Below are 57671 nucleotides of genomic sequence, written 5' to 3' on the forward strand. Positions count from 1 at the left end.
GCCCCCGCCAGACGCTCGACTGGGCAACCCCAGCCGAACGCCTGGACCACCTCATCGCTACCTAACGATTGCACTCACCCCTTGACCCCAAGCCGGGCTGGCTGGCAATAACCTCATGATCAACGGGGCTGGGGTGGGGGTGGGTGGGTGGGGTGGGTGGGTGGGCTGTTAGGTGGGGAGGGTTACCTTGCCGGTGGCCACCAGGACGGCGGGGCCGGACAGCCAGCAGGAGGTCGCGGTGACCGTCACCGTCAGGCGGCCACCGGGTACGTCCACGGCGACCACCCCGGTGTCCCGACCGGCGTCCCGCAGGGCCACCGCGCCCACCGCGCAGGCACCCGTCCCGCAGGACAGGGTCTCGGCGCTGCCACGCTCGTACACCCGCATCAGCGAGTGCTCGTCGGTGCCGTCGACCGGGTCGCCCGCCACGATGAACTCCACGTTCACCCCGCTGGGGAAGACCGCCGGGTCGAAGCCGGGCGCGACGGTCAGGTCCAGCGCGGACAGCTCCACGCCGGCCGGCAGGACACAGACCAGGTGCGGATTGCCAAGATCCACAGCGGTGCCGGGCAGGGCCAGTCCGCCCAGGGTGGCGGCCGACGTGTCGTACACCCGGGGTCGGCGCATCTCGACGGACACGGCGTCGCCCTCGACCAGCGCGCGCACGACGCCGGCCCGGGTGGCCACCGGCAACGCGGCGCCGGCGGGCGTCGCCAAGCCGGTGTCGAGCAGGTAGCGCACGAAGACCCGGGCACCGTTGCCGCACATCTCGGCGAACGACCCGTCGGCGTTCCAGTAGTCCATGAACCACTCGGCCTCGCCGGCCAGCCCGGCGCCGTCCGGATGCTTGGCCGCGCGGACCACCCGCAGCACGCCGTCCGCGCCGATGCCCCGCCGTCGGTCGCAGAGCGCCGCGACCAGCTCCGGGGTCAGGTCGAGCTGACCGTCCGGGTCGGGAAGGAGGACGAAGTCGTTGCCGGTGCCGTGGCCCTTGGTGAACTCCACACTCCCATCATCGCGCAGCGGCCGGCACCAGACGCAGGGCCTCCCCCAACACGTCCGGCGCCGTCGAGTCCAACCAGTGGATCCGCGGGTCGCGCCGGAACCAGGACCGCTGCCGGCGGACGAAACGCCTGGTGGCCCGGACCGTCTCGTCGTGCGCCTGCGCCTCGGTCAGCTCACCGGCGAGCATGCGCAGCACCTGCTGGTAGCCCAGCGCCCGGCTCGCCGTCCGACCCTCGGGCAGCCCGCGCCCGACCAGCTCCCGGGTCTCCGGCACCAGACCGTCGGCCCACATCCGGTCGACCCGCAGCGCGATCCGCTCGTCCAGCACGGCGGTGTCCAGGTCGACGCCGAGCTGCACCGACGGGTAGTACGGCGTGGGCTGCGGCAGCGACGCGGCGAACGGCGCCCCGGTGAGCTCGATCACCTCCAGGGCTCGGACGATCCGTCGACCGTTGCCGGGCAGGATGCCCTCGGCGGCCACCGGGTCGGCGGCGCGCAGCCGCGCGTACAGCGGCGCCGGGCCGACCTCGGCCAACTCCCGTTCCAGTCGCTCGCGCAGCGCCGCGTCCGTGCCGGGGAACTCGAAGCGCTCCAGCACCGCCCGCACGTACAGCCCGGAGCCACCCACCAGCAGCGGCACCCGCCCCCGGGACAGGATGTCGTCCACCGCCGCGCGGGCGAGCCGCTGGTACTCCGCGACACTCGCCGGCTCGGTGACCTCCCAGATGTCCAACAGGTGGTGCGGCACCCCGTCCCGCTCGGCGGGGGTCAGCTTGGCCGTGCCGATGTCCATGCCCCGGTAGAGCTGCATCGAGTCGACGTTGACCACCTCACCGTCGAGCGCGTGCGCCAACGCGATGCTCAGCGCCGACTTACCCGCCGCGGTCGGGCCGACCACCGCGACGACAGTGCCCGCCGCGTCGCCTGTCACACCCGCGTCGCCCGTCACACCCGCTCCCAGGAGGCCACGAAGTAGGCGACGCCGTAGGGAGCCGCGTCGTGCAGCAGCTCGCCGCGCCACCCACCGCCGGCCGCACGGGCCGCGCCGGCCAGCACCTGCCAGGGGGCGCGACCGGCGGCCTTCAGCTCCGCCGACAGCACCGGGTCGAGGTCGAGCAGGGCGTCCAGGTCCGCGTCGGCCAGCGCCGTCGCAACCCCCTGGTCGTACGGGAGGGCGCGCGCGTCGTCGTACCCGGGAGCCTTCTCTCCCCGACAGGCCGACCCGTCCCCGAGCACCAGCAACGCCACCCGGTCACCCGCGCCGCCGACCTCGTCCGCGAGCGCGGCCAGCTCGGCCGGGCCGGCGTCGGCGGCCACCTGCACGGCAGTCACCGACGCTCGGGTGTCGTGCGCTCGCGGGTCGTGCGCACGGGCGTCGCGCTCTCGCGGGTCGTGCACACGCGGGTCGTGCGCACGGGCGTCGCGCTCTCGGGTGTCGTGCGCACGCGGGTCGTGCGCACGGGCGTCGTGCCGGGCCAGCAACCACGCGCCGATGGTCAGGCTCAACGGCAGCACCGCACCCCGGTCGGGCTGGCCGCGGACCAGCGGCACGTCCAGGTCGACACCCCACGGCTGGAGCGAGCCGGTGGCCGGGGTGCGGATCAGGCCGGTGACCGGGCCGGTGCCGAGCAACACCACCATGTCCGAATCGACGGCCAGCAGTCGGCGTACGGCGGTGTCACAGGCCGCCCGTAGGTCGTCCAACTCCGGGGCCGCGGAACCGGCCACCTCGGGCACGAGCAGGGGCGGATGGGGGCAGACGGCAGCGGCGACCAGTGGCACCCATTCACCGTAGCGGGAATCGTCGGTGCGTCTCCGCGCCGATCCGGTCATTCGGCCCCTAGGACACCGTATGGTCACGGTCGGCGATAGGCGCTCGACGCGGACCGGGTCGGACCTGTGACAATGCCGGAAGTAACTTGGCTGCGCCGTGGCGGCGACGGGGGATCGATCCCTCGACGCCGGGAGAACGAGGATGGGCACATGAGCGACTGGACTGCCTTCGGACGGGTGGATGCGGACGGCACCGTGTACGTCAAGACCACCGAGGGCGAGCGGGTTGTCGGATCCTGGCAGGCGGGAGCACCGGAGGAGGGCCTGGCACACTTCGCGCGCCGCTTCGCCGACCTGGTGACCGAGGTGGACCTGACCGAAGCGCGTCTCAAGTCGGGTGCGGCCGACGCCGGGCACTCGCTGAGCACGATCCGGCGGATCCGTACCACGCTGCCCGAGGCCAACGTGGTCGGCGACATCGACGCCCTGGCCGCTCGCCTGGACAAGCTGGCCACCTTCGCCGAGGAGAAGGCCGGCGAAGCGCGCGCCGCCCGGGACGCCGCTCGCGGCGAGGCCCTGGCGCGCAAGACCGCGCTTGTCGAGGAGGCCGAGAAGCTCGCCGCCGAATCCACCGGATGGAAGACCGCCGGGGACCGCCTCAAGGAGATCCTCGACGAGTGGAAGACCATCCGTGGGGTCGACAAGAAGGCCGACGGTGAGCTGTGGAAGCGTTTCGCCGCCGCCCGGGATGGTTTCACCCGGCGTCGGGGCGCCCACTTCGCCTCCCTGGACTCGCAGCGCAAGCAGGCGCAGACGGTCAAGGAGGAGCTGGTCGCCGAGGCGGAGAAGCTCCAGGAATCCACCGACTGGGCCGCGACCGCCAACCAGCTCAAGGATCTGATGACCCAGTGGAAGGCCGCGCCGCGTGCCTCCAAGGAGGCCGAGCAGAAGCTCTGGGAACGCTTCCGGGGTGCACAGGACGCCTTCTTCAGCCGGCGTAGCGAGGTCTTCTCCGCCCGGGACAACGAGCAGCGCGGCAACCTGGAACGCAAGCAGGCCCTGCTCGCCGAGGCCGAGGCGTTGGACATCGACGCCGACCCGAAGGGCGCCCAGGCCAAGCTGCGGGAAATCCAGGCGCAGTGGCACGAGGCCGGCCGGGTGCCCCGCGAGGCAGCCGCCGGGCTGGAGCGCCGGCTGCGCGTCATCGACGACAAGGTCCGTGACGTAATGGACTCCGCGTGGCGCCGCACCACCAAGGAGGACAACCCGCTGCTCGCCCAGATGCGGTCCCAGGTGGCCGAGGCCGAGGAGCGGCTGGCTCGGGCCCAGAGCGCCGGGGACGCCCGCCGGATCAAGGACGCCGAGCAGGCCCTCGCCGCCAAGCGACAGTTCCTCCAGCTCGCCGAGCAGGCCGGCTGAGCTGACAACGTCCGAAACCCCCGGTCCCGAGCGGGACCGGGGGTTTCCACGTGTCCGCGCCCCTCGCGCCGCCCTCGCGCCTCGCGCCGCCCTCGCGCCCGCGCCCGCGCCCGCGCCCGCGCCAAGATCTACGCAACTTCCCGGATGTTGCTGCCTCGGAGGCGGCGGGAGGCAGCAACATCCCCGATGTTGCCTGGATCTTGACACGAACCTCGTGCTTGAGAGTCGAGACCGGGGTTGGGGCGGCCGGCAGACGTCAAGGGCATGCTCAATCCAGGAAGTAGCGGCATCCGAGCACCCGGAGACCATTACACCCATGTCGACATCCTTGCGTTAGGTGGAACGGCTCTTCGTCAACCAGCGCCGCCTCGCCGATCATGGAGTTGTGGTGGGCAACAAAACGCCCCTAACCCCCCAAAGTCGGCACCACAACTCCATGATCGCCAAGCCGGGGCCGACCCCACTCCGCGATCGTGCACGTCATGTCCCGGGTTGACCCGCCCGCTACCGCCCTGACGCAACGATGTGGATTTCCTGGATCGGTCACGATCTTGGGATGAGATCGGTCGGCCCGACCCGAACTCGTCGCCGCCCTGCTCCTGGTCCGTGCGCCACCGGCGCGGGTGTCCGGCTGCCCATTGCGTTGATCCGACTCGGCTTCCTGAAACTCGGGGTGTCCGGGCCGGGTGGATGGGCCGGTTTTCTGAATGTCGAGTCGATCATGGGATCGTCGGGCGTCGGAGAACTTTCGGCAACTACCGCCGAGCCCTTCGGTCCGCCGTAGCGCGACCCGAACAGCCAGAGCGCCACCCGGGACGACCCGAGGGCCACCCGACGACCCAGACAGCGCGGCACGGACAGCGCGAGCACGGACAGCGCGAGCACGGACAGCGCGAGCACGGACAGCGCGAGCTACGGAGACCGGAGACCGGCGGGGTGCGCGGGCGGGGCGGGGCGGGGCGGGGCGCAGGTTGACGCATCGAGGCTGGCTGATCAGAATGAGTTACGGAGCCAGGTAGGGCCACCGGTACGAGGGCGACGACGGCGGGACACCGCTGTCGAGGGTCACCGGTGCGCTTCCGCGAGTGACCACGTCCGCGTGACATGGGCCGTCGCGCACTGTCCGCGTACCCGAAAAGGGCCGTGACGTGCGGACGGCCGCCCGCCGACGTCGTCATCGGACGGCGTCGGACCTCCGAAGTGGAGCGTGAATGTCCCGTCCCAAGGCTCTCGGCGGTGCGCTGACCGCGCTCGCCACTGTCGCGGCTGGCGTGTTCCTCGCCACCGCCGTCAGCACCACCCCGGCCGTCGCCGCTGGCACCGGCACCGGGTACCTGCATACCAACGGCAACCAGATCGTGGACAGCACCGGTGCCACGGTCCGGCTGACCGGCATCAACTGGTTCGGCATGGAGACCGACAACAAGACCTTCCACGGGCTGTGGTCGAACAACCCGTGGCGGGGGCAGCTCGACACGATGGCCCGGCTGGGTTACAACACGTTGCGGGTGCCGTACTCGAACGACGCGCTGAAGCCGGGCGCGGCCGCCACCGGGATCAACGACTTCGTCAACCCGGACCTGATCGGGCTGTCGCCGTTGCAGATCCTGGACAAGGTGATCAACTATGCCGGCAGCAAGGGCATGCGGATCATCCTGGACCGGCACCGGCCGACGTCGGCCGGGCAGTCGCCGCTCTGGTACACGTCGACGGTCTCCGAGGCGACGTGGATCAACGACTGGAAGATGCTCGCCCAGCGGTACGCGGGCAATCCGACGGTGATCGGCGCGGACCTGCACAACGAGCCGCACGCCGAGGGCACCAACCCGGCGGCCACCGGCGCGTGCTGGGGTTGCGGCGACACGACGCGGGACTGGCGGCTCGCCGCCGAGCGGGCCGGCAACGCCATCCTCGGTGTCCAGCCCAACTGGTTGATCTTCGTGGAGGGGGTGAGTTGCCCGAGTGGTGGTCTCTCCAACGTCTGGGACAACGATCCGAGCAACGACGAGGACTGCGGTTGGTGGGGCGGCAACCTGTCGAAGGCGGGTCAGTTCCCGGTCCGGCTGAACGTGGCCAACCGGCTGGTCTACTCGCCGCACGAGTACGCCACCTCGGTCTACCGGCAGACCTGGTTCGACGCCCCGGACTACCCGGCGAACATGCCGGCCATCTGGGACAAGTACTTCGGTTACCTCTACAAGCAGAACATCGCCCCGATCATGATGGGTGAGTTCGGCAGCACCCTTGTCGACCCGAAGGACAAGGTGTGGCTGGAGAAGCTGATGGCGTACACCGGCACCGGGGTCACCGGGATGTCCTTTACCTACTGGTCGTGGAACCCGAACTCGGGTGACACCGGCGGCATCGCGCTCGACGACTGGACGAACGTCAACACCGTCAAGCAGGCGATCCTCCAGCCGTACCTGATCGCGCCGTCCGGCGGCGGGCCGACCGGCGGACCGACGACCGGCGGGCCCACCGGCGGACCGACGACCCCGCCCCCGGGTGCCTGCACGGTCACCTACCGACAGGTCAACGCCTGGCAGGGCGGCTTCCAGGGCGAGGTGACAGTGAAGAACACCGGTACGGCCGCGGTGAACCCGTGGTCGGTCACCTGGAGTTGGCCGTCCGGGGTGACGCTGGGCAGTGGCTGGAACGCCACTGTCACGCAGTCCGGCACGACGGTCACCGCGGCCGCTCCGAGCCACGCCCCGTCCCTGCCGGCGGGCGGGTCGGTCACCGTGGGCTTCACGGCCAACGGCACGGCCAGCACCCCCGCGACGGTGAAACTCAACGGCGTCAGCTGCTGAGCCGCCAGGAGCTGCTGGGCGGCCTCCGACACACACCCCGGGACGGCCGATGCGGTGCGCACCGCATCGGCCGTCCCGGCCATTTACATCCAGATGCTTCTATGCTTTCATCGGGAAAGCGCTTGCCTTTCTCCTGGCGGGCGCGAGCGCGGGAGCCGCTTTCCTTCACGTACCTGCACTGGCGGGCCCGAGGACCACAGGTCCCGGCCACCACTCGCCGCCCACGGGCATGGGCGTCGCGACGGTCCGTCCGCCTGATCGAAAGGGAGCAGCATGCGCACAGGACGGCGTCGAATGACGCTGATCGCCACCACCGCCGCAGCCACCGCCAGCCTCGTCACCGCCGGCCTACTGACCTCCGTGTCCGCGCAGGCGGCCGCCGGCTGCCGGGTCGCCTACTCGGTCGCCAGCCAGTGGCCGGGCGGCTTCACCGGCAACGTCACTGTCACCAACCTCGGCGACCCGGTCTCCGGCTGGACGCTGCGCTGGTCGTACGGGGCCGGCCAACAGGTCAGCCAGGCCTGGGGCGCCACCGTCGCGCAGAGCGGAGGTCAGGTCTCCGCCGCCAACGTCGACTACAACGCCAGTCTGGCGACGAACGGCAGCACCTCGTTCGGCTTCAACGCGAGCTGGAACTCCGCCAACCCGGACCCGGCAAGCTTCACCCTGAACGACGTCGCGTGCACCGGCACCACCACCCCGACGAGCCCGACCACCCCCACCAACCCGGGCACCCCGACCAACCCGGGCACCCCGACGACCCCGCCGATCCCGAGCGATCCGCCGCCCAGCGTGCCGCCACCGACCGGTCTCGTCGGCTGGGCCACCCAGAACGGCGGCACCACCGGCGGCGGCGGCGCACCGGCCACCACCGTCACCACCGCGTCGGCGCTGACCAGCGCACTGAATGCGACGGGCGCCGCGGTGATCCGGGTCTCCGGCACGATCTCCTGCTCGGGCATGCTGCGGGTCCGGTCCAACAAGACCATCCTCGGCAACTCCGGCGCGACGATCGCCGGCTGCGGGCTCAACATCAGCGGTGACCGCAACGTGATCATCCGGAACCTGACCTTCCGGGACTGGAACGACGACGCGATCAACGTGCAGGAGTCGGCCACCAACATCTGGATCGACCACAACACCTTCAGCAACGGCTACGACGGCGCGGTCGACGTCAAGCGCGGGTCGGACTTCGTCACGGTGTCGTGGAACCGGGTCTTCAACCACGACAAGACCATGCTGCTCGGCCACAGCGACGACAACGGCGCGCAGGACACCGGCCACCTGCGGGTGAGCTACCACCACAACTGGTTCGACGGCAGCAGGCAGCGCAACCCGCGGGTGCGCTTCGGCAACCCGGTGCACGTGTTCAACAACTACTACCGGGCCAACGGCGGCTACGGCGTGGCCTCCACCGAGAACGCCGGCGTGCTCGTCGAGGGCAACTACTTCGAGAACGTCAAGGACACGTACCACCTCGGCGAGGCCGACTCCGGGCCGGGCCGCCTGGTCGCCCGGAACAACCACTTCGTCAACTCGCCCGCCGGGCAGACCGGCGGCAGCGTGGCCAGCATCCCGTACTCGTACCAGTTGGACACCGCCAGCACCGTCAAGTCCATCGTGACGGCGGGCGCCGGCGCCGGCCGGATCACCGTCTGACCGGGGAAGGGCCCCTCGACGAGGGGCCCTTCCGCGCGCTCAGTGGGTGGCGCAGCCGGCGGTGGGTGCGGGCGCGACCGGTGGTGCGCCGATCGTCGGCAGACCGAGCAACACCCCGGGGGTACGCGGGGAGCGCCCCGCCTCGGCCGCGTCGCCGGCCCGGGTCCGTCGGTGCGCCACCGGCGCCCCGTCGGCGTTGAGGTGGTGCGGTGCGGCGTACGTGATCGCGGTGTGCACGATGTCGCCCGGCCGGATCTGGCCGGCCAGCGACTGCCCGCCGGGGACCTCGGTCGCGAAGTGCACGAGCCGACCGTCGCGGGCCCGACCGGACATCCGGCCGGTCCGCTCGTCCTTGCGGCCCTCGCCGAGGGCGACCAGCACCTCGACGGTCTCCCCCACCAGGCGCTTGTTCTCCGCCCAGGTGATCTCCTCGACGCATTCGATCAGCCGCTCGTAGCGCTCCTGCACGACCTGCTTGGGCAGCTGGTCGTCCATGGTCGCGGCGGGGGTACCGGGGCGCTTCGAGTATTGGAAAGTGAAGGCCGAGGAGAACCGGGCCTCGCGGACCACGTCCAACGTGCGCTGGAAGTCGGCCTCGGTCTCGCCGGGGAAGCCGACGATGATGTCGGTGGTGATCGCCGCGTCCGGCATCGCCGCCCGGACCTTCTCGATGATCCCCAGGTAACGCTCGGAGCGGTAGGACCGGCGCATCGCCTTCAGCACGTCGTCGGAGCCGGACTGCAACGGCATGTGCAGCGAGTGGCACACGTTCGGCGTCTCGGCCATCGCGGCGATCACGTCGTCGGTGAAGTCCTTCGGGTGCGGGCTGGTGAACCGGACCCGCTCCAGCCCGTCGATGTCGCCGCAGGCCCGCAACAGCTTGCCGAAGGCGTACCGGTCGCCGAACTCCACACCGTAGGAGTTGACGTTCTGCCCGAGCAGGGTCACCTCCAGCACGCCCTCGTCGACCAGGGCGCGCACCTCGGAGAGGATGTCGCCGGGGCGGCGGTCCTTCTCCTTGCCGCGCAGCGCCGGCACGATGCAGAACGTGCAGGTGTTGTTGCAGCCCACCGAGATCGACACCCAGCCGGCGTACGTGGACTCGCGGCGGGTGGGCAGCGTGGAGGGGAAGACGTCGAGGGACTCCAGGATCTCCACCTCGGCGGCGGCGTTGTGCCGGGCCCGCTCCAGCAGCACCGGCAGCGCACCGATGTTGTGGGTGCCGAAGACCACGTCCACCCAGGGCGCCTTGCGGACGATCTCGCCCCGGTCCTTCTGGGCCAGGCAGCCACCGACAGCGATCTGCATTCCGGGGTGCTTGTCCTTGACCGGACGCAGCCGACCGAGGTTGCCGTAGAGGCGGTTGTCGGCGTTCTCGCGGACGGCGCAGGTGTTGAAGACGACGATGTCCGGGGTGTCGTCGGCCGGCACCGCGCGTACGTAGCCGGCCTGTTCGAGCAGGCCGGAGATGCGCTCGGAATCGTGGACGTTCATCTGGCAGCCGTACGTCACGACGTTGTAGGTCCTAGCCACCCTCTTGGTGCCCCTTCCCCTCGGGCTACCAGGGTAGCGGCCCGTTTGGCGGCCCCCACCCACCGGCATTGACCCGGCGGCCCATGGCGGGCATCCACGGCGGGCAGTACGCTGCACAACAAGAATGTGTTCTGGGCGATTTCGGGGGCTTTGCACTCAACGCCGACGATGCGCGGCACCGTTCACGGGGGAGCACATGACGACCCGCGGGAGGCCAACCGTGACGCGACAAGATGCGACACAGCGCACCGTCACCACTCCGGACGGGCGGCGGCTCGCGGTGGAGACCTCCGGCGCACCCGACGGGCCCCCGGTCTTCCTGCTGCACGGCACCCCGGGCAGCCGCAGTGGCCCCCGACCCCGGGGCATCGTCGTCTACCGCCTCGGCGTGCACCTCGTCTGCTACGACCGGCCCGGCTACGGCGACTCCGACCGGCAGGAAGGCCGCCGGGTGGCCGACGCGGCGGCCGACGTCGAGGCGATCGCCGACGCCCTCGGCATCGAACGATTCGCGGTGGTCGGCCGCTCCGGCGGTGGGCCGCACGCCCTGGCCTGCGCAGCACTGCTGCCGGACCGGGTCACCCGGGCCGCCGTGCTGGTGGGGCTCGCCCCGGCCGGCGCACCCGACCTGGACTGGTACGCGGGCATGGCCGCGACGAACGTGACGGACTACGGGCAGGCCGACGAGGACCTGACCGAGCTGACGCTCAACCTGAAGGTCCGCGCCGAGGAGGCTCGACGGGACCCGATGACGCTGCTGGACTTCCTGCGCCCGCAGTTACCCGACGAGGACATCCGGGTCGTCGACGACGTCGCGATCCGTCGCCTGCTCACCGACATGTACGCCGAGGCCCTGCGACACGGCCCCGAGGGCTGGATCGACGACGTGTTGGCGATCCGCCGGGGCTGGGGGTTCGACCTCGCCGGCATCCGCGCGGAGGTCCGGCTCTGGCACGGCGAGCAGGACCGCTTCTCCCCGGTGGAGCACTCCCACTGGCTCGCCTCGCGGATCCCGCGCGCCGAGGTCCAGGTGCAGCCAGGCGCCGCGCACTTCGGGGCGGTGGAGATCCTGCCGCAGACCCTGACCTGGCTGGTCACGCCGGCTCTCGCGACCAGCCCCCAGGTCTGAGCGTCCGGCCCGGCGCGGCCGGGCCGGCGGGCCGGACACCCGGTCAGATCGTGTGCGGGTCGATCACCCGGACGACGAGCCGCCGCTCGCGCAGGGTCTGCACGGTCGGATGCTCCAGGCCGATCACCTCGGCCAGCCGGTCCGCCACCGCGCCGACGTCCTCGGCCGAAGCGCCGTCGCCCGCGCGCCTCGACACCAGGGCGAGGTCACCGAGGCAGCGCAGCGTGTCGGGGTGGTCCGCGCCGATCACCGCGGCCAGCCGGCCGGCGGTCTCCCGCAGCCGGTCCCGCGCCGACTCCAGGTCACCCTCCTCGGCGAGGCACACCGCCTGGTTGACCTCCGCCGCGAGGGTGTGCGGGTGGTCGGGGCCGAGCACCTTGCGCAACTCGCCGACCGCCCGAGCCGCCGACGCGAGGGCGTCCGACCGGCGTCCGAGGGCGCGCTCCGCCGCCGAGATGTTGCTCACCGTCGCCAGGGTGTGCGGGTGCTCCGGGCCGAGCCGGAGCTGCTCCTCGTACGCCAGGCGCACCGCGGTCATCTCGGCGAACGCCCGGGCCGCGTCGCCGACGGCCAACAGGTTCGCCGCACGGCTGGACCGGCAGGCCACCGTGTCCGGATTGTCGGGACCAAAGCGTTCGTCGAGCTCACGGAAGGCCGTCTCGAACATCGGCGCCGCCTCGCTGCCCCGACCGGAGCTGCGCAGCGACACCGCCAGGTTGACCTGGGCGGCGAGGCTCTGGCCGTCGTCCGGCCCGAGCACCTCGCAGTACGTCTCGTACACCGTGCGCAACAGGGTGGCCGAGCGTTCGTACTCGCCGGCCTCCCGCAGGTCGCTGCCCAGCCGCACGGCGGAGACGAGCGTGTAGGGATGGGTGGGGCCGAGCACCAGCCGCCGCCGCTGGTGCACCTCGTCGTCCCACCGCCGGGCCGACCGGTAGTCGCCGACCAGCCGGTACGAGACGGCGAGGTTGTTGGCCGCGCTCAACGTCCGTGGGTGGTCCTCGCCGAACACCTGCAGCCAGGAGGCGTAGGTGGACCGGTCCCGCTCCAGCGCCTCGGCGTAGCGGCCGAGGGCCCGCAGGTCACCGCCGAGGCTGCCGGCGGTCATCAGACTGTGCGGGTGCAGCGGGCCCAGCAGGCGGCGTTGCTCGGCGAGCACCGCCTCGTCCAGGTCCCGGGCCTCGTCGAAGCGGCCCAGGCTGCGCAGGATGTTCGCCCGGTTGAACCGCAGGTGCAGCAGCTGTCGGCCCAGCGCCGACGCCTCGACCTCGTCGTGGATGTCGCCGAGCCGGGCGCTCCAGGTGTCGTCCACCTCCTGGCTGAAGGCGTCGGCCTGGTCCAGACCGCCGCGCTGCCACAGGTAACGGACCCGGTCGATCAGGAGCTGACACACCGACTCGTCCGGGCAGGTCAGCGCCTCGGAGACCTCCAGATGCGGCCAGAGCATCCGCAGCCGGGCCCAGGTGGTCGGGTCGTCCACGTCGCCGCGCGGACGGGACGCGGCCAGCACCAGGTGCACCTGGTGTCGGGCGGCGGTGATCTCGTCGTCGGTCATCCGGTCGCGGACCACCGCCTGCAACAACCGGTGCACCTGCACCCGACCGCCCTGCACGTCGAGCTTGAGCAGGGCCAGCCGGTTGATCTGCTGGACCAGGGCGCCACGCACCAGCCGCTCCGACACCGACGGGTCGAACGGCACGAGGGCCGCCGCCATCTCGTCGCTGTAGATGAGTTCGAGGGCGATCTCCGGTGCCAGCACCGAGCAGAGCTGCAACAACCGGTACGCGGCCGGCGCCTGTTCGAGTAGCCGGTTCAGCGACAGGTCCCAGGTCGCCTCCACGGAGAGCGCGCTCGGGCCGTGCCGCTCGATCTGCCGCAGATAGTCGGAGACCGACGTGCCGGTGTCCGCCAGCCAGGCACCCGCCGCGGCCACCGCGATCGGCAGGTCGCCGAGCGCCTCGGCCACCCGGTCGGCCTCCTCGGCGCTGATCGTGGGCACCCGCTGGGCGAGGTGCGCGACGCTCTCGGTGCGGTTGAAGACGTCCACCTGGATCGGGTTCGCCCGATCACCCCAGGCGCGGTTGCGGGAGGTCAGCAGGACGTGGCCGGGGCCCTGCGGCAGGAACGGCTCGATCTGGTCGAGCTCCTCGGCGTTGTCCAGCACGACGAGCCACCGCTCGTACGGCTCACCACGGCCCAGCACCTGCAACACGGATCGGACCGTGTCGGGCAGGGTGGGCCCGACGAGGATGCCGAGGCGACCGGCAAGGTCGGCGAGGGCGGTGTCGACGAACTGCGGCGGGTCCGCCACGATCCACCAGACCACGTCGTACGCGGCCCGGAACCGGTGCACGTACTCCAACGCCACCTGCGTCTTACCGACGCCACCCATGCCCTGCAGGGCGACCGGCAGCACCACCGCGCTGCCCCCGCTCTGCAACTGCGCACGCAGTCGCGCCAGGTCGTCCTCCCGGCCGGTGAACCGGGCGTTCCGGTTGGGGGCATTGAAGATCAGCGGCTCGGTGCCGGGATAACGGGCCGCCCCGGCCGCCGGACCGTCCGCCGACGACGGCACCGGCCGGCCGACCAGCCGCAGCACCCGCTCCACAGCGGTCGCGGCGCTCACGTTCACCAGGTTCGTCGAACTCTGGGCCGGAAACTCGGCAAGCGGGCGCAGGTCGGCGACGTACACGGCGAGGGCCGTCGAGCCGGTGCTCGTGTCGCGGTCGGGCAGACCGCCGGACGGCGTGGCCACGTAGGCCGGCGAGACCACGGTCAGCGTGCGCGGCGCGGGCGTGCCGGCGGACCCGACGGCGGAGGCGGGCTCCACCACCCGCAGCCCCGCCGAGCTGAGCACCCGCTCCAGCCACTCGGCCCAGATGGCGTCCTCCGGCGCGTACCGGAGCACGATCTGGTCGTCGATCGCCTCGGTACGCCGACGGAAGCGGGCCTTGCCCCGCTCCCGCACCGACTCGTCCATCACCGGCAGCGCGCTCACCTCGCCGTCGGTGAGGATCCCGGTCAGCGTCTCGAACGCGGCCAGCAGCGACGTCGGCGAACCGGGCGGGTCGCCGAAGGTCGCCAGGGTCTCCTCGTAGGCGTAGAACGGCCGGTAGGGAACCTCCACCGCGGCCCAGTAGCGCCGCCGTTCCGCCTCGGTCATGCCCGCCGGCAACCCGGCGAAGCGACGCATGGCCAGCAGGCGACCCGCCTCGGCCCGCTCCTTCTCGGCCTGGTCGACCCGCATCGGCACCGGCAGGACCCGGATGTCGCGCCGCCGGTACCGGTCCCGCACCGAGTGCGCCACCCGGGCCGCACCGTCGATGCCCTGGTCGCTGAGCGTGAAGCAGTCGACGAGGGTGTCCGGCAGGTGCAGGGTGCAGATGTCGGCGACGTCGCTCAACCCCGTCCGGCTGTCGATCAGGGTGTAGTCGTACTGGCGCTTCATGTCCGCCCGCAGCGCCTCGAAGAACTGCGCCCCGCCCAGCCGGTTGTAGAAGTTGTCCCAGTCCAGACCGCTCACCGAGACGGCGTAGTCGCTGTTCTGCCGGCCGGCGGAGAGGAAGTCGAGGCCGCCGCCGTCGGGGAAGCTCCACCGCAACGAGAACGCGTGCCGCGCGACCCGGGCGTACTGCTCCATCCAGCGATCCGGTCGGTCGTCGACGCGGGTGGTCTCCCACTCGTAGTCCCGGATCATGTCGATCACGCCGCTGGTGCCCTGGATCGCCTCGGCGTCCAGGAACGGATGGAAGAAGCGGTGCAGGCCTGGTGACTCGAGATCCCAGTCGGCGACAAGCACCCGGCGGCCGCTGGCCGCGAGGATCCAGGCGACGTTGGCCAGCGCCATCGTCCGGCCCGTCCCACCCTTGAACGAGTAGAAGGTGACGACCTGGCCTTCGCGATCGTTGTTCATCGGTCTTCTCCGTGGGGACGCGGTGGGGCCGGATCAGCAGGCGGGGACACGGGGTCGGGCGTGCCGGTGGAGCCGGCGGCGGGCAGGCCGTCGCGCAGGCTCGGCACCGGTTCCGACGGTGGTGCGAAGGGGACGACCGGGCCGTACTTGAGGAACTGGCGGCGGGCCTCGGTGACCAGCGCCGGCATCAGGTCGACGAACTCCGGCATGCTGCACGCCCGCTTCACCTGGGGCAGGCCGGCGTCGTGCAGCAGGCGCGTCACCTCGGTCGCCCAGCGGGACGCGTCCTGGGTGTCGTCGTCGTCGGTGACCACCAGCGGCACGACCCACTCCCGCAGGCCGTGCAGCATGCCGGCGAGGATCGCCGACGCGTCGGGCGCCGCCGCGACCCACGGGTCGACGAGCAGCACGGCCGGTCGGTGGTCGAGCAGGCCGGCGGCCTGGGTGAAGTCCTCCGTGCGGGCGGACAGCCCGAGGCGCTCGGCGGTGCTGACCGCGTACTCGGCGGCGGGGAGTTCCTGGCGTCGCCCGTACGGCCGCCAGAGCCGGCCGCTCGTCGCGTAGCCGGCGGGGTCGCGGTTGGCCGGAAGGCGGTCCCGGGTCGGGGCCAGGACGGCGACGACGAAGTCCGGGTCGGACGGCCCCGGGCGGGCGACCTCGTCGAGGCCCGGCGCCCGGGACGGACCCAGCGGTCGCCGCTCGGCGGTGTGCACGATCCGACTGGCCAGGCGGCTCAGCAGCAGCTCGTACTGCGCCCGGTAGGAGGCCAGCATGCAGAAGGCGCGCAGGCCGTCCTCGGCGTACTCCGGGACGTCCCGACCCAGGTCCAGGGCGCCGTCCAGCTCGGGATGGGCCCCCCACGGAAACGGGATCCACAGCACCGGGGTGAGGTGACCGGCGGTGAGCCGGGCCGGACCGGCGGCGGCCAGCCGGGCCCGGAAGGACTCCTGCTCCCCCAACGCCCACGGGCGGCTGAAGTAGCCGGGCGAGTAGAGCGGGACGAAGACCTCGGCGTCACCGAGCGCCTCGGCGAGAGCCGCCTTCCAGTCGGCGCCCATCGGGATGTGCTGGTCGAAGAAGCCGATCCGCATTCCGGCCACCGGCCGCGCCTGGCGCCGCACCTCGTCGGACAGGTCGCTGAAGAACTGCCCGACCCACACGTCGGCGTCGGCCCGCGCGCCCGGGGCCGGCGCCGAGTGGGCATAGCTGAGGAAGAAGTACGTCCCTCGTGCCGCCGGTCGGCGGCGGTCCCCCGGCGGGCTCACCCCGGCTCCTCGGCGAACCTGTTGCACAGCTCGTCGGCACTCGCCGGCACCCAGGGCTCCACCAGGTAGGAGCGGTGGATCGCCACGATCCGCTGCGCGAGCCGCCAGACCACCGCCCGGTACGCGTTCTCCCACTGCATGGTCAGCAAGCCGTAGACCCCATCCCGCTGGTAGTGCACCGCGATGTCGGGATCCGGCATGGCGGTCGGGGAGAACCGTTGGATGTCGCGCAGCACCCGGGGCAGTGCGGTGCCGTTCGTCGGCGACCAGGTGACCGGCACGATCGCCGTCTCGTGGGCCGAGGCGGAGCTGTGCCGCCCGACGATCCGTCGGCGGGAGAACGCGTCCCACTCGCGGCCGCACCACTCGCTGCCGAGCAGCGCACTGGACACCAGCGGCACGAAGACCTGGCAGGTGCCGGCGGCCTCGAGAAGCTCCGGGCTCCAGCGTTCCCCGCCCGCGATGGAGGTGTCCAGGAAGCCGGCGTCCAGCCCGGTCACCGGGCCGACCAGCTCGCTGACGTGCACGGACAGGTCCTCGAAGAACCGGGAGACGTACTCGGCGGGCTTGCCGGTGGCCCGGCCGACCGGCGCCCTGGAGTAGCTGACGAAGAAGAGCGGGGCGCGCGTTCTGGAGGGTGCGTCCGCTGTGCTCACCGCTGCCCCTCCGCCCTCCCCACGCGGCCGGACCATCAGCGTAGACCCCGCGTCAACGTCGCGCCGCCAGCCGGTTCGCCGCGAACCAGTCGACGGCGAAGTCCACTGTGGCACGTGCCGGCAGCAGGCGCGCGCTCGCCCGACCGACCCGACCGTGCCGCACGAACGAAGCGTCGTCGAGCGCGACGCCCACCGTGGGAAAGTCGCGGTCGTCCAGGTCGAGAGCGCGGAAGTCGAGGCGGACCCGACGCCCGTCGACGAGCCGGAAGCAGTGGTAGTCGCGCTCGGGCGCCGGCACCGGCAGCCGGTATTCCGCCAGGTGCAGGGCACTACACGCCTCGTAGCCGAGACCGAGCAGCAGAATCTGCCCGTCCGCCGCGTAGAGGCCACCGACAGGTGAGCGTTCGCCCAGGTGGCAGGTGAGGTCGTGGTCGTCGGTGAGCTGCCGGGCACGCGGCCCGAGCGCGGCGAACGAGGTCTGCGGATGATCACTGCGGACGGCGCCGGGGGCACACCTGACGTACTCGGCGAGCGCACCCATCCGCTGCGACGGGGTGCTGCGGCGGTCCCAGCCCGGCAGCGCCGCCTCGTACCGCTCGCGCTGCGCCCGGTCCATCCCCGCGACGGCCGCCAGGTGGGCCCGGGAGGTCGTCGAGTTGCCGTCGGTGTGGGTGGGCACCAGCAACGTGCCGGCCGGGCCGAGGACGTCGCGCAGAGCGTTGGCAAGCGTCGCCGGCCCGGCCTCCAACGGGCCCACCCGACGCAGGCCGCAGTGCACCACGAGGCACGCCCCCGGGCGGACACCCAGCGCTCGCAGGTCGTCGGCGAGGCGAGGACGGCCCAGGAAGGGCAGCTGCCGCTCATCGGGACCCGACACGGGTCTCCTCAAGGGCGTGCCGCAACCGGCCGACGAACCGCTCACCCGCCGCGGTGAGCGACCGACTGGCCAGCAGCGCGTCGACGCCGTCCCGGGTCCAGCTCAGGTAACGGTCGGCGTGCGCCGGCGCGTCACCCCCGGTGCTGGCCGCCCGGGACTGCCACACCTGGGTCACCGCCAGGTGGGCGTACACCCCTTGCAACACGCCCTCCGGTGGCCTCGGATCGGGACGCCAGGGCACCCTGATCCGGGTGCCCTGGCCGGGTTCGACGAGGTCGTACAGGTCGAGCGCGGCGCCGAGTTTCGCGTGCTGCCACTCGTGCACGAGCAGCACCGCCATCGTCTCCGGGTCGGGATGCGGGGTCACCGCGACCGCGCCGAACGCGTGCCGCGCGGTCGCGCTGCGCAGTGGTCGCACCGGGTCGGGTGTCAGCGGCACCACGGCGCGCAGACCGCCGTCGAGCGTCGCCGCGTGCGCCGGCACGTCGCGCTGCACGACCCGCCAGGCCTCGGCCACGGTACGCCCCAACGCCCGCGCGGCCGGGTCCGCCAGGCGGGGTGCCACCGGCTGGCCGTAGCAGTCCCGGTAGGGGTCGCCGTCCTCGATCAGCAACCAGCCACCGGGCACCGACACGTCGCGCGTCGGTCGCCAGCCGGCGGACGACTCGACCGGGTCGAGGAGCACCGTCCGCTCGACGGAGCCGCCGCGGACCCGGAAGCCTCCCCGCAGGACCGTCACCTCGGCGCTCTCCCCCAGGCCGGGCAGCACCAGACCACCGTGCGTGGGCAACGTGATCGCGTCGGCCCGCACCGGGACGTGCACCGCCGCCGGGACGCCGGCCCGCAGCGCCGCCGCGACGGCGAGCGCCGGCAGCGGATCGACCGCGGGGCGGGCCCCCGACCGGGCCGACGAGTCGAGCCGGTGCACCAGCCAGGGCCGGACGAAGGGGTGCTCGAGGACCGCCCGGACCGCCTCCGGTGCGGCCTGGTCGAGATGGACGAGCAGCTCCCAGGCGGCCGGGGAACCACCCCGGTCCCGGCAGGACACCAGCAACGCCCGGGTGATGGAGAGCTGGGTGGCGGCGAGCAGCGCCAGCGTCGCCGTCGACCCGTGGCCGGTCGCCAGGTCGTCCAGCAGGTCGTCGGCCGGTGCGGCGGCCGGGGGTTGGCGCGCCGGCCGCGGGTACGCGTCGACGCTGTCGACGAGACGGAGCAGGTCGGCGCAGTACACCGACGGGTTGTCGAAGCCGGAGCCGGTGCGCCAGCGGTGGGCGTACAGCCCGCCGCCACACCTGTCGACCACCGGACAGGCCCGGCAGGTCGCGCAGAGCCCGTCCACGCCCTCCTGCCGGACGGCGACACCGGGGTGCCGGGCCGCCTCGTCCACCGACTGGCCGAACACGTCGAACCCGGTGCCCGCCGCGCCGTGATAGGCGGTCTTCAACGAGTCGACCTGCTCCCAACTGCCGTCCGCCTCGATCACCAGCACGTCGGCCGGGGCGAGGCCGAACGCCTCGGTGCCGCCGCCACCGGGCCGCAACGCCTCGAACAGCCGGATCGACATCGGCCGCCCCTCGTCGACCCACCGCCGGTGCACCCGGCCCAGCCAGTCCGCGTAGGGGGTGGACCCGGGGCCGGGGCGCGGCGGGGGGTTGTCCCAGGTGGCGTGCGGCAGCAGCAGGTCCACCCGGGGAGGGCTCTCGGCCAGCAGCGCCTCGTACACCCGGTCGGGGTCGTTGCGGACGTCGACGGTGCAGAGGATGCCGGCGTAGCTGGCGCGGTGCTCCGGCCGCCGGAGCAGGGCCAGCGCCCGCCGGACGTGGTCGTGGCTGCTGCCGCCGTGGGCGAAGACCCGGTGCCGGTCGTTGGCCGCGCGGTCGCCGTCGAACGACACTCCGACCTGCACGTCCTCGTCGACGAGGAGCCGGCACAGCTCATCGTCAAGCAGCACGCCATTGGTCTGCATGCGCAGGTCGAGCCGCGTCCACGGCGTGATCGCCGCCCGCAGCTCGGCCAGCACCTCGCGCAGCCCGGCAGCGCCCAGCAGCAGCGGCTCACCCCCGTGCAGCACCACGTGTACGACCGGCAACGCGTGCTCGCGGGCGTGCTCGGCGATGCGTCGTGCGGCGGCCCGGACCGTGGCCGTCGACATCCGCACCGGCCGACCCCGCCAGGTCTGGTCGGCGTGCTGGTAGACGTAGCAGTGGTCACAGCTCAGATCGCACCGGCTGTGCACCTTCAGCACGAACTGGCTGATCGGCCGGCGCGACCCGCCCACTCCGGGTGGCCCGCTCCGGCCGGCCATCATCTAGATCGACGAGTTGAAGGCGGCGACGGGCACGCTGCCGGAGGGCAGGGTCTCGTCCACGACGACGCGCCGGCGGACCGCCTCGACCAGATCGGCGTGCTCGGCGGCGATCCGCGCCAGCGGGGTGTGCAGGCTTCGGGTGAGGTTGTCGAGGTCGGGACGGGTGGTGCGGGTGGGGGCATGGTCCACAATGAGTCTCCGAGGGCCCGGGCGCCGGAAGCGCGAGCGGCGATAATTGCGCGAAAGGCTCTGGTCCGTGACCAGGATAGACAAATATCGACCGAGTGTCACCGTCGGTACAACCACCGGCACCCCGGGTGTTGGTCCGGGGCGCCGACAGAGGAGGAAACCCACATGTGCCGGAGCATCAAGACGTTGCGTGAGCCGTTCACCCCGCAGGTGACCGACGCGGACGTCGAGGCGGCGGCGTTGCAGTACGTCCGGAAGATCTCTGGCTTCCGGGCGCCCGCCGCACACAACGCCGCCGCGTTCGACGCCGCGGTGGCCGCCGTGACCGCGGCGACGCGCGACCTGCTCGACCAACTGGTGGTACGGGGTGCCGGATCGGGCACCACGGACCGGCAGGCCGCCGTCACCGGCTGATCGCGGGCACGGACCGACCGGCCGCCGTCGCGCCCGCGTCGAGGGCTCGCGGGAGCGGACCGACTCGCGCTTGCGGCTTCCGGCCGGGCCTGCCCCCTTGGCGGGTCAGGCCGCGGCGAGCGCCGGGACGACAGTGTCCGGCGCCCAGCGTGACCGGTGGCACTGCGACCAGCCCCGACAGCCCGGGTCACCGAGCGAGCAGAGCCGGTGCCTGCTGAGCACCTCGCCGTCGTCGGTGTCCCGCACGTCGAAGTGCACCGGACGGACCGTGCCGTCCGGCGCGACGAGCAGATGCCGACCCGCGTCGAGCGTGTCGTCCCGCAACAGGCAGTTGCGGCCCAGCAGTCGAGCGAGCGCGGCGATGCTGGCGTGCTCGGAGAGCCGCTCGGGCACCCCGTAGCAATCCACGACAGTCGCGAACTCACCTGGCGCCTGCCAGACGTCACACACCACCGCGTACGCCGGCAGCCGGGCCGGGTCGGCCACCGCCAACGGCATCACCACCCGGCCAAGCGCCTCGGCCAGCGCCGGGTAGACCTCCACGGGTCGAGCCCCGTCGATTCTCCAGTTCCACAGCTCGGTCATTCCGCCTCCTCGCTGCGTTCGTCCCACCGGCCTCCGGATCGGGCCTTACCCACGATGGTGGGGGGCATTTGACCCCAGCCGGGGGCAAGTTACCGGTCTGTGACCATTCCGGGCAAAATTTCCCTGAGCCACATTGCTCGGAGTAGCGGGAAGGTGACAGTTTATCGGCTATGGTGCGCCAACCGCACCACCGCCGCCGCGTGTCCGACGAGCGTCCCTCGCGTGTCCGGCGAACGGTGACCGCCGCGTCTCCGGCGTCGACCTGCGGAAAGTCAGCGCAGGACGACGAGGTGCTCGCCGCGCGGCAGCAACTCACCCACCACCGGCGCGCCGGGAATCTCACCGGCGACCAGCAGGCCGCCGGAGGTCTGCGCGTCGGCCAGCAACAACCGCTCGTCCTCGCCCACGGCGCCGAAATCCGTCCACGGGGTCACCCACTCCAGGTTGCGCCGGCTGCCGCCGCTGACGTACCCGTCGCGCAGCGCCTCCCGCGCACCGGACAGGTACGGCACACGGGCCGTGTCGATGGCCACCGTGAGCCGGCTGGCCCGGGCCAGCTTCGAGGCGTGCCCGAGCAACCCGAACCCGGTCACGTCGGTGCCACAGCGGATGCCGGCGGCGACCGCGGCGCGGGCCGCGTCCCGGTTGAGCGCGCTCATCGAGGCCACCGCCTCCGGAAAGCTCTCGCCGGTGGTCTTGTGTCGGGTGTTGAGCACACCCACCCCGAGCGGCTTCGTCAACGACAGCGGCACGCCGGCCCGCCCGGCGTCGAGGGTGATCAACTCCTCCGGGCGGACCGTGCCGGTGACCGCGAGACCGTACTTCGGGCCGTCGTCGTCCACGCTGTGCCCGCCGGCCAGGTGACAGCCGGCCTCCCGAGCCACGTCCTGGCCGCCGCGCAGCACCTCGCCGGCCAACTCCATCGGCAGCACGTCGCGCGGCCAGCAGAGCAGGTTGAGCGCGAGCAACGGGGTGCCGCCCATCGCGTACACGTCGGAGAGCGCGTTGGCCGCGGCGATCCGACCCCAGTCGTACGCGTCGTCGACCACCGGCGTGAAGAAGTCGGCGGTGCTGACCAGGCCGGTCCGCTGATCGAGGCGCACCACCGCCGCGTCGTCGCCGTGGTCCAACCCGACGAGCAACTCGGCGGTCCCGGTGGCCGGGCCGAGACCGGACACCATGATCTCCAGCTCGCCCGGCGGGATCTTGCAGGCGCAGCCACCACCACGGGCGTACTTGGTCAGCCGTACCGGTTCGGTCATGCCCCCATGATCTCGACAGCGGGCCACGATCGCCACAGTTGTGGTCCGCGGAATGAACGGAATCGGACGTCCGACGACGATCGTGACCGGTGTTATCGCTCCGTGACCCGCTGAGTTGCATTCCGCCACATCAGGCCGCCTACAGTGGCCGCACCGGGGGTCAACCGACCCCGATCCGGGAGACGACAGGGGACGGTGGACGACGTGACGACGGGCGAACCGCTCATCGTGCTGGACGCGGTCAACAAGTGGTTCGGGCCGCTGCACGTGCTGGACGACGTCTCGCTGTCGGTGGGTCGGGGTGAGGTGGTCGTGGTGATCGGCCCGTCCGGCTCCGGCAAGTCGACGCTGTGCCGCGCCATCAACCGACTGGAGCCGATCAACTCCGGCACCATCACCTTCGACGGCCAGCCGCTGCCGGCCGAGGGCAAGCCCCTCGCCAAGCTGCGCAGCGAGGTGGGGATGGTCTTCCAGTCCTTCAACCTCTTCGCGCACAAGACCATCCTGGAGAACGTCACCCTCGGCCCGATCAAGGTCCGCAAGGAGAAGCCGGCCGTCGCCCGCGAGCGCGGCCTGGCCCTGCTCGACCGGGTCGGCATCGGCAACCAGGCGGACAAGTTCCCGGCCCAGCTCTCCGGCGGGCAGCAGCAGCGCGTGGCGATCGCCCGAGCGCTGGCCATGCAGCCCAAGGCGATGCTCTTCGACGAGCCCACCAGCGCTCTGGACCCGGAGATGGTCGGCGAGGTGCTGGACGTGATGACCTCGCTGGCCCGCGACGGCATGACCATGGTCGTGGTCACCCACGAGATGGGCTTCGCCCGGCACGCGGCCAACCGGGTCATCTTCATGGCCGACGGCAAGCTCGTCGAGGACGCCTCCCCGGCGGAGTTCTTCGAGAACCCGCGCAGCGAGCGGGCCAAGGACTTCCTCTCCAAGATCCTCACGCACTAGGCGTCCGTAGTGGAGCGCGCCGCACCTCGGCGGGCTCCGTCGAAGAAGGAGAAGAGTATGCGTATCAAGCGCATTGCGGCAGTCGCCGCGGTCGCGGCCCTGGCCGTCACCATGACCGCCTGTGGCGGGGACGACGGCGGCAGCACCGGCAGCTCGGGCGCCAAGGGCATCGTCGGCAAGGCGGAGAAGCAGAAGAAGCTCGTCATCGGCGTCAAGGCCGACCAGCCCGGCCTGGGTCTGCAGACCGGCAGCCAGTACGAGGGCTTCGACATCGAGATCGGCAAGATCATCGCCAAGGGTCTCGGCGTCGACGCGAACAACATCGAGTGGAAGACGACGGTCTCCAACAACCGGGAGCCCTTCATCCAGCAGGGCACCGTCGACCTGGTGGTGGCCACCTACACCATCAACGACGAGCGCAAGCAGAAGGTCAACTTCGCTGGCCCGTACTTCATCGCCGGCCAGGACCTGCTCGTCAAGGCCGACTCGACGATCACCGGCCCCGAGGGCCTGGAGGGCAAGAAGGTCTGCTCGGCCTCGGGCTCCACGCCCGCCAAGCGGATCCAGTCGGACTACCCGAAGGCCAAGCTCCAGCAGTTCGACGCGTACTCGAAGTGCCTGCCGCTGCTGGAGAAGGGCCAGGTCGACGCCGTCACCACGGATGACATCATCCTCGCCGGTTACGCCGCCCAGTCGCAGTACGCCGGCAAGTTCAAGGTGGTCGGCAAGACCTTCTCCAGCGAGCCCTACGGCATCGGCCTGAAGAAGGACGACAAGGACGGCTGCGAGAAGGTCAACGAGATCCTCAAGGCCGCCGCCTCGGACGGCACCTACAAGGCCGCCTGGGACACCAGCCTGGGCAAGAGCGGCAAGGCCGCACCCGAGCTGGACACCACCAAGCTGACCAACTGCGGCAGCGTCTGACCGGTCCCGAGGGCCGACATCCGATCACGGGTGTCGGCCCTCGGCCCGTGACGACGCCGACGACCTGCCCCTGGGAGCCGACGCATGGACGTATTCGCTGATCCGACGAACTTCGACGCCTACCTGTCGGGCTTTGTCTGGATCCTCAAGCTGACCGGCGCGTCGGCGTTGTTCGCGCTGGCGCTCGGCCTGGTGCTCGCCGCCATGCGGGTCTCGCCGGTCCCCGTGCTGCGCGGCTTCGGGACGGCCTGGGTCAACATCTTCCGCAACACACCGCTGACCCTGGTGGTCTTCTTCTGCTACTTCGGGCTCTACTCCAGCCTCGGTCTGAGCTTCTCCGACGACCTGGACCTGAACAACTACTGGCTCGGGGTCGTCGGCCTGTCGGTGTACACGGCCTCCTTCGTCTGCGAGGCGCTGCGCTCCGGCGTCAACACGGTGCCCACCGGGCAGGCCGAGGCGGCCCGCGCGATCGGTCTCACCTTCGTGCAGACCCTGCGGATCGTGGTGCTGCCCCAGGCCACGCGCTCCGTGATCGCACCGCTGGGCAGCATCCTGATCGCGCTCTGCAAGAACGCCACGATCGTCGGCACGATCGGGTTGATGGAGTCCTCAAACGTGATGAAGCAGCTGATCAATGACAACGGCAACGCGGTCATCATGATCTTCCTGGTCTTCGCCGGCACCTTCGCCGCGTTCCTGATCCCCACCGGCTACGCCTTCGGCTGGCTGGCCAACCGACTGGCGGTGAAGCGCTGATGAGCACCGACTCCGTCCTCTACGACCACCCGGGGCCTCGGGCACGCATCCGCAACGCGGCACTGACCGTCGTCTTCGGGGTCGCCCTGGCCGGGCTGCTCTGGTGGATCTACGCGAAGTTCGACGAGGCGGGCCAGTGGGACGGGCAGCTCTGGAAGCCCTTCACCGAGGCCGCGACGTGGACCCAGTTCATCGGGCCCGGCCTGCTCGCCACACTCTGGGCGGCCGCGGTCGGCATGGTGCTCTCGTTGGCGTTCGGCATCATCTTCGCGGTCGGCCGGCTCTCCGAGCGTCGCTGGATCAGCATTCCGTCCGGCGCGGTGGTCGAGTTCTTCCGCGCCGTACCGCTGCTCCTCATGATCTTCTTCATCTTCTACGGCGTGCCGTTCGTGATCGACGGGCCGGTGACCGCCTTCTGGGCCGTCGTGATCGGGCTGACGTTGTACAACGGCTCGGTCCTCGCGGAGGCGTTCCGGGCCGGGATCCGCTCGCTGCCCGGTGGCCAGTCCGAGGCCGCGTACGCGATCGGCCTGCGCAAGAGCCAGGTCATGCAGCTGATCCTCGTGCCGCAGGCCGCCCGGGCGATGCTGCCGGTCATCGTCAGCCAACTCGTGGTGTTGCTCAAGGACACCGCGCTCGGCTACATCGTCGCCTACCCGGAGCTGCTGCAACGCGGGGTCAACGACCTCGCCGCGAACAAGGGCAACATCGTCGCCGCGGCCATCGTGGTGGCCGCGATCTACATCGTGATCAACTCGCTGCTCACCGCGCTCGCCAACTGGTTGGACCGGCGTAGCCGTCAGCGTGGGTTCCGTGCCCAGCGACGGACCGCCGCCGGCGCCACTCCGGTGGGCGGCCACACCGTCAGCGAACCGCAGGGCTGACCGGGGACGTGCTTCCCGCCGGGCCGCCCGGTGCTTTCCTGATATCGGGGTGTCCCCTCCTTGGGGACACCCCGATATTGCTGAACTCGCGGTGAGCGGGCCGGTCAGCGGGCGATCTCGGTGACCCGCGACTCGCGGACCACGGTGACCCGGATCTGACCCGGGTAGGTCAGCTCCTCCTCGATCTGCTTGGCCACGTCCCGGGCCAGCACGGCAGCGCCGATGTCGTCCACGTCGTCCGGCTTGACCATCACCCGGATCTCCCGGCCGGCCTGCATAGCGAAGACCTTGTCCACGCCGAGCTTGCCGGCCGCGATCTCCTCGATCCGTTCCAGGCGCTTGACGTACGCCTCCAGGCTCTCCCGACGCGCGCCCGGCCGACCACCGGAACAGGCGTCGGAAGCCTGGGTGAGCACGGCCTCGATGGTCTGTGGGGGCACCTCGTTGTGGTGCGCCTCGATGGCGTGCACCACGTCCTCGTGCTCGCCGTACTTGCGGGCCAGGTCCGCGCCGATGATGGCGTGGCTGCCCTCCACCTCGTGGGTGAGCGCCTTGCCGATGTCGTGCAGGAACGCCGACCGCTTGATGGTGGGCACGTCCAGCCGCAACTCGGCGGCCATGATGCCGGCGATGTGCGCGGTCTCGACCAGGTGCTTGAGCACGTTCTGCCCGTAGGAGGTGCGGTAGCGCAGGCGACCGAGCAGGGCCACCAACTCCGGGTGGATCTCGGTGATGCCCACCTCGACCAGGGCGTCCTCGGCGGCACGGAGGCAGAGCTGCTCCACCTCCTGCCGGGCCAGGTCGTAGACCTCCTCGATCCGGTGCGGGTGGATCCGCCCGTCCAGGACCAGCTTCTCCAGGGTCAACCGACCCACCTCGCGGCGGACCGGGTCGAAGCAGGAGAGCAACACCGCCTCGGGCGTGTCGTCGATGATCAGGTTGACGCCGGTCACCGACTCGAAGGCGCGGATGTTGCGCCCCTCCCGGCCGATGATCCGCCCCTTCATCTCGTCACCGGGCAGGTGCAGGACGCTGACCACACTCTCGGCGGTCTGCTCGCTGGCGACCCGCTGGATGGCGTCCACCACGATGTGTCGGGCCCGCTGCTCGGCGGTGTTACGCGCATCGGACTCGATGTCGCGCACCAGCAGCGCCGCCTCCCGCTTGGCCTGGGTCTCGATCGCCTCGACCAGCTCCATTCGTGCCGCGTCGGCGCTGAGCCCGGCGACCCGCTCCAACTCCCGGCGGCGCAGCTCCTCGGACTCGGCCAGCTCGACCTCCCGACGGGCCAACGCGGTCTCCCGGGTCGCGAGGGCCGCACGCGCCTCGGTGAGCTGCCGTTCCCGCTCGGCGAACCGCTCCACCTCCTCGGTGTGCATCCGCTCCCGCTCGTCCATCCGGGCCGCCCGACGCTCCACCTCGGCGGCCTGCTCCCGGGTGGTGGCGGCGAGCACCGCGACCTCCCGCTCACCGCTGCGCCGGGCCGTCGTCCGCAACTGCTCGGCGTCCGCCTCGGCCTGCTTGTGGGCGCGCTCCAGGACGGTGTCCGCCTCGGCGCGGGCGTCGTCGAGCACCCGCCGGGCCTCGGCACGGGCCGCCTTCGCCTCGGCCTTCGCCGCCGCCGCCTCGGTACGCGCCGCCGCGGCGGCGGACTTCGCCACGTCGATCGTGCTGTTCGCCTCGTCGGCCGCGGTCCGCAGGGCGGCCAGGGACTGCTCCTGGCGGTCCTTCTCGGCGATGAAGGCGGGATCCTCCGGGGCCGGTGCCGCGCCCACCCGGCGCAGCGTCCGGATGCCGACCAGCACGGCTCCGATCACCACCACGGCGAGGACGAGGACGGCCGCGAGAAGCACGACGTCGAAGGCGTTCATGCCGGGACCCCGTCGGGTCTACCGATGAACCTGTGCCGCCGCCCCGCCATGGCCGCCTCCCCTAACGTCGAGACCGCAGCGACCGTGCCGGGGGCACACTCCTGCGGCTGTGGACGCCCGACCGGAGCGGCTGGCCGTGGGTAGCTCTCTCCGCCGGCGGTGCCCGTGGGCAACGTCGGCGACCGGGTGCAGTTGTCGCGGCGTCCCGGACCGGCCTGTCCGGAGTTGCCGCCAAAGGCCGCGGAGTCGGCCAAAGTGATGCTGTCTTGTTACGCGATCTATGTTGTGCGCTTAGCCTGCGATGGTCGGGCAATGTGAGCCTGTATGGCGAGGCTAGGTCGCCGGGGGTGCTCTGGTCAAGGACTCATGATCAAACCCCCCGAACGGAGAGAAGTTGCATCGTCACCCAAAGGTGATGTCGTGTCGGACACGACGGGACAAACACGGCGAGGCACCCACCCCTAATCCGGATGTCGTGCCTGTTCAGCGACGGCGGCGCCCCTCGGCGAGCCCACTGTGTGACGACAACGACCCCACCTCCGCGCCCGGCACCCCGCCAGGCTCACCCCGACCAAGATCACACCCGTCCCGCCAAGATCGCGGCTCGCCCGCCAGGATCGCGCCGCCCGCCCCGCCCAGCGCCGTGCGCTCAGTGGGCGCCGGCCGCCAGCGCGGCGGTGACCAGTGCGGCATTGTGCGGCGCCGGTGTGCCGTCGGGCAGTAGGAGTGTGTCCTCCAGGCCGATCCGGGTGTGCAGACCGCGGCTGACCGCATCGGCCAGCACCGCCCAGGTGGCCGGCCCTTCGGCATGCAGAAGCACCGGTGGGATTCCCCGCGACGGCAGGGCGTCGAGGATCCGCGCCGCGTCGGCCAACGCGACCGGCACCGCCTCGGCCATGCACTCGACGAGGATCCGGCCGGCCGGCACCCGCCACCCCCGATACGCCTCGACGGCGTCGAGCGTCCAGAGCCCCACCTCGACGAGCACACCCCGCCCGTGCAGGGCTGCGGCGACGGCCTCGGCACCCGCCTCGTGCGCGTTGACCGAGGCGAAGTCGGGCAGCACCGACCAGGCCCGGACGGCGGCCACCCGGTCGGCCGGGGCCGGCGCGATCCAGGCGCCGGTGCTCACCCCCACCGGCAGCCCCGGGCGGGTGGCGCGGATCGCGGTGAGCGCGTCGGCGATCACCTCTGGGCGCAGCGACTCGGCACCCGACGCGTCCCGGGGATGGACGTGCACGGCCGCGACGCCGAGCGCCGCGCAACGGGCCGCGTCGACGGCCAGCTCCGTGGGCGTGACCGGCACCGCCGGGTGGGCGTCCCGGCCGCGTCCACCGTTCAGACACGCCTTCAGCATCGGACCACCCACCGCACCCAGCGCGATTCTCAGTCGATCGGGCGGTTGTCGCGGTCCAACTCGCCCTCGGCGTCGGCGAGCGCGTCGGCGTCGATCTGCTCGGCGAACTCGGCCGCCTCGGCGCTCTGCGCCGCGAGGGCGTCCTTCACCGCCCGGATCGCCACGCCGGGCGGGTAGCCCTTGCGGGCCAGCATGCCCACCAGCCGGCGGAACACCGCGTCGGGCTCACCCCGGGCGGTGCGCAGCTTGCGGTCCACCAGGGCACGGGCGGTGTCGGCCTCGGTCTCCTCGTCCAGCTCGCCGAGCGCCTCGGTGGCCACCTCGCCGTCCACGCCCTTGCGGCGTAGCTCGTTGGCGAGCGCCCGGCGGGCCAGACCACGCCCGGAGTGCCGGCTGGACACCCAGGCGCGGGCGAACGCGGCGTCGTCGATGATGCCGACCTCGTCGTACCGGTCGAGCACCTCGGCCGAGACCTCCTCGGAGATGCCCCGCTTGGCCAGCGCACCGGCCAGCTCGGCCCGGGTGCGGGGCCGGACCGCGAGCTGCCGCAGGCAGATCTCGCGGGCCACCTCCGACTCGTCACGAGGGGGAGGCTCCACCGCGTCGGTCTCCGCGGAACGCCCACGGCGGCCTTGGCGGGGGCGGGGTGGATCAGGGGCGTCGCCCGTACGAGGTGGACTGGCATCCCAGCCCCGCCCCGTACGGGCGCGTCGTCCTGCCATGGGTCAGCGACCGGTCAGAAGTCGACAGGCGGCAGCTCGGGGCCACCGGCGGCGTCACCCGCGCCGACACCGACGCCGAGCTTCTCCAGGATCTTCTTCTCGATCTCGGCGGCCACGTCCGGGTTTTCCTTCAGGAACTCCCGGGCCTTCTCCTTGCCCTGGCCGAGCTGGTCGCCGTCGTACGTGTACCACGCTCCGGACTTGCGGATGATCGCCTGCTCCACGCCGACGTCGATCAGCGAGCCCTCACGCGAGATGCCCTTGCCGTACATGATGTCGAACTCGGCCTGCTTGAACGGCGCGGCGACCTTGTTCTTCACGACCTTGACCCGGGTGCGGTTACCGACCACGTCGGTGCCGTCCTTGAGGCTCTCGATGCGTCGCACGTCGAGCCGGACCGAGGCGTAGAACTTCAGCGCCCGACCACCGGTCGTGGTCTCCGGGCTGCCGAACATGACGCCGATCTTTTCCCGCAGCTGGTTGATGAAGATGGCCGTGGTGCCGGTGTTGCTGAGCACACCGGTGATCTTTCGTAGTGCCTGGCTCATCAGCCGGGCCTGGAGACCCACGTGGCTGTCGCCCATCTCGCCCTCGATCTCGGCACGCGGCACGAGGGCCGCCACCGAGTCGATCACGATGATGTCCAGGGCACCGGAGCGGATCAGCATGTCCGCGATCTCCAGTGCCTGCTCGCCGGTGTCCGGCTGCGAGACCAACATCGCGTCGGTGTCGACGCCGAGGGCCTTCGCGTACTCCGGGTCGAGCGCGTGCTCGGCGTCGATGAAGGCGGCGATGCCGCCGTTGCGCTGGGCGTTGGCCACCGCGTGCAGTGCCACCGTGGTCTTACCGCTGGACTCGGGGCCGTAGATCTCGACCACCCGGCCGCGCGGCAGACCGCCGATGCCCAGCGCCACGTCGAGCGCGATGGAGCCGGTCGGAATGATCGCGGTCTGGACGACCGGCCGGTCACCCAGCCGCATCACCGAGCCCTTGCCGAATTGCTTGTCAATCTGAGCGAGAGCAAGGTCGAGTGCCTTCTCCCGGTCAGGCCCTGCTGCCATGGTTGCCACCCCTGCCTTCGCCGGCGTCTTTGCTGAGCTTCGCGTCACGCGGACACGCTAGGCGCTGGGTCCGACAGAAAACCAGCCGACGGGCCGCGAGCTGTGGACGAGCACCCCGCTGTGGACAATAGCCGAACAGGTGTACGACTCGACAAGCGACACGCGGAAGCGACGAAAAGGCTGCTCAGCGTAGTCGGGCGGGCACGCGGTCGGGGTACGCGGCACAAACCGCCCGCCACACCACGTGCGTCTGCTCCCCCGACGCCAGGGCCTGCTCGATGGTCCGTCCGCCGAGCTGCGACAGCACCTGGTCGCGGGCGATGCTGGCCGCATAGCCGGGCCCGAACGCCTCGTCAAGGCGCGTCCAGAAGTCGGTCAGCCGCACAGTGATCAGCCCTCCTCGTCCGGTGCCCTGGTCGGCACCGGGCGCAACGCTAGCGCCACCAGGGGCACCGCCGCGACCGCCGCGAGCAGGGTGAGCACGGGATAACCGGCGAACTGCATGACAAACCCGCTCACCACGGCGGCAGCAGCCCCGGCCAACCCCATGATCAGATCGGACAGCCCCTGCACGCTCGGCCGCACGTCGGCCGGCACCGACTCGGACAGCAACGTCGAACCGGCCACCATCGTCCCCGACCAGCCCAGCCCGAGCAGGACCAGACCCACCGAGAGCCGTGGCGTGTGGTGCCCCGCGGTGCCGGCGACCGCGCAGGCGGCCAGCAACAGCCCGACCCCGCCGAGGATCACCGCCCGCCGGCCGAGCCGGTCGGTGAGCCAGCCGACCACCGGGGAGAACGCGTACATGCCGGCGATGTGCAGGCTCAACACGATGCCGACCAGGCGCAGCACGTCGGCATCGGCGTGCGACTCACCGAGCCGGACCGGGGTCATCGCCATCACCGCCACCATCACCAGGTGACCCACCGCCACGGCGGCGATGCCGAGTCGGGCGGCGGGCTGTCCGCGTACCACCGACCAGGCCGCCCGCATCCCGGCGCCGCGCGGCGCGCGCACCGTGACCGGCACGGTGGTCGGCGGCGCGGCGCGGGTCGGCGGCGTGGCGGCCGCCGCGAGGCGCCGCGCGGTGAGCAGCGGGTCGGGCCGGAGCAACCCGAGGAGTACGGCGGCAGCCAGCACGAACGCGACAGCACTGAACGCGAACGGCCCGGCCAGCGGGGGCAACCCCCAGCCGGTGGTGACCCGGTCGGCCAGCGCGGCGAAGTTCGGGGCGGCCACCGCGCCGATGGTGGTCGCCCAGACGATCAGGGAGAGCTGCCGTCCTCGTCGGGCCGGCTCGGCGAGATCCACCGCCGTGTAGCGGGCCTGCAGGTTCGCGGCGGTGCCCCCGCCGAAGAGCAGCATGCCGAGGAAGAGCAGTGGCACCCAGCGGGTGGCCGCGGCCAGCACCACGAGTACGCCACCGACGGCACCCACCGCGTACGCCACCACCAGACCCGGTCGCCGCCCGTGCCGCGCCATGATCCGGGTGACCGGGACGGCGAGCAGCGCCGCACCGACCACGCCGGCGCTCTGCGCCACGCCGGCCACCGCCGTGCCGGCGATCCGCGTGGCGAGCAGCGCACCCACGGCGATGCCAATGGTCACGCCGACACCACCGATGATCTGGGTGGCGAAGAGCAGGCGCAGGGTACGACGCTGGATCGACGTGACGTCGGGGCTGGCGACGGTACGCGGCGCGGTCAGGTCGGTGGCCATCTGCGCTCCTCAGGAGGGGGTGACCCATCCTCGCGCACCGACGACGGCAAGCGGCAGTGGGTTTAGCCGACAGCCAACCCGAGCCGCTCCCACCCACCGCCCCGCGCCCGGCGGATGGGTGTCGTTCACTCGCGTGGTCCGGGTGTGGTGAGCAGGGAGGCCAGTCGGCGGATCCGGTTCAGGGTGTGCACGGCGACGGCCACGCTGCCGGCGGCGATCACGCTGATGATCACCGCGGCGCCCTCCCGGTCGCCGCCGAGGAGAGCGAGCAGGATCAGACCGAGGCACGTGCCCAGGACGACCGGCAGTCCCACCCAGGTCCCCCGCCGCTGCCCCGCCAGGTAGCCGGGCAGCTCGGCGCGCACCCGGTCGTCCGCCGGCACGGTGCCCTCGCGCAGTGCCTGGCGCAGCGCGTACCCTTCCGGATCGCGCCGTGCCCCCGCCTCGCCCACGATCCGCTGGCTCAGGTAGATCGAGGGGACCGCCCAGACGACGCCCAGCGCGGCGTCCAGCACGGCCTCGACCAGCGACTCCTCCCGGTCGAACAGCCAGCCCACCGGCAACCCGATCAGCAGCGTCATCGGCACCCAGTAGACGGCCATGAGCTGCAGCCCGGGCGCCCGCCCGAGGAAGCTTCTCCATCTCTGACTGACACCGGCACGAACCGTCGCGCTGTCGACATCCATCGACCTGTGCTACCCGCCCACGGCAGCCGCGCAACCCCCGCGCACCGTCGACCGTGGACGGTTTAGGTCAGCCGGCCATCACCCGCTGGTGCAGCGCGGAGATCGCCGACCGGGCTGCCACGAACGCGCCGTGTTGCCAGGCCACCTCGTGGCTCAGCCAGTCCCCGGCGAAGTAGACCCGCCCGGCCGGCTGGAGGAGCAGGTTGTATCCGGGTGTGCCGTACCGGGGCGACGTCCAGGCGCCCTCGATGAAGCGGGTCCGGTCCCAGGCGTGGGAGTACGAGGTGACCAGCTCACTGCGGTACTTGTCACCGTGGATCTTCACACCCTGGCTGATCGCGCGCTCGCTGCGCTGCTCCGGCGCGAGCCCGCTGTACGCCCTGGCGTTCGCCCCGGTGTTGTAGTAGCCGACGACCAGGCCGCGCTTGCCGTGGAAGCCGTACGACGGGTACCAGATGTGTGACAGGTCCAGGTCGGTCTCGGTGATGCCGCCGTAGATCCGCTGGTCGGTCTCCCACCAGCGGCTGCGGTATTCCAGGCCGATCTTGCCGGCGGCGGTGACCGGGAAGTCGGCCAGGGCGGCGGTCACCGCTGCGCCGAGATTGTGCGGCACCCGGGCCATCAGGTGCGGCGGCAGCGCCGCCACGCAGTAGTCGGCGGTGATCTGCGACTGCCGGCCACCCTGGCGGTACGTCACCTCGACCCGGCTGCCCCGGTCGGTCACCCCGGTCACCTCGGCGTTGAGGCGTACCCGTCTCGTGCCCACGGCCTTGGCCAGTGCGCGCGGGATCTGGTCCATCCCGCCGACCGGCTGGAACATCAGCATGGCCTGGTCGTAGCCGAACTCGAACGAGAAGTACCGGCCCACGTTGCTGGCGAAGACGTCGGAGAGCGGCGGCGGCGCGCCGAGCAGGCTGCCCACGTCGTTGCCGGCACCGGGATACCCGGAGAAGCCGCGACGGTTGCTGCCGGTGTAGGCCCAGTCGCTGGCCCGCCCGCCGATCGCGCCGAAGCTCTGCAGGAACGACAGCAGCCGATCGCGGTCCTCGGTGGTGAGCCGGCCGTCGAGCGCACCCTGGTCGGTGGCCTTGGCGAGCAGTTCCGAGACGTAGCCGTACACGTCGGCCTTGGCGGTGCGGTACCGGACCGGCTCGGTCATCCCGGCGGACTCGTTGTAGATCCAGGCGTCGGCGTTCTGGTTGGTGAAGACCTCGATGGGTACGCCGAGCTCCCGGCAGTAGTCCATGGTGACCATCCACTGCGCGATCCGACCCGGCCCGGCGTTGAAGTAGACCCCGTCGGAGAAGCCCGCCCGTTGGGTGCGGCCGTCGAGGTCGGTCTCGACGTCGCCACCCCGGATGGTCAGGTTGCGCCCACCGACGCGGTGCCGCGCCTCCAGGACCGTGCAGTCATAGCCCGCCTTGCCCAGCTCGTACGCGGTGGTGAGCCCCGCGATGCCGCCGCCGAGAACGACCACGCTGGCACCGGACCGCCCGGTCAGGGTGAAATCCGATCGCTGCGGCGCTCGGAAGGCGGGGGTTACCGATCCGGCCGCGCTGGGAGCGAGTCCCATGGCGCCCATCGTGGCGAGCATCGCACCGGCACCGCCGCTGACTCCGACCGCGCGCAGGAACCCACGCCGGCTGACCATCGACTGCGTCTCGTCGCTCATAACGGCCTCCCCTACAAGATCGACTCGTGTGAGTCTGTAGAGGACCTGTTACGCCGATCGCGCATTGACGTTTCTGGCGGGTATCGCCTCGCCACCCGACCGTACCGGCGATTCTCGACGGCGACCCGGCCGGGCCTCGGCGCGGGCCCCCGGCACGGCGGGGGCTGTCGGTTACCTACCCGGCGAGGGCACGGCTGGCGACGGCGAGGTCGGTGACCAGCCCTTCGTACGCCTTGTCCTGATCGTCGGCGCGCAGCACCGCGGACGGGTGGATGGTGGCCAGCAACCGGGTCTGCGGCACGTCCGCCCGCTTCCCGGAGTCGTCCACCGGCACCCGCCGGAAGTCCTCCGGGTGCTGTGCCGACTCGGGCCAGGGCAGCAGCTCGCCCCGCTGCCGGGTGACCCGGAAGGACGGGCCGAGCAGCGCCTTGGCGGCGGTGGCGCCGAGCACCACCACGATCTCCGGACGCAGCCGGGCGAACTCGGCGACCAGCCACGGCCGGCAGGCGGTGACGTGCACCTGGTCCGGGGTCTGGTGGATCCGCCGCTTGCCGCGCAGGAGGAAATGGAAATGCTTTACAGCGTTTTTTCGGGGATGTTCAGGCTCCGACGCAGGTCACAGGGTAGGCGCTTGGCTAGTGAGGGTAGGCTACGCGGCATGTCCGCCTGGAAGTGTGCTACCTGCGGTCAGGACGCAGACCTACCGCCCATCATCCTCACCGTGGGGCCTGAAACCCGGGCCCTCACCCTCTGCACTGTGCACGGCGCTCCCCTCATGGAGCTGTTTGCCCTCGGGCTCGCTGGCCCCCCAACGGACACCCCGGAGAAGCCGGCCCCCAAGGGGCACGCTGTGATCCCCATCGACTGATCCCACGACGAAACAGGGCCCCTACCCGGAGGTAGGGGCCCTGCTCTGTAGGTGGGGGGTGTGCGGCTGGTTACCAGCCGATCGGCTTGCGGGTGGAGGCGTCCACGGCAGCCACCAGGTCACGGGAAGCCCTAGCTAGCTCTCCGTCTGCGTACTCAGCTTCCGCATCAACGTCCGCGTGTTGCACCTCGGGACGTTCGGCTGCCAGCACTCGCAGGGCAGCCCGTAGAACGCGCTCCCGTGCCTCAGTTTGACCTACCATAACCCGTCCTCTCCAACGTTCTTCCCGTTGACCTCCCGATCAATGGGCATCATCAATCCCCGGAAGTCCGGGCCGATCTTCACAAGCACCGGGTCAAGCGGGCTGTCACCAAACAGCAAATCCGCCATCCGCCCACTCTTGTCCGTCTTCACCTTGGAAAACCGGGACCAGAGGGCCGGGTCAAGGCACACAACCCCCGGGATCACCTCGTCTCGCTTTTCGGCAATCTCCATCTCACCGGCTAGGTGCTGATAGAGCGGAAATTGCTCCGGGGCGAACGTCAGGGCCACCCGCAGCGTGTCTCCGCCCATGGGCTCAACCTGAATGGTCACGTCGGTTACAGACACGTCGCAGGGGCCTTTGCCGGCCATCCTGATAGTGCGCTCGATACCGGCGGCACCCTCAGCGACCTTCGTATCAGCCTTGCCCCGCTGGATCAGGAATTCCCCGCCCTCGGGAGGGCCCGTGTAGCCGCTGAGGGGAACCGTGGAGGCTCCCACGGCGTAACTGTCGGTCCCGACGATCTCCACGGTCTGAGCTTCCGCGTTTACACGCATCCAGACGTTGAGCATCCGAGAGTTGGCCGGAATGAACGCCAGGGCGTTCGATAGGGCCCTAGCGAGTAATTCGCTGTCAGCGGAGAAGGAAATCACGCCAGGAACCGCCCAATGAGGGCCCCGAGGATCACGGCCAGCAGGATTACCGCCAGGGGAACAAAGATGCTCACCGGATCACGCTCCCGATGATGATTCCGAACGCCACTCCGGCAGTCCAGATGATCAGAGCGCAAACAAGGGTCGTCACCGGAAGAACCTCCCCCACCAATAAGCGGCCACAGCCGGCGGCAGTTCCGAAAGGGCGAACAGGATTACCGCTACCGCGCTACTCACAATTGGGCTCCCCGTAGTTGGGGGCATCCGGGGCGGCAGTCATGATCTGCTGAATTCGGGTAGCAGCATCCCGGAGGTAGACCTCTTCAAACTCAATGGCGATCTTTTCGGCGAGCACCTTAGCGGCAATCGCGCCCTCAACGACCTTGGCGCGGTGCACGGCCTCTACGGCAGCCGGGTAGAGCCGGTGCGCCTGGAAGGGGCGCAGAACGGAAATCGGGTCCGTGGTGGTGGCCGTAGCGAACGTGTTGTTCTGCAACCTGAATCCTCGTCTCTCTCAACGATACAGACCTAACCTTGAAGGGCTGAAAAAAGGGCCCCGGCACAGGGCCCCTTTGTCGCACCTAGACGGGACTCGAACCCGCAACCAGGCCGGTTCCCCACAACCGCCGTCGTGGGTACTAGGGCCCTGCTCTGCCACTTGAGCTACTAGGCCGCATGCCCGGCCCCGGGGTGCGAATCCCGGTGCCGTACTTACAGACCAAACCTTACCAGCACCCAACACCCACCCTCAGGGGAAGATGTGACCGGGGTCACTCCTGCACATCCGGGGTTGGCAGGTGGTTATAAGTAGTGGAGGGAGGGAGCGAAGCGACCGACCGACACCAACACAACTTAAAGGGCAACCCTCCAAGGGGTTGCCCAGTAGAACAACTACCAATAATAGGGCCCCCTCAAGGGGCCCTTAGTTAGTAGTAACTACCTATTATAGGGCTGCCCAACGGGCAGCCCCTACTATTGGGGGGTAGTGCAGTGAGTAGTAATACCTGCACTGTATGCAGAACCCTAATCCCCCTTGGCGTAGGTAGTAGGTGCGCTAAGCACAGGCCAAAGCGTAACCACACAATGAGTAGTACACAGCGTGGGTATACAGCAGAGTACGTACGCAACAGGCGTACGGTATTAGCTGACAGTGATAAGTGCTGGCTATGTGGTAGGTATGGTGCTAACACAGCAGACCACGTAACACCCCTCAGCAGGGGTGGTACCAATGACCTAAGCAACCTCAGACCAGCGCACAAAGCTTGCAACTCAGGTCGAGGCAATCGCACCGCATAACATACAGGGGTTTTATACATTCTGCCTGCTCAGTTATGCAATGGGGTATGCACTCCCGGAGGGGAGGGGGGGTCAAAACTTTCTGGCCTCCCTTCCGCAGACCCACGTACTTAGGCGCGTTTGCGTGCCTGGGATTGCCTAGAGTTTGTGGGAATTGACGCTAAGTCAGCGGCATTATTCAGAGGTTCCGCATAATCATGCGGAATACTTATGCAACGGGATTGAATGGAAAGGGGGTTACCGTGGCGAGGGATCGCAAGCCCCCTGAGTTGACCATTCTGCACGGCAACCCTTCCAACAATCCAACTCCAACGAAGGCTAAGAGTCAGACCGGGCGGCCTAGGCCACCCGGTGACCTTAAGGGCGAAGCATTCGCCGAGTGGTCCCGCATTACGACCTACCTTGAAAAGGTGGGCCGTATCGAAATGGTGGACTACGCCGCGTTGGTCGTCTACTGCTCAAGTTGGCAGGCATTCAATGATGCCCGCTTGGCATTGGAGGAACACGGCACCGTTGTTACGGGCCGGGACGGTGGGCTTGTGAAGAACCCTGCCGCACAGGTCATGAAAGACTCGTCGGCAACGATGCTCAACTACGGCCAGCGGTTCGGGTTCACGCCGAAGGATCGGCAGAACCTTGGCATTGGCGCTGAGAGCACCGCAGAGGATGACCTAGAGCGGCACCTAGGGGCGCTGTAGTTCAGGCCGCAGCAAGGCTCTCGGAGCGGCACACGCCGCAGCTACGGGCAAGCTGCCCGATGTGCCCGGGACGCTGGCACTTCTCAGCACCAGGGGCCGGCGGCAACGCGGCACCCTGACGAACCGGGTACGGGTACGGGGCTCGCTGCGGGTTGGCACTTTTGCTCTTGGCACCAGAGAGAAATTCCCGCGCGGCAGCGCGGTAGTTCTTCTTCTCTTTGGTCTTCACAACTTCGGGCGACACCCTAGGGATGTCACCCCCAACGCTCCCGTTGTCACCCCCGGGGCCCTGGATGTCACCCCCCGGGGTGCTGGTGCCGGTGACAAGCCGGTAGACGCGGGTAGCGATGTTGGCGGCCTGGCGGACGACCAGCCGGCCCAACTGAACGAGCTTGGCTAGGCACCGCTGAACGGTCCGGGTGGAGACACCCGCGTACTCAGCGATCGTCGCCACGGACGGCCACGCGTCGCCCTCGTTGTTGGCGTGCGCAGCGATCGACACCAGGATCAGCCGCTCATTCGGGCGGAGATCCTTGGAGGTGGCTAGAGCAGTCTTGACGGCCTGGCTCATGGGGTGGGGCTCCCTGGCTGGGGGTGACGTTCCTTGCTGACACCCCCATCTAAGGTTAGGTCTGTATGGTTTGTCAAACCATGATCGACGCGGGGCCCCTGGTGCCCGCTGTGAGGATTGCCCTTGGGATGGGGCGGACGGGCCCGGCGCAGGGAGCGCCGGAGGGCAACAGGGGCATGCACTCCCCTCCCGTCCAAAGTCCAGGCGCGGCCCCTGATGGTCGTCGTGGGAGGGCCCCGGGCCCATGTAAACAACCGGGGCAACATAAGGGTGTAGCTCAGTCCGGCCAGAGCTGCCGCCTCCAAAGCGGCCTGTCGGTGGTTCAAATCCGCCCACCCTTGCGATGTGTGCCACGTATAAGGGCTCCCCGCGCATGCCAGCGGGGCCCCGGGGTTCATGGCCCGAGCTATGAAGGTGGCACCTGTCCGTACCGGCCGATTGCGGCCGATTGCCTGTAGCTCAATGGGCAGAGCACCCGCCTGTTAAGCGGGTGGTTGGTGGTTCGAGTCCACCCGGGCAAGCAAAAAGGGCCCCCCGGTGCGGGGGGCCCTCCATGGTTTAAACGCTGTCAGTAGGCGTCACGCTCGTAACGGGCCTTAGCGCCAACGGGGCCCGGGACGCGGGCCAGCAGTTCCGGCGACAGTTGCCCCGTCTCACGAACCTTGATCCGCTTGCCGTTGTCAAGCATCACGTTGCCGTGATCGTCGGCGTACTCCGCTCCGAGGGTGCCCGCAGCAATTCGGGCGGCCTCGTCCTGCTCAGTAGACGCGGTGGTCACGTAGTAGACCTGCAAATCGGGGTTCGCCTCCATGAACATGGCGGCAACCTCTCGGGCCTGGTGCCAGGTACCCGCGAAGTTGGCAGCCCGCTTGAAGTGGTTAGCGCGCGGCTTGCGGTAGGCAATCGTCCAGGTGACCATTTCGTTTCCCTCTGCTCGGTGTTCCTCGCTGACTTCTGCAACGTTAATTTAGTCTGTACGGCTTGTCAAACCATGGGAGGTGCAGTTGTATCCGATTGCCCCTCATGGGCCGGCAAACCCGCCTCCGGGTGAGTTTCGGTATGACGAGAAACGCGCTCAACGCGTCATCACCTTCATTGAGAACATGATTGTTCATACGAAGGGCAGGCATGCCGGAGCGCCGTTCATCCTGGCGGATTGGCAGAAAAACGAGATCATCCGTCCGCTTTACGGGACGGTTGCGCTTGACGATCAGTACGACGAGTGGGTACGGCAGTACCGAATTGCCTGGATGGAGATGGCCCGGAAGAACGGTAAGAGCGAGGTTCTTTCCGCCCTGGCGTTGTATCACCTGATTTGGGATCAGGAGGAATCCGCAGAGGTTTACTCGGTTGCGGCTGACCGGGATCAGGCGTCATTGGTGTACAACACCGCTAAGCGGATGGTTGAGCTTCAACCGAAGCTAGCGAAGGCAGTTGAGATCATCGACTCAAAAAAGCGGCTGGTCTACGCCAAGACGAATTCCTTTTATCAGGTGTTGCCCGGTGATGCTGCCGGCGCTCTTGGCACCAACCCGTCAGCCGTTCTGTTTGACGAGGTGTTGACCCAGCGGGACCGGCACCTTTGGGATTCGCTGCGGCAGGGTTTCGGCACCCGCGCTCAACCGCTTTTGCTCGCGGCCACTACAGCCGCGTACACGACAGCGGCTTTCGCCCTGGCGGAACATGAGTACGGGGAATCGCTGATTGCCGACCGCGAGAACCAGCAGCGCGACCCTTCGCGGTTCGTCTTCATTAGGGGCGTTCCTCGGGATGCGGATTGGCAAGACGAGGGTCAACCGCCCTCCCCGGAGCACCCGCAGGGTACGGGTTGGTATTTCGCCAACCCTGCTCTTGGCGACTTTCTGAACATCAACAACTTGAGAGCGGAAGCGAAAGAGGCAGCCGAAAAGCCGAGTGCTCAGAACGCTTTCCGCGTGTTCCGGCTCAACCAATGGGTTTCGCAGGCTGAACGCTGGCTTGACATGAACACTTGGGATGCCAACGGCACCACCACGTTTGCACGGGACAGCCTTAAGGGCCGGGAGTGCTTCGGTGCTCTCGACCTGGCGAGTACGCAGGACTTCACGGCGTGGCTGTTGCTGTTTAAGGGCTCCCCCGAGGATGCCAACGCATCCGGGTTCACGGTGCTACCTCATTTCTTCGTCCCCCGGCCCGCCGTACAGGCGCGTACGAACATGCGCGACCGCATGGAGGTATGGGCTAGGGACGGACACCTCACGGTCACAGAGGGCGTTACAACGGATTACAACGTGATCCTTGAGCACATCACCCGGGACGCAGAGACGTTCCGTATTCGCCTGATCGGCTATGACCCGTGGAACGCGACGCACCTCGTCAGCCTCATTGAGGATCGGGGACAGCAAACGGTGAAGGTGCCGCAGACGGCACCCCGCATGAACGATCCGTGTAAGTCGATTGAGGCGAACCTAGCGGAGCGATCCCTTTACCACGGCGGCAACCCCGTTCTTCGGTGGATGGCTGACAACGTGGAACTAGAGATCACGGGTGACGGCCTCATGAAACCGAGCAAAAAGAAGTCGGGCGAAAAGATCGACGGTATAGCCGCTTTGGCTACCGCCCTGTTTTGTGCCGCCATCCCGATTGAGGGTGAAGCGGACGTGACCTATCACGACTTTGAGAACTACGACGGAGGGGAGGGCATGAGCAGTGAAGAGACTAGCGCCTTGGCTGAATTCCTTGAAGTTTGGAATGCGGAAGACGATTAACGCCGGTTCGGCGTACGTCCGTAAGCGTCGGGCCAACTGGTTGCAGGTTATCGGCCTGGCCGTGTTTGCGGCCGGCGGTTTCGTGTTGGCGGTTTGGTTCGGGCTGTTTCTGGCTGGTGCCTTTCTGTGCGTCATCGGTTGGGCGGTTGACGAGTGAGCCTGTTTAAACGGCTTGAGAAGCGGGCCGCCCTGAACGGCCCTAAGAGCAATTGGGCTACGGAAGTTGAGCAGTCTGCCACCCCCACGGCGTCAGGCCAGGACATCAACCCTGAGCGGGCCCGGACGCTGGTTGCGGTGTGGTCGTGTCAGTCGCTTATTGCTGACGGCGTGGCAACCCTGCCGATCGACACTTACCGGAAGGTGAAAAAGAACGGCAAGCGGGAAGCCCTGGACAACCCGGGTTGGCTCGTAGAGCCGAACGCCTTTGAAACCCCGTACACGTTTTGGCACAAGGTCATGGTTTCGCTGTTGGGTGAGGACGGCAACGCCTTCATTCACCTGACCCGGGATGGTGGCAACCCTCGCGGCAGCATCATTGCCGCGTTCGTGCTTGACCCGAGTCAGGTCGTGGTGGACGAGGATTCGTCTACCCCCCTCTACGAGTATGGCGGGCAGACGTTCAACGCTACGGAAATCCTCCACATTCCGGCTTTCACTAAGCCGGGCCAGCGGCGCGGCCTGTCGGTAATCGAGCATGCGGCGGAAGCCATCGGTTTGGGCTTGGCTGCGGAGGAATTCGGCGCGCGGTTCTTTAGCCAGGGCACCACCATGTCAGGCGTAATCGAGCACCCCGGTAACCCTAAGCCGGGTGAGGTTGCAATCCTCGCCCGAATGCTTAAGAAGTCGCACACGGGTATCAAGAATTCGCATGCTGTCGGTGTGCTCACGGGCGGTGCGTCCTGGAAGAGTATTTCCATTACGCCGGAACAGGCTCAGTTCCTTGAGACTCGGCGCTTTCAGAACATCCAGATTGCGCAGCTTTACCGGGTGCCCCCTCACCTCATTGACCCCACGGTCACTAGTTCGTGGGGGTCGGGTGTTGAGGAACAGAACAAGTTTTTCGTGGATTACACGCTTGTTCCTTGGCTGACCCGACTTGAGCAAGCCATTTCCCGGCTACTGCCTAACGGGCAGTACGTCAAATTCAACGTTGACGCGCGGCTGAGGGCTAAGACGGCGGAGCGGTTCGCCGCGTACGTCCAGGCGGTCAACAACGGGATTATGTCGCTGGATGAGGTGCGGGCCCTTGAGGACTTGGAACCAATCCCCGGCGGTAAGGGCAAGGTCCACGTTCGGCCATTGAATGTCACGCCCGTTGGGGCGGAAAAGGTGAAGGCTGCCCCGGCCCCGGTTGCACAGCCGGCGGGCGAGCCTCCACCAACAGAAAAGCCGGCGGGTGATCCCCCGGCGGACGAAAAGGGGACTGGTGCCAGTGATTGAAAGGCGCGTACTCCCGTCCGAGGTTGAAACCCGCACGGCTGGTGAGGGTCGGCTAATCGTGGCCGGCTATGCCTACAAGTTTAACGCTCGCAGTCAGAACCTCGGTGGCTTCAAGGAAACGATTCTTGAAGGTGCCGGTAAGGACGCGATCGAGCGGGACGACATTAGGGCCCTTGTCAACCATGACGCGAATCTGATCCTTGGCAGGAACCGGGCGGGAACGCTGCGGATGTCTGAGGACTCAACCGGGCTTGAGTACGAAATTGATGTGGACGAGCGACAGAGCTACGCGCGGGATCTTCTGATCTCGCTTGAGCGTGGCGACGTTACCCAATCGTCCTTTGGTTTCCAGGTCATGCCCAACGGCGAGGAATGGACGCGGGACGAAGACGATTTCCCGCTGAGGTCCATTCGGTCAATGACCCTGTTTGACGTGTCCCCGGTGACTTACCCGGCGTACCTGTCCAGCGAAAGCAAGGTGGATAAGCGCGCAATTGATTATGCGGCTTCCCTTGTCGCTGAGGTTCGCCAGGCAGTCATTCTGCCGGACATTGAGGGTGACGCGCTCAGGATGCGCGCACGCCTTGCGGGTCTGCGCGGGTAAGAACCCCCGCCCGATAACCCCGGCCGTTTACACGGTCCGGGGTTTTTTGTTTGCCCAAAACCGGGGGTTCTCCCCATTCTGAGATGAGGTTTTAAGTGGATTACATCGCTGCGGCTAATGCGGCACTTGAGAAGCGGGCGCGGGCTTTCAGTGAGCTTCGCTCGGTCATGGATGACAGCCGGCTTTCGGCCGGTGAGCGTGACGAGCGTTCCGCGCGGATTAACGCTGACATTGACGCTCTGGGCAATGAGGCTGAGGGCCACGTCCGGGCGGCTGAGCGTGAGGTCGAAAACCGCGAGCTGACCGCGCGTGCGGCTAGCCTGGCGGCCGGCAACGGTGAGCGCCGGACTCAGGGCCGGGACGAGGCGGCGGAGCTTCGCGCGCTGGCTCTCGGCAAGGTGTCTGAGGTCAATTTCGACCTTCGTACCGCTCAGTCTGGTGTGGCTGCGAACGCCGGTAACACTAAGCCGGTTACTTTCGTGGCTCAGGTGCTTGAGGCTATGCGGAACCGTTCGCAGTTCTTCGGCCGGGCCCGCCTGATGACCACCTCCGGTGGTGAGGTTATGGAGTGGCCCGTTAAGAATGCGATGAACCCGGCTACTCAGCCGGTGGTCCCGACTGCTGGCGCGGGTACTTCTCTGCTGACCGCTGAGAACACCGCGTACGGCAAGGGTGACCAGTCGTGGAGCAAGACCAACATTGGTGCCTACAAGTACGGCATCATCGTTGAGGCGACGCAGGAAATCGTCTCGGACTCGGCTCTGCCGATCCTGTCGATCCTGGCGAACGACGCTGGCGAGACTGTTGCTGACGACGTTGTTAAGGATTTGCTCCTGGGCAACGGCACCAACAAGCCGGCGGGTTGGGCTTACCGGGCCACGACTTCGGGCGTGAACGCGGCCACCGTTTCGGCCATCACGTTTGAGAACCTGCTTGACCTTCAGTACAGCCTTACCGCCCCGTACCGCCGGAACGGTGTTTACCTGTTCAACGACAGCGCCGTTCCGGTTCTGTCGAAGATCAAGGATACGACCGGCAATTACCTCTGGCGTCCGTCGGTCCAGGCGGGCGAGCCGGATACCATTTGGGGCAAGCCGGTTATCACCGACCCGAACATGCCGATTGCTGGCGCTTCCGCAAAGGTTGGTCTGTTCGGTGACCCGAGTAAGTACCTGATCCGTCAGGTTAATCAGCTCAGGGTTACCCGGTCGGATGAGTACGGCTTTGACCGTGACGTTGTGGCCTTTAAGGTCAACTGGCGCGGTTCGGGTGACCTGTTCGACCTGAACAGCGTGAAGGCGATCACCGTTACCGCCTGATCCCTTTCTAGGGACGAGTCGACAGAGGGGGCCCTTTCGGGGGCCCCCTTTTCTCTACCTGAAAGGGGTTCACTGTGAAGATTCGTATTACGCGCACTGTCCCCGGCTATGTCAGCTTCACGCGGCTTGCGGCCGGCACTGAGCATGACCTAGACCAGCCAACCGCCGTGTCCCTGATCGGTGACGGGTACGCCGTGCCGCTGGATAACGCCGTTGGTCGGGCTACGCCCGCTGAGGGCCGGGAGACTGCTACAGCTCGTCGACCAGGCCGCCCCCGTAAGGACGGCTGACCGTGGGCCGCTACCTGGCGGGACGGCCCGTCACGTTGGCGCACACGTTCCTAGATGACGACACGGCCCTAACCCCGGCTGCCGTACAGGTGACCGTGACCCGGGCCGGCGCTGCCGTCCCCACGGCTGAGGGGCCGGCGGTAGCCACCGGCGACGTATACGCCTACTCCCCCGGGATGCTGGCCCCCGGCGTTTACACGGTCCGTTGGGACGGTGGGGCTACCGCCGTTGACATCACCTCGGTTGAGGTGGTGGGCGGGTTCCTGTTCACGGTGCCGGAGCTTAGGAACGCTGACCCTGACTTGTCGGCGGAGCGGTTCCCTGCCTCTGAGGTGCGGCTAGCTCGGGATGTGGTGGAGGCTGAGTTTCAGCGCATCACAGGCCGCAGCTTTACGCCCCGCATTGCCTTTCTAAGCGTCTCTGACCTTCCAGGGTGGGGCGAACTACTGCCCTTCGCTGATATCGCGTCTGTGACCACCTCAGGGGGCACCGCGGCCTCTTTGGCTATTGAGCGGGTGGGCCATTTCGCGTACATGCCTGAGTTGCCGGCGGGAACGACCGGCATTGAGGTTTCGTACGGCTTCCCGGTGGTGCCTGATGGCATTAAGCGGGTCGGGTTGCTGTATGCCCGGTGGCTACTCCATGAGGATCGGTCGGGCATCCCCGATCGGGCCACCAGCTTTCAGCCGGCGGACGGTGGAACGTACACCTTGGCAACCCCGGGCCGTAGCGGTTACGAAACGGGGCTCCCGGCGGTTGACGCGGTGCTTGAGGCTTTCCGCTTCAAGATTATTGAGTCGGTGGTGCTGCCGTGAGCACTAAGGCAGTTGCCGTCAAGGCGGCACTTAAGACGCTGTTGGCCGGTCAGCAAATCGTGGTCACGGACAAGGTGCAGGTTACTTACGGATTCCCCACACGTTCCCCGGATAAGAAGTGGGCGGTTGTGGGGGATGTCCGTTGGGAGTCTGCCGAATGGGCGACGAACCGTAGCCGCACTGAGTCTTTCGCGGTTGATGTTGTTTTCTCGGTGCAGGTAGCCGGCGGCACGTCGGAAGAGTGCGAGTCGTACGCGATTCGGCTTGCGGCTGAGTTTGAAGACGCCTTGAGGGCGGACGCCTCCATTGGTGGGCGGTGCATCACGTCGGGATTCATTCCCCGGTCTATGAAGTCGTGGCCGATTGATGGCGGCTATGAGTCGCAGTTTGAAACGGAGGTGAGGGCCAGTTGTCGGCCGTAGTCGTTTACACGGGACACGCCCCCGCCGTTGCCGGTGGGGGTTTTGTTTTCCCCAACGGTGACCCCGTGATTGTTCCTGATGATGTTGCGGAAACCCTCGGGTCCGCTTTTCTTGTTCTACCGGAAGGGGACGAGGGCGAATAATGGCGTCAATTCACGATAGCTACCTCGGCGTTGCAGAGGAAATCACGTACGGCACGGCTGTTGCCCCCGCCCGGTTCCTTGAAATGGTGTCGGAAGGGCTCGCGGGCAAGTATGAGCGGATTGAGAGCCAGGGCTTCCGCGCGGGTCAGCGGGTATTGCACCGGGATCGGTTCGTGCCGAACCCGAAGGGTGCCGGCGGTGACCTCAAGCTAGAGGGCCAGGACAGTTCGCTTGGCTTGCTGTTCAAGCACGCATTCGGCGCGGTGTCTACGGGCACGGCTGCCGGCGGTTTCACCCCGCACACGTTCACCGTGGGCACCCTGGCGGGTAAGTCGCTGACTGTTCAGGTGGGCCGTGTCGACAACGCGGGCGTTGTTCACCCGTTCACCTACGAGGGCGGCAAGGTCACCTCCTGGGAGTTGAGCAACGCCGTTGACGGCGTACTTGAGTTTTCCGTTGAGCTGGATTTCGCACGGGAGAAGATCGGCGCGGGTACTGGCGCTTACGCGGTAGCAACCCCGACGTACTCCACCAGTGCGCAACTCTTCACCTTTGTTGGTGGGTCCGTGGAGATCGGCGGTACGCCGTTCGGTGTCGCTGACATTTCCATTAAGGGCGACAACAAGCTCAAGGATGACCGCTGGTCGACGGTGGGTAAGCGTGAGCCGCTTGAAGAGGGCATGCGCGAATACTCGTTTGACCTCAAGGGCGAGTTTGAAGGGCTGACCCACGCTAACCGGGTAGCGGCTGCTGTCGCCTCCGGCGCACTGGCGACGCTTTCTCTCAAGTGGGCTAGCCCGCAGGGTGGGGAGTTGACCATTACCGCCCCGGTGGCCCGATTCGATGAGGGCTCTGTCAACTTTGATGGCGCGAAGGTCATCGAACACCCGCTTAAGGGCATGATCCTCTGGGACGGCACGGCTAGCCCGCTTACCGTCCTCTACAAGTCTAAGGATGTTGCGCCGTAATGGCGGGCAGCCGAAAGGCTGTCACCCTTAACGGGGATGCTGTCGTTATTGAGGGCCTGGCGGACTTTAGCCGGGCCCTCAAGGCGGTTGATGCGGACTTACCCAAAGAGCTAGTGGGCGCGAATTACGCGCTAGCGGCTCAGTTGGTGAAACGGGCCCGTGCCCGTGCCGGCACTGAGGGCGCGTTTACACGCCACGCCGCAGAAAGCCTCCGGGCTTCCCGGTCAACTAACGCGTCCATCGTTTCGGGCGGTGGCCCGAGATACCCCACGTTTTGGGCGGCAGAGTTTGGTGCCCGTCGCCGGTCCGGCTGGTATGCGAAAGGTCGCTACCGGGATTCGGACGGCCGGCAGTTCCAACCTTGGCGCGGTAACCAGTGGGAAGCGTGGGACGGCGGTCCCGGCTATTTCCTCCACCCGACCATCCGCAGTGATGCTCGGGCCCTCATTGATGAATACATGGAGCGTATAGACGCTCTGACTTCTAAAGCATTCCCCGAATAGAGCGGAGGCGTGTAAACGCTATGGATCTTAAGTTGAACCCCGATGACCTCACCCTTGGTGACCTTGAGGATTTCGAGGCTTACACGGCCACCAGCATTGATGAGGCGTTCAAGTCGGTCCCGGTTTTCGATGACGAGGGTAACCGCGTATTCGATGAGAAAGGCCGCCCGGAGTCCACCGTAAAGGTTGCGACTAAGAGTCTCGTTTGCCTGGTGTGGCTGATGGAGCGCAAGACTCAGCCTGATTTCACTATCGCTGACGCGCGGAACGTCAAGATTACTTCTCTGGTCATTGGCGACTCCGGTTCGGAGGCGGACCAGGGAAACGGCTAAAGCGGCTTAGGGATCGGGCCGCTTTCTGCCACTTCTACCGAATGACGCCAGGGGATGCCCGGCAATTGACCCTGCTTGAGTATCGGGCTTTCTCGGAGTACATGACGGATTATTTGGAGAAGTCGAATGAGTGAAACCAGGCAACTTAAGGTTGTCATTGCCGGTGACGCTAAGAGCGCACGTCAGGCGTTGAAGGTTCTAGGCACCGGACTAGACCAGGCCGACAAGGATGCCCAAAAGGCCGGCAAGGGTGTTGAGGGGTTCAACAACAAGGTTGCTGCGGCGGCGGAGCATGCCAACTTCGCTCTTATGGGCCTGGCGGCGGCTGCCGCTGGTCTAGGTGTGGCGTTCGCTAAGGCTCTGGAATTCGACGGAGCGCAAGCGAAGTTTGCCGCACAGATGGGCCCCGAGAACGCGGGGAAGCTCGGCAAGGTTGCGGGGAAGCTCTATTCCGGTGGTTTCGGTGAGTCGATGACCGACAACATGGAGGCAATCCGTAAGGTCACTAGCTCCGGTCTGATCAACGCTGACGCTAACGCGGCGGACATTGAGCGGGTCACGGGGAAGGCTCAGAACCTTTCTAAGGTGTTCGGCCAGGACGTGACGCAGACTGCCCGCGCTGCCGGCCAGATGGTTAAGACGGGGCTTGCTAAGAACGCTGACGAGGCGTTCGACATGCTGACCCGGGGCTTTCAGGTGACCGGCGATCATGCTGATGATCTGCTCGACACGATGAACGAATACGGGACTCAGTTCCGTAAGGTTGGCCTCAACGGTCAGCAGGCTATGGGCCTCATTCAGCAGGGCTTGAAGGCCGGCGCACGGGACACCGACATTGTTGCGGACGCTATCAAGGAATTCAGCATTCGCGCCGTGGACGGCTCTAAGCTGTCCGCGCAGGGCTTTAAGGCGTTGGGCATGGACGCCTCAACGGCTATGAAATCTATGGCCCGAGGTGGCGACTACGCTAACGAAACGCTAGACATCACCCTTGACCGACTCCGCAACATCAAAGACCCTGCTAAGCGGGCACAGACCGCCGTAGCCCTGTTCGGTACACAGGCGGAAGACCTCGGAGATGCCCTGTACGCGCTTGACGTGAGTAAGGCTGCCGGGGAAATCGGGAAGGTCGGCGGGGCTGCCGACGCCATGGGTAAGACCATGAAGCAATCCGCTAGTGCGCAGCTTGAGCAGTTCAAGCGCAAGGTTGAGACTGCGATCATTGGTCGGCTCGCCGAAGCAATCCCGAAGGTTATCGAATTCGGGCAGTGGATGGCTAAGAATAAGGAGTGGATCGGCCCCATTGTCGCAGGGCTGGGTACCTTCGCGGTTGCCCTCGGGGTTATCACTGTCGCTGCGAAGGTCTACACGGCTGTTCAGGCAGCCCTAAACCTGGTCATGATGGCCAACCCGATTGGCATTGTTGTCTTGGCGCTAATCGCGCTTGTCGCCGCACTGGTGTACGCGTGGAACAATAGCGAGACATTCCGCAAAATTGTAATCGGCGCCTGGAATGGCATTAAAAGCGGCGCTCTGGCCGTGGTCAATTGGTTTAAGACTGCCGTTCCGGCTGCCTGGAATTCGGTAAGTAGCGCCACGTCTTCCGCCTGGAATTCGGTTAAGAATTTCGTTTCATCGGCCATGACGACGATAAAGAACGTCTTTCTGAACTTCACTGGTCCGGGCCTGATCATTAAGCATTGGGACACGATCAAGTCCGCTACTTCGAGCGCGTTCAACGCGGTGAAGTCGACTATCTCCAACGCGTTTAACAGCGTGAAAAGCGCAATCACGGGTGCCCTTTCGGGCGCTGGTTCGCTGCTCTACAACTCCGGTCGGGCAATCATTGACGGCCTGGTTAGCGGTATCCGTAACGGTGCCGGGCGGGTGACGGACGCGGTTAAGGGTGTGCTCTCGGCTGCCCGAAAGTATCTGCCGTTCTCGCCCGCTAAGAAGGGCCCGTTTAGCGGTAAGGGCTGGACGCTTTACAGCGGCCGGTCAATCCCGGAAGCGCTGGCTAAGGGCATCAACAGCCGCAAGGCTGCGGTTGTGAACGCTACCCGGGGAATGGTTGCGGGTGCTGCCGCTCCGATCAGTGCGGGGCTTGCTTCCCGGTCGCTGGCCTCACGGCCGGCGGCAGGTGGCGTAAACGTCGCTGTGCACGTCGGCGGCAACGTGACGGCTGAACGGGACCTTGGTAAGGCTATCGCTCTGGTTGTGCGGGATGAGATTGCCCGCAATGGCCGGCGGAACGGGGGGACTGGTCTGTGATTCAGGTACACACGCAGGTTGGCTTTGATGCCAACATTGGTGACGCACTGGTGAAGTGGGAGGATGTCAGCGACGCCGTTACGGCTGTCGGGAGCAAGCGGGGCAAGGCGTACGAGCTTGACCGTATTGAGTCGGGCACGGCGTCTATCACGCTGGACAACGCGGACGGGCGGTTTACGCCCGGCCGCAACCCCCGGGTTAAGCCCAGAAAGCCTGTCAGGGTGTTTGGGGTGGCCGATAACAACCACGTCCACTACGAGTGTGTAAACGCCTCAGCCATCGACCTGGACGCGCCAAGGTGGCACTTCAACTACTCAACCGACGAGGAAAGCAACCCGGCCGCTAACACGGTCACAAAGGTTTTTGATTCGTCCGCTGGTCGGGACGTGTTCGATTTCCTTAGCTCGGAGGTAGTGAACGGCAGCGCCACCGTTTACTACCACCACGGACTGATAGGGCCCGTGGATTTGGTCCACGTTAAGAAGGGCCAGACGATTATCGTGTCCGCTCAGTTGCGGAACCTCACCAACAACGCCGGTTCGGACGCCTACGTTAACGCGCGGGGGTGGCAATACTCCACGTACGCCGCTGGCGGCGGACCTGATGACGGCGGCTCCGGTAACGGGGTGAAGCGCGGACAGGGTTGGGTTTCCTCGGAGCGTTGGTTTACCGCCGAAGAAGACAGCGTTTGGCAAGTTGAGGTTGAGTGTTCCAACGGGTCGGGTGGAACCCCTCACCACTTCCGGTTGAAGAACCTTCGGGTAACCCTGGTGGACGAGGTTCCCCCCGGCGTTGAGGACGGGGACAGCCTGAGCGCTGCTCTCGGGTTGCCCACGGGTGACACCCCGGCAGACTCCGGGGTTTACCCGGTGTTCGCCGGTCACGTTGAACGCTGGACGCAGGAATACGGCGGCGGCGGGAAGCTCTCCGAGGTGGTTGCCGAGTGCGCGGATGGGATGGCGCTGCTGTCGGCACCGATCCCTACTAGCTACCGCTACGCCGTTGTTGAGTTTGACAAGGACGTCACCGGCGACGTGTGGTATTGGCCGGCGGTTGAGTCCGGCGAGTCCGGGGCAGCGTACGCGTACTGGAATACGGATAACCACCTGTACGCCCGGACGGCGGAACTCCCTTCCGAGGTGTACGGATTCAGCACTAACAAGACAATGGTTTGGGCGGATGGGGCGGAGTCCGGCGGTTTCACTGTCGAGAATGAGCCGGGTAATGCGGCGGCGGGTGCGGTGCTTGAGCTGTCCCGGGATTACCGCCCGTACCTCAACCCGCATGGTGAGCTGTTGATTGACATGTGGTACAAGCCGACAGACTTGACGCTGCAACAGTGGCTATGGGATTCGGGCTCCGGCAATAGCGAAAGCGCACACTCCGCCATGTGCGTAAACAGTGACGGGTCGTTGAGTGCGTCTGTGTCCCGCTACAGCGGCCCGGACGTCATTCTCACCACCCCTCCGGGCCTTATCAAGGTCGGGGAAACCGCGCACATTGGGGCACGGTTTCGTGGTGGGGTGAGTGACCAGGCCATGATTACTATTTACGTCAATGGCGTTCAGCGGGCGTACGCGTCTTATCCTCAGACGCCACTAGATGACGGCTTAGCACCTCAGATCAGTTGGGCGGTGTTTGGGGGCCGGCGGATGAACAAGACTGGCGGTGTCCCCCGGTATCAGTACACCATTCGGGGCACCCTTAACCACATCCTGTTGGGTTGGGATGTCGGTTGGGACATCCACGAGTATTTGAACATTCGTGGTTTCGATACCGCCATTTACAACGAGGCGCAGCAAATCCAGCGCGTACTAAGCGTGTACGGGTGGGATGGTCCCCGGCAGCTCGACCCCGGGCTATCGAAACTGCTGGCCCCCCGCTGGAATGAGGGGGCAGACGCACGCGAGATTGCCGAAGCTACGGCGGAAAGCGCCGGGGGCAGCCTCTTTATGGGCCCTGCCGGTGAGGTGTTTTACCACAACCGGCTACGTCGGGTTGGTGTTGCGACCCGTTGGAACATTCCCGAATGGAACCCGGGCCTACGGTTCACCATGGATGACAGCCAGCTTTACAACGTCGTCACCGTGGAACGGGCTACGGGGCTGTCTCGTACGGTCACTGACCCTGAGTCGGTGGCGGAGTATGGGGCACGAAAGCTCAGGATTAGCCGGGAGGTTGACAACCCTGCCGAGATCCAGGATGCGGCCTCATGGTTGCTTCACCGCTACGGAGATCCTGTCCCCCGGTGCGACAGCATCCGGCTAGACGCTCACACGTACGCGGGCCCCACTGATGGGCCCCTCCGGGCCCTGGCCTACGGGGCAAGCCTCTCCGATCGAATCAGCCTCACTGAGCTGCCAGCGTCCGCCCCGGCGGACGAATACGGCTTCTTTGTTGAAGGCTTAGAGATTGCCATCAGGCGGAACGGCAGCCTATGGGAATGGTCTACGGGCCTTTGGGTTTCCGACGCTCGACGCTCTGACGCTTGGGTCCTGGAAGACGACGTTTCCGGGGTGCTCGACGCTGACGCCTGTGTCGCAATCTACTAACTAGCATCCAATAAAAGGGGCCCCTCCGGGGGCCCCTTTTCTGTGCCCGAAAGGGGGCCCCCGTTGGCTATTCCTGACCTTACCGGATTTGCTGCCGGCGAAAAGGTTTCCGCCGCGAAGCTTAACGAACACACCAAAGACGCGTTTGACAAGTCTGTCTTTCACAAGCCGTTTTGCATGCTTTGGGATTACGGCGTCGCTACGTGGGCGTCTGGCGTCTGGCAGCCGGTTGGCTTTGACAACGTTTATGAAGACACCGACAGCATGGCTGACCTGTCCAACAGGCGGCTACTCGTCCGCACTCCCGGTCTGTACCGGGTTAGCGGGCAGGTGTCGTATCAGGGGTACGCGAACGGTTCCCGCCGACTCAGCATCGTTGCGGGCAGTTGGGTTGCCGCTTCTTTCTGGACTCCCGCGCCTTCCGACCCTTGCAAGCTGAATGCCAGCGGTTACGCGAGGTTGGGCTACGGCGCTCCAATCGGCTTGTCGACTCTGCACAACTCCGGCACCACCCTTAGTTCCTACCCGGCCGAAGGTTCTAACTGGTTGGCCGCTGAATGGATTTCTAAGTGACGGGCCTTGAGCTAGCCGGCGCTATCGCTGGACTAGTTGTAGCCGTGCTGGCCGTTGCTGCCGTCATCGGTGTTCTTTGGGCCCGCATCCGCACGTCTTCGGACGAGACAACGGCAGCCCTTTGGAAGGGCGAAGCGGAAGCGTGGAAGTCGAAAGCCGAAAGGCTCGACCGGGCCCTGTTGGCGCTAGAAAAGCGCGTCGATCACCTGGAATCCGAAAACAAGATGCTCCGGGCCCTTCACGACAACCGCGAGGAAATGAACGCCCTCAGGGACGCAATAACTCAGGGCTTCTCCACCGTCTCAAATCTTCTCATCGTTCACCAAGTTAAGGGGGACTAATGGCGCGTTTCTCCGGCGCTACTTACGATGGTCCGCCCCGGGGTTCCGGCAACTCTGGCGCAACCAAGATTTACATTGCCATTCACAACACGTCGAATGATGCGACGCCTAAGGGTGAGGCTCAGTACGCGAAGAACCGTACTGACTCGGTTAGCTCGCACTTCTACGCCGATCCGAAGACTGTGATTCAAAGCCTGGACACTTCCCGGGATGCGTGGCACGCCGGTTCTAAGACTGGCAACACCCGCGCGATTGCGTGGGAGCTGGTCGGCGGTAACTCCTGGTCCGAAGCGTACTGGCGTTCGGTCATTGACCGCATTGCGCCGGTTATGGCTGAGGTCTGCCGGGTGCACAAGATCACGCCGCGTTTCCTGACTACCGCTCAGGCAAAGGACGGCAAGACCTCCGGCTTTGTGACGCATGACGACATGCGTAAGGCGTGGGGCGGCACCACCCATACCGATCCGGGGCCGAATTTCCCGAGGGCGTATCTGGTGGCGGCTGTCCTTAAGCACCTGACCGGGAACGCGCCTACGGCCCCGATTCCCCCGGTCAAGCCGACTCCCCCGAAGCCGCCGGTTAAGCCGGCCCCGGTTACTGATTGGACGGTAAAGCTGATTATGGCGCTCCCCATGGTTAAGAAGGGCTCTAAGGGCCAGATTGTCAAGAACGTTCAGGGACTCTGCAACGCGCACGGCGCGCGACTCGCCATTGATGGCGATTTCGGCAAGGCGACTGACGGTTACGTGCGGGTTTTCCAGAAGTCGCGCGGCCTGGCCGTTGACGGCGAGGTTGGCCCGAAGACCTACACCGCTCTTATCACCAAGTAATCCCGCTACAGAATAGAGGTCCCTGGAATGACTGGTTTCATGAAGTACGTTGGTTGGCTCAAGGATAACCCGGTGATCGTCACGGACATTATCAAGTACGTGATTGCTGCCCTGACGGTTGCGGGTGTCACCGTTAACGCTGCGATCGCTGCGCCGATCGGTGGCGCGGTGCTGCTGATCCTGACCCTGATCACCCGGTCGCAGGTTGTGAGCCTGCCGACCCACAACGCGGCTGTTGAGGATGCTCTCAACACTCCGGCCCCGGAGCCGACCGAGTCGGGCGAGGCTGACTACGTTGCATCGATCACCGATGATGCCGCGGTGGACTCCGGCCCCTGGTTCACCCCCACCACCCGGTGAAGGTGCTCAGGTTCACGGCTACGTGGTGCGGGCCCTGCAAGACGCTCGGGCCGGTAGCCGACGCCGTTGCGGCGCGGCACGGCGTGCCCGTGGAGGTCGTCGACGTAGACCAGGTGGCGGAGCTGCCCGCGCGCTACGGCGTGCGGTCTGTGCCAACGGTTGTCCTGCTCGACGGTTCCGATGTTGTTTACACGGGTTCCGGGCAAGCCCTGATTGCGGGCTTGTCTAACGCCCTGGAAAGCCGCTAGAAACGATTGTGCCCCGGTCCCTACCTCTCGGTAGGGCCGGGGCCTTTCTGCGTCTCTGCGGCCAACTCAGGCCGTGAAACCGGCCCCCTTGGCACCCCTGAGGAATGCCGAGAAAGAACCCGGGTTGATCAGTAGGGCCGGGCCCTGCTGATCCTTGCTGTCCCGGATAGCAACGACACCCGGGAGGTTGTCGGCAACCTCCACGCAGTTTCCGCCGTTGGTCCCGGACCGTGAGGACTTACGCCACTGTGCGTTGGTCATGTCCATGCTTTTGCCGCTTCCTTGATGATGTCCAGAGAGTGTCTACGGGGCAAAGCGTCCCGTAGGATTGTCTCCCACGTCGCTTGCAGCGTAGCAACCTCCGGGCCGCCGCCAACCGTCTGTGAGCGCACCTGATTGTCAATGTGCCCACAGGTGGTGTCGTCCGGCAGGGTTGCCAGGATGAACCCACCTTGAAGCCCAGGGTAAAGCCCTGCGTCCTCGGGCACGACGTGAATTTGTACGTGCGGCAGCTCGGCGGACGCGGCCAGGTGGTCAAGTTGCTCACGCATCATCACCCGGTCATCGTCCACAGTGCGCCGGAGTACGGCCACGTCTAGGGCAACCACCAAGTGCGGGGGGTTGTCCCTGCTCAGGATCGCTTGCCGATCCAGCCGGGAGCGCACACGGTGTGCGGTCTGCTCTGCCGTCAGTGAACCCCCGGCCCTCAGCGTTGCCCGCGCGTACGCCTCCGTTTGCAGTAGGCCGGGGACGAACGCTGGTTCGTACCACCGCAGCGTCGTCGCCTGTTCCTCGTAGGTGATCCACTCCCGCAGCCACAGCGGGGCCAGGTCCAACGCGGACAGCCGCTCAAGTAGCCGGCCGTACATGCCGCCGGTCCTGAGGGCGTTGTCTATCGCTGCGGTGTACTCCGAGGTTGGGGCCCGCGTGCCCACCTCAACGGCGCTTACGTGCGTGCCTGAGTAGCTGATGAGCTTCCCGAAGTCGTCTTGATTCATCCCCCGCGTAGTGCGGGCTTGGCGTAGCTCGTCTAGGAGGATTTCTGCCGCTGTCATGCTCACGTTCCCCACCCCTCCCCCAACGTCCCCCCAACGTCCCCCCACGGTTCCCCCGTGGGTTGGAGCGTTGTCCGCCGGTGTCTCTCCATGTTGGTCTGATTGCT

General features: G+C 67.7%; 53 protein-coding genes, 2 tRNA genes and 2 pseudogenes. 29 read left to right on the forward strand and 28 right to left on the reverse strand.

Annotation, left to right across the window (positions count from 1 at the left end):
• Window positions 1-168: 168 nt before the first annotated feature.
• From dapF to AB0B57_RS22110, 3 genes are read right to left on the reverse strand one after another with little or no spacing between them, the layout of a single operon-like run.
• A complete protein-coding gene (gene dapF / locus AB0B57_RS22100; protein ID WP_357072767.1) occupies window positions 169-1005 on the reverse strand; it encodes a diaminopimelate epimerase in 837 nt (278 codons plus the stop codon).
• A gap of 7 nt (window positions 1006-1012) precedes the next feature.
• Window positions 1013-1954 carry a tRNA (adenosine(37)-N6)-dimethylallyltransferase MiaA gene (miaA, locus tag AB0B57_RS22105; protein ID WP_357072770.1) on the reverse strand — a complete coding sequence of 314 codons (942 nt, stop codon included), beginning with the start codon at window positions 1952-1954 and terminating at the stop codon, window positions 1013-1015.
• Complete coding sequence (locus tag AB0B57_RS22110) at window positions 1951-2838, reverse strand: hypothetical protein (protein ID WP_357072773.1); 888 nt, start codon at window positions 2836-2838, stop codon at window positions 1951-1953. Before AB0B57_RS22110 ends, miaA begins: the two co-directional genes overlap by 4 nt.
• A 150-nt stretch (window positions 2839-2988) precedes the next feature.
• Here AB0B57_RS22110 and AB0B57_RS22115 point away from each other — a divergent pair, with 150 nt between their 5' ends.
• The 3 genes from AB0B57_RS22115 to AB0B57_RS22125 all read left to right on the forward strand — a co-directional run bounded on the left by AB0B57_RS22115 (window position 2989) and on the right by AB0B57_RS22125 (window position 8666).
• Window positions 2989-4197 (forward strand): DUF349 domain-containing protein, encoded by a 1209-nt coding sequence (locus AB0B57_RS22115; protein ID WP_357072776.1) that lies wholly within the window; start codon window positions 2989-2991, stop codon window positions 4195-4197.
• Window positions 4198-5408: 1211 nt separating this feature from the next.
• A complete protein-coding gene (locus AB0B57_RS22120; RefSeq protein WP_357072779.1) occupies window positions 5409-7007 on the forward strand; it encodes a cellulase family glycosylhydrolase in 1599 nt (532 codons plus the stop codon).
• Between the two features lie 294 nt (window positions 7008-7301).
• Window positions 7302-8666 (forward strand): cellulose binding domain-containing protein, encoded by a 1365-nt coding sequence (locus tag AB0B57_RS22125; protein ID WP_357072782.1) that lies wholly within the window; start codon window positions 7302-7304, stop codon window positions 8664-8666.
• 39 nt (window positions 8667-8705) lie between these two features.
• Here the strand turns inward: AB0B57_RS22125 and miaB are convergent, their stop codons facing one another.
• Window positions 8706-10199 (reverse strand): tRNA (N6-isopentenyl adenosine(37)-C2)-methylthiotransferase MiaB, encoded by a 1494-nt coding sequence (gene miaB, locus AB0B57_RS22130; protein WP_357072785.1) that lies wholly within the window; start codon window positions 10197-10199, stop codon window positions 8706-8708.
• A gap of 220 nt (window positions 10200-10419) precedes the next feature.
• Between miaB and AB0B57_RS22135 the strand changes: the two genes are divergently transcribed.
• Complete coding sequence (locus AB0B57_RS22135) at window positions 10420-11328, forward strand: alpha/beta hydrolase (protein WP_357072788.1); 909 nt, start codon at window positions 10420-10422, stop codon at window positions 11326-11328.
• 43 nt (window positions 11329-11371) lie between these two features.
• Here AB0B57_RS22135 and fxsT read toward each other — a convergent pair whose 3' ends face one another.
• The 6 genes from fxsT to fxsA form a co-directional block, all read right to left on the reverse strand.
• Window positions 11372-15241 carry an FxSxx-COOH system tetratricopeptide repeat protein gene (gene fxsT / locus AB0B57_RS22140; RefSeq protein ID WP_357072791.1) on the reverse strand — a complete coding sequence of 1290 codons (3870 nt, stop codon included), beginning with the start codon at window positions 15239-15241 and terminating at the stop codon, window positions 11372-11374.
• Window positions 15238-16506 (reverse strand): TIR-like protein FxsC, encoded by a 1269-nt coding sequence (locus AB0B57_RS22145; RefSeq protein ID WP_357072794.1) that lies wholly within the window; start codon window positions 16504-16506, stop codon window positions 15238-15240. The genes fxsT and AB0B57_RS22145 overlap by 4 nt, the downstream gene beginning before the upstream one ends.
• Entirely contained in the window at window positions 16503-17162 is a 660-nt protein-coding gene (locus AB0B57_RS22150; RefSeq protein WP_357072797.1) for a TIR-like protein FxsC, read from the reverse strand. The genes AB0B57_RS22145 and AB0B57_RS22150 overlap by 4 nt, the downstream gene beginning before the upstream one ends.
• 52 nt (window positions 17163-17214) lie before the next feature.
• Window positions 17215-18039: an AAC(3) family N-acetyltransferase gene (locus AB0B57_RS22155; RefSeq protein WP_357072800.1), complete on the reverse strand. Its 825-nt coding sequence runs from the start codon at window positions 18037-18039 to the stop codon at window positions 17215-17217.
• Window positions 18023-20284, reverse strand: coding sequence for an FxsB family cyclophane-forming radical SAM/SPASM peptide maturase (locus tag AB0B57_RS22160; protein ID WP_357072803.1), 2262 nt, complete (start codon window positions 20282-20284; stop codon window positions 18023-18025). The genes AB0B57_RS22155 and AB0B57_RS22160 overlap by 17 nt, the downstream gene beginning before the upstream one ends.
• 63 nt (window positions 20285-20347) lie before the next feature.
• Window positions 20348-20536, reverse strand: coding sequence for an FxSxx-COOH cyclophane-containing RiPP peptide (gene fxsA, locus AB0B57_RS22165; protein WP_357072806.1), 189 nt, complete (start codon window positions 20534-20536; stop codon window positions 20348-20350).
• Between the two features lie 165 nt (window positions 20537-20701).
• On the opposite strand from fxsA, the gene AB0B57_RS22170 reads away from it, so the two are divergent.
• Window positions 20702-20950 carry a DUF2277 family protein gene (locus AB0B57_RS22170; RefSeq protein WP_357072809.1) on the forward strand — a complete coding sequence of 83 codons (249 nt, stop codon included), beginning with the start codon at window positions 20702-20704 and terminating at the stop codon, window positions 20948-20950.
• 105 nt (window positions 20951-21055) lie between these two features.
• Here AB0B57_RS22170 and AB0B57_RS22175 read toward each other — a convergent pair whose 3' ends face one another.
• Window positions 21056-21535, reverse strand: coding sequence for a hypothetical protein (locus AB0B57_RS22175; protein ID WP_357072812.1), 480 nt, complete (start codon window positions 21533-21535; stop codon window positions 21056-21058).
• Between the two features lie 272 nt (window positions 21536-21807).
• Window positions 21808-22797: a selenide, water dikinase SelD gene (gene selD, locus AB0B57_RS22180; RefSeq protein ID WP_357072815.1), complete on the reverse strand. Its 990-nt coding sequence runs from the start codon at window positions 22795-22797 to the stop codon at window positions 21808-21810.
• A gap of 195 nt (window positions 22798-22992) precedes the next feature.
• Between selD and AB0B57_RS22185 the strand changes: the two genes are divergently transcribed.
• The 4 genes from AB0B57_RS22185 to AB0B57_RS22200 all read left to right on the forward strand — a co-directional run bounded on the left by AB0B57_RS22185 (window position 22993) and on the right by AB0B57_RS22200 (window position 26315).
• Window positions 22993-23748 (forward strand): amino acid ABC transporter ATP-binding protein, encoded by a 756-nt coding sequence (locus AB0B57_RS22185; protein WP_357072818.1) that lies wholly within the window; start codon window positions 22993-22995, stop codon window positions 23746-23748.
• A 57-nt stretch (window positions 23749-23805) separates the two neighbouring features.
• Complete coding sequence (locus AB0B57_RS22190) at window positions 23806-24672, forward strand: glutamate ABC transporter substrate-binding protein (protein WP_357072821.1); 867 nt, start codon at window positions 23806-23808, stop codon at window positions 24670-24672.
• 84 nt (window positions 24673-24756) lie between these two features.
• Window positions 24757-25431: an amino acid ABC transporter permease gene (locus AB0B57_RS22195; protein ID WP_357072824.1), complete on the forward strand. Its 675-nt coding sequence runs from the start codon at window positions 24757-24759 to the stop codon at window positions 25429-25431.
• The gene (locus tag AB0B57_RS22200; RefSeq protein ID WP_357072827.1) at window positions 25431-26315 is read left to right on the forward strand and encodes an amino acid ABC transporter permease; all 885 of its coding nucleotides are present in this window, start codon (window positions 25431-25433) and stop codon (window positions 26313-26315) included. The genes AB0B57_RS22195 and AB0B57_RS22200 overlap by 1 nt, the downstream gene beginning before the upstream one ends.
• 104 nt (window positions 26316-26419) lie before the next feature.
• Here the strand turns inward: AB0B57_RS22200 and rny are convergent, their stop codons facing one another.
• From rny to AB0B57_RS22260, 12 genes and pseudogenes are all read right to left on the reverse strand, one after another.
• Window positions 26420-28186 carry a ribonuclease Y gene (rny, locus tag AB0B57_RS22205; protein ID WP_357072830.1) on the reverse strand — a complete coding sequence of 589 codons (1767 nt, stop codon included), beginning with the start codon at window positions 28184-28186 and terminating at the stop codon, window positions 26420-26422.
• A 649-nt stretch (window positions 28187-28835) separates the two neighbouring features.
• Window positions 28836-29543 (reverse strand): 3-keto-5-aminohexanoate cleavage protein, encoded by a 708-nt coding sequence (locus AB0B57_RS22210; protein WP_357072833.1) that lies wholly within the window; start codon window positions 29541-29543, stop codon window positions 28836-28838.
• 29 nt (window positions 29544-29572) lie between these two features.
• On the reverse strand, window positions 29573-30265 hold the full coding sequence (locus tag AB0B57_RS22215; protein WP_357072836.1) for a regulatory protein RecX: 693 nt from the start codon (window positions 30263-30265) through the stop codon (window positions 29573-29575).
• 14 nt (window positions 30266-30279) lie between these two features.
• Window positions 30280-31326, reverse strand: a complete 1047-nt coding sequence (recA, locus tag AB0B57_RS22220; protein WP_007456801.1) for a recombinase RecA — start codon at window positions 31324-31326, stop codon at window positions 30280-30282.
• Between the two features lie 184 nt (window positions 31327-31510).
• A complete protein-coding gene (locus tag AB0B57_RS22225) occupies window positions 31511-31711 on the reverse strand; it encodes a DUF3046 domain-containing protein (RefSeq protein WP_030489422.1) in 201 nt (66 codons plus the stop codon).
• Between the two features lie 5 nt (window positions 31712-31716).
• Window positions 31717-33045 carry an MFS transporter gene (locus tag AB0B57_RS22230; RefSeq protein WP_357072840.1) on the reverse strand — a complete coding sequence of 443 codons (1329 nt, stop codon included), beginning with the start codon at window positions 33043-33045 and terminating at the stop codon, window positions 31717-31719.
• Between the two features lie 125 nt (window positions 33046-33170).
• Window positions 33171-33731, reverse strand: a complete 561-nt coding sequence (locus AB0B57_RS22235; RefSeq protein WP_357072843.1) for a hypothetical protein — start codon at window positions 33729-33731, stop codon at window positions 33171-33173.
• Between the two features lie 67 nt (window positions 33732-33798).
• Complete coding sequence (locus AB0B57_RS22240; RefSeq protein WP_357072846.1) at window positions 33799-35403, reverse strand: flavin monoamine oxidase family protein; 1605 nt, start codon at window positions 35401-35403, stop codon at window positions 33799-33801.
• Between the two features lie 175 nt (window positions 35404-35578).
• A pseudogene (locus AB0B57_RS22245) lies at window positions 35579-35989 on the reverse strand (uracil-DNA glycosylase family protein); the annotation flags it as partial.
• Window positions 35990-36526: 537 nt separating this feature from the next.
• A complete protein-coding gene (locus AB0B57_RS22250; protein WP_357072849.1) occupies window positions 36527-37186 on the reverse strand; it encodes a hypothetical protein in 660 nt (219 codons plus the stop codon).
• Window positions 37187-37415: 229 nt separating this feature from the next.
• Window positions 37416-37682: a hypothetical protein gene (locus AB0B57_RS22255; protein ID WP_357072852.1), complete on the reverse strand. Its 267-nt coding sequence runs from the start codon at window positions 37680-37682 to the stop codon at window positions 37416-37418.
• A gap of 80 nt (window positions 37683-37762) precedes the next feature.
• Window positions 37763-37859: pseudogene (locus tag AB0B57_RS22260) on the reverse strand.
• Between the two features lie 410 nt (window positions 37860-38269).
• On the opposite strand from AB0B57_RS22260, the gene AB0B57_RS22265 reads away from it, so the two are divergent.
• Window positions 38270-38482, forward strand: coding sequence for an HNH endonuclease signature motif containing protein (locus AB0B57_RS22265; protein ID WP_357072856.1), 213 nt, complete (start codon window positions 38270-38272; stop codon window positions 38480-38482).
• Window positions 38483-38679: 197 nt separating this feature from the next.
• Entirely contained in the window at window positions 38680-39180 is a 501-nt protein-coding gene (locus AB0B57_RS22270; RefSeq protein WP_357072859.1) for a phage terminase small subunit P27 family, read from the forward strand.
• Between the two features lies 1 nt (window position 39181).
• Here AB0B57_RS22270 and AB0B57_RS22275 read toward each other — a convergent pair whose 3' ends face one another.
• Window positions 39182-39751 (reverse strand): helix-turn-helix domain-containing protein, encoded by a 570-nt coding sequence (locus AB0B57_RS22275; RefSeq protein WP_357072862.1) that lies wholly within the window; start codon window positions 39749-39751, stop codon window positions 39182-39184.
• Between the two features lie 266 nt (window positions 39752-40017).
• Between AB0B57_RS22275 and AB0B57_RS22280 the strand changes: the two genes are divergently transcribed.
• Window positions 40018-40092: transfer RNA gene (locus AB0B57_RS22280), tRNA-Trp, on the forward strand.
• A gap of 107 nt (window positions 40093-40199) precedes the next feature.
• Window positions 40200-40272, forward strand: a tRNA-Asn gene (locus AB0B57_RS22285).
• 47 nt (window positions 40273-40319) lie between these two features.
• Here AB0B57_RS22285 and AB0B57_RS22290 read toward each other — a convergent pair.
• Entirely contained in the window at window positions 40320-40670 is a 351-nt protein-coding gene (locus tag AB0B57_RS22290) for a hypothetical protein (protein ID WP_357072865.1), read from the reverse strand.
• Window positions 40671-40749: 79 nt separating this feature from the next.
• Between AB0B57_RS22290 and AB0B57_RS22295 the strand changes: the two genes are divergently transcribed.
• The 16 genes from AB0B57_RS22295 to AB0B57_RS22370 all read left to right on the forward strand — a co-directional run bounded on the left by AB0B57_RS22295 (window position 40750) and on the right by AB0B57_RS22370 (window position 56509).
• The gene (locus AB0B57_RS22295) at window positions 40750-42498 is read left to right on the forward strand and encodes a terminase TerL endonuclease subunit (protein WP_357072868.1); all 1749 of its coding nucleotides are present in this window, start codon (window positions 40750-40752) and stop codon (window positions 42496-42498) included.
• Entirely contained in the window at window positions 42482-42655 is a 174-nt protein-coding gene (locus AB0B57_RS22300) for a hypothetical protein (protein WP_357072871.1), read from the forward strand. Before AB0B57_RS22295 ends, AB0B57_RS22300 begins: the two co-directional genes overlap by 17 nt.
• Entirely contained in the window at window positions 42652-43938 is a 1287-nt protein-coding gene (locus tag AB0B57_RS22305) for a phage portal protein (RefSeq protein ID WP_357072874.1), read from the forward strand. The genes AB0B57_RS22300 and AB0B57_RS22305 overlap by 4 nt, the downstream gene beginning before the upstream one ends.
• On the forward strand, window positions 43931-44542 hold the full coding sequence (locus tag AB0B57_RS22310) for an HK97 family phage prohead protease (RefSeq protein WP_357073256.1): 612 nt from the start codon (window positions 43931-43933) through the stop codon (window positions 44540-44542). Before AB0B57_RS22305 ends, AB0B57_RS22310 begins: the two co-directional genes overlap by 8 nt.
• Before the next feature lie 95 nt (window positions 44543-44637).
• Window positions 44638-45861 (forward strand): phage major capsid protein, encoded by a 1224-nt coding sequence (locus AB0B57_RS22315; protein WP_357072877.1) that lies wholly within the window; start codon window positions 44638-44640, stop codon window positions 45859-45861.
• Window positions 45862-46153: 292 nt separating this feature from the next.
• Window positions 46154-46966, forward strand: coding sequence for a hypothetical protein (locus AB0B57_RS22320; protein ID WP_357072880.1), 813 nt, complete (start codon window positions 46154-46156; stop codon window positions 46964-46966).
• Window positions 46963-47388, forward strand: a complete 426-nt coding sequence (locus AB0B57_RS22325; protein ID WP_357072884.1) for a hypothetical protein — start codon at window positions 46963-46965, stop codon at window positions 47386-47388. Before AB0B57_RS22320 ends, AB0B57_RS22325 begins: the two co-directional genes overlap by 4 nt.
• Before the next feature lie 142 nt (window positions 47389-47530).
• Window positions 47531-48499, forward strand: coding sequence for a phage tail tube protein (locus AB0B57_RS22330; RefSeq protein ID WP_357072887.1), 969 nt, complete (start codon window positions 47531-47533; stop codon window positions 48497-48499).
• Between the two features lie 535 nt (window positions 48500-49034).
• Complete coding sequence (locus tag AB0B57_RS22335) at window positions 49035-49334, forward strand: hypothetical protein (protein WP_357072890.1); 300 nt, start codon at window positions 49035-49037, stop codon at window positions 49332-49334.
• A gap of 126 nt (window positions 49335-49460) precedes the next feature.
• On the forward strand, window positions 49461-51605 hold the full coding sequence (locus AB0B57_RS22340; protein ID WP_357072893.1) for a phage tail tape measure protein: 2145 nt from the start codon (window positions 49461-49463) through the stop codon (window positions 51603-51605).
• On the forward strand, window positions 51602-54157 hold the full coding sequence (locus AB0B57_RS22345; RefSeq protein ID WP_357072896.1) for a hypothetical protein: 2556 nt from the start codon (window positions 51602-51604) through the stop codon (window positions 54155-54157). Before AB0B57_RS22340 ends, AB0B57_RS22345 begins: the two co-directional genes overlap by 4 nt.
• A 63-nt stretch (window positions 54158-54220) precedes the next feature.
• Window positions 54221-54730: a hypothetical protein gene (locus tag AB0B57_RS22350; RefSeq protein ID WP_357072899.1), complete on the forward strand. Its 510-nt coding sequence runs from the start codon at window positions 54221-54223 to the stop codon at window positions 54728-54730.
• Window positions 54727-55071, forward strand: coding sequence for a hypothetical protein (locus AB0B57_RS22355; RefSeq protein ID WP_357072902.1), 345 nt, complete (start codon window positions 54727-54729; stop codon window positions 55069-55071). Before AB0B57_RS22350 ends, AB0B57_RS22355 begins: the two co-directional genes overlap by 4 nt.
• Window positions 55071-55901, forward strand: a complete 831-nt coding sequence (locus AB0B57_RS22360) for an N-acetylmuramoyl-L-alanine amidase (protein WP_357072905.1) — start codon at window positions 55071-55073, stop codon at window positions 55899-55901. Before AB0B57_RS22355 ends, AB0B57_RS22360 begins: the two co-directional genes overlap by 1 nt.
• A gap of 27 nt (window positions 55902-55928) precedes the next feature.
• Window positions 55929-56261, forward strand: coding sequence for a hypothetical protein (locus AB0B57_RS22365; RefSeq protein ID WP_357072908.1), 333 nt, complete (start codon window positions 55929-55931; stop codon window positions 56259-56261).
• Window positions 56262-56263: 2 nt separating this feature from the next.
• Complete coding sequence (locus AB0B57_RS22370) at window positions 56264-56509, forward strand: thioredoxin family protein (RefSeq protein ID WP_357073259.1); 246 nt, start codon at window positions 56264-56266, stop codon at window positions 56507-56509.
• A gap of 66 nt (window positions 56510-56575) precedes the next feature.
• Here AB0B57_RS22370 and AB0B57_RS22375 read toward each other — a convergent pair whose 3' ends face one another.
• Both AB0B57_RS22375 and AB0B57_RS22380 read right to left on the reverse strand, forming a co-directional pair.
• Window positions 56576-56776: a DUF397 domain-containing protein gene (locus AB0B57_RS22375; RefSeq protein ID WP_357072911.1), complete on the reverse strand. Its 201-nt coding sequence runs from the start codon at window positions 56774-56776 to the stop codon at window positions 56576-56578.
• Window positions 56767-57564: a helix-turn-helix transcriptional regulator gene (locus tag AB0B57_RS22380; RefSeq protein ID WP_357073262.1), complete on the reverse strand. Its 798-nt coding sequence runs from the start codon at window positions 57562-57564 to the stop codon at window positions 56767-56769. Before AB0B57_RS22380 ends, AB0B57_RS22375 begins: the two co-directional genes overlap by 10 nt.
• Window positions 57565-57671 lie beyond the last annotated feature (107 nt).

Source organism: Micromonospora sp. NPDC049101, assembly GCF_040648675.1.
Classification (GTDB): domain Bacteria; phylum Actinomycetota; class Actinomycetes; order Mycobacteriales; family Micromonosporaceae; genus Micromonospora.

Coding starts and splice junctions, on each gene's coding strand:
- AB0B57_RS22110 (WP_357072773.1), bottom strand. CDS start 2,838: ATGACCGGATCGGCGCGGAGACGCACCGACGATTCCCGCTACGGTGAA.
- AB0B57_RS22115 (WP_357072776.1), top strand. CDS start 2,989: ATGAGCGACTGGACTGCCTTCGGACGGGTGGATGCGGACGGCACCGTG.
- AB0B57_RS22120 (WP_357072779.1), top strand. CDS start 5,409: ATGTCCCGTCCCAAGGCTCTCGGCGGTGCGCTGACCGCGCTCGCCACT.
- AB0B57_RS22125 (WP_357072782.1), top strand. CDS start 7,302: ATGACGCTGATCGCCACCACCGCCGCAGCCACCGCCAGCCTCGTCACC.
- fxsT (WP_357072791.1), bottom strand. CDS start 15,241: ATGAACAACGATCGCGAAGGCCAGGTCGTCACCTTCTACTCGTTCAAG.
- AB0B57_RS22170 (WP_357072809.1), top strand. CDS start 20,702: ATGTGCCGGAGCATCAAGACGTTGCGTGAGCCGTTCACCCCGCAGGTG.
- AB0B57_RS22175 (WP_357072812.1), bottom strand. CDS start 21,535: ATGACCGAGCTGTGGAACTGGAGAATCGACGGGGCTCGACCCGTGGAG.
- selD (WP_357072815.1), bottom strand. CDS start 22,797: ATGACCGAACCGGTACGGCTGACCAAGTACGCCCGTGGTGGTGGCTGC.
- AB0B57_RS22190 (WP_357072821.1), top strand. CDS start 23,806: ATGCGTATCAAGCGCATTGCGGCAGTCGCCGCGGTCGCGGCCCTGGCC.
- AB0B57_RS22195 (WP_357072824.1), top strand. CDS start 24,757: ATGGACGTATTCGCTGATCCGACGAACTTCGACGCCTACCTGTCGGGC.
- AB0B57_RS22200 (WP_357072827.1), top strand. CDS start 25,431: ATGAGCACCGACTCCGTCCTCTACGACCACCCGGGGCCTCGGGCACGC.
- rny (WP_357072830.1), bottom strand. CDS start 28,186: ATGAACGCCTTCGACGTCGTGCTTCTCGCGGCCGTCCTCGTCCTCGCC.
- AB0B57_RS22210 (WP_357072833.1), bottom strand. CDS start 29,543: ATGCTGAAGGCGTGTCTGAACGGTGGACGCGGCCGGGACGCCCACCCG.
- AB0B57_RS22215 (WP_357072836.1), bottom strand. CDS start 30,265: ATGGCAGGACGACGCGCCCGTACGGGGCGGGGCTGGGATGCCAGTCCA.
- recA (WP_007456801.1), bottom strand. CDS start 31,326: ATGGCAGCAGGGCCTGACCGGGAGAAGGCACTCGACCTTGCTCTCGCT.
- AB0B57_RS22230 (WP_357072840.1), bottom strand. CDS start 33,045: ATGGCCACCGACCTGACCGCGCCGCGTACCGTCGCCAGCCCCGACGTC.
- AB0B57_RS22235 (WP_357072843.1), bottom strand. CDS start 33,731: ATGGATGTCGACAGCGCGACGGTTCGTGCCGGTGTCAGTCAGAGATGG.
- AB0B57_RS22240 (WP_357072846.1), bottom strand. CDS start 35,403: ATGAGCGACGAGACGCAGTCGATGGTCAGCCGGCGTGGGTTCCTGCGC.
- AB0B57_RS22265 (WP_357072856.1), top strand. CDS start 38,270: ATGAGTAGTACACAGCGTGGGTATACAGCAGAGTACGTACGCAACAGG.
- AB0B57_RS22270 (WP_357072859.1), top strand. CDS start 38,680: ATGCGGAATACTTATGCAACGGGATTGAATGGAAAGGGGGTTACCGTG.
- AB0B57_RS22275 (WP_357072862.1), bottom strand. CDS start 39,751: ATGAGCCAGGCCGTCAAGACTGCTCTAGCCACCTCCAAGGATCTCCGC.
- AB0B57_RS22290 (WP_357072865.1), bottom strand. CDS start 40,670: ATGGTCACCTGGACGATTGCCTACCGCAAGCCGCGCGCTAACCACTTC.
- AB0B57_RS22300 (WP_357072871.1), top strand. CDS start 42,482: ATGCGGAAGACGATTAACGCCGGTTCGGCGTACGTCCGTAAGCGTCGG.
- AB0B57_RS22330 (WP_357072887.1), top strand. CDS start 47,531: ATGGCGTCAATTCACGATAGCTACCTCGGCGTTGCAGAGGAAATCACG.
- AB0B57_RS22340 (WP_357072893.1), top strand. CDS start 49,461: ATGAGTGAAACCAGGCAACTTAAGGTTGTCATTGCCGGTGACGCTAAG.
- AB0B57_RS22360 (WP_357072905.1), top strand. CDS start 55,071: ATGGCGCGTTTCTCCGGCGCTACTTACGATGGTCCGCCCCGGGGTTCC.
- AB0B57_RS22365 (WP_357072908.1), top strand. CDS start 55,929: ATGACTGGTTTCATGAAGTACGTTGGTTGGCTCAAGGATAACCCGGTG.
- AB0B57_RS22375 (WP_357072911.1), bottom strand. CDS start 56,776: ATGGACATGACCAACGCACAGTGGCGTAAGTCCTCACGGTCCGGGACC.
- AB0B57_RS22380 (WP_357073262.1), bottom strand. CDS start 57,564: ATGACAGCGGCAGAAATCCTCCTAGACGAGCTACGCCAAGCCCGCACT.